Origin of the sequence: Castellaniella sp., assembly GCF_004321985.1 — a bacterium.
In the GTDB taxonomy this organism is placed as follows: Bacteria; Pseudomonadota; Gammaproteobacteria; order Burkholderiales; family Burkholderiaceae_B; genus Castellaniella.
Genome location: NZ_SCQN01000048.1, coordinates 57,080 through 114,044, shown reverse-complemented (window position 1 = coordinate 114,044; position 56,965 = coordinate 57,080). Strand labels below are relative to the sequence as shown.

General features: G+C 63.0%; 55 protein-coding genes (2 of these 55 cut by a window edge). 14 read left to right on the top strand and 41 right to left on the bottom strand.

The window, feature by feature from the left end; translation table 11 throughout:
* Window positions 1-110, bottom strand: the beginning of a protein-coding gene (recC, locus tag EPN31_RS13535) for an exodeoxyribonuclease V subunit gamma (protein WP_291774095.1). Its footprint begins 3,385 nt before the window's first position; only the first 110 of its 3,495 coding nucleotides appear in the window; its start codon is at window positions 108-110; its stop codon lies off the left edge, out of view.
* 201 nt (window positions 111-311) lie between these two features.
* Between recC and EPN31_RS13530 the strand changes: the two genes are divergently transcribed.
* On the top strand, window positions 312-1,100 hold the full coding sequence (locus EPN31_RS13530; protein ID WP_291774093.1) for a YggS family pyridoxal phosphate-dependent enzyme: 789 nt from the start codon (window positions 312-314) through the stop codon (window positions 1,098-1,100).
* Window positions 1,101-1,115: 15 nt separating this feature from the next.
* Window positions 1,116-1,634 carry a C40 family peptidase gene (locus tag EPN31_RS13525; protein ID WP_291774090.1) on the top strand — a complete coding sequence of 173 codons (519 nt, stop codon included), beginning with the start codon at window positions 1,116-1,118 and terminating at the stop codon, window positions 1,632-1,634.
* On the opposite strand, the gene EPN31_RS13520 is transcribed toward EPN31_RS13525, so the two are convergent.
* From EPN31_RS13520 to EPN31_RS13510, 3 genes are all read right to left on the bottom strand, one after another.
* Window positions 1,608-2,102, bottom strand: coding sequence for a Spy/CpxP family protein refolding chaperone (locus tag EPN31_RS13520; RefSeq protein ID WP_291774087.1), 495 nt, complete (start codon window positions 2,100-2,102; stop codon window positions 1,608-1,610). The two genes, EPN31_RS13525 and EPN31_RS13520, sit on opposite strands and share 27 nt — an antisense overlap.
* A 97-nt stretch (window positions 2,103-2,199) precedes the next feature.
* Complete coding sequence (locus EPN31_RS13515; protein ID WP_291774084.1) at window positions 2,200-2,898, bottom strand: response regulator; 699 nt, start codon at window positions 2,896-2,898, stop codon at window positions 2,200-2,202.
* A 3-nt stretch (window positions 2,899-2,901) separates the two neighbouring features.
* Window positions 2,902-4,287, bottom strand: coding sequence for an ATP-binding protein (locus EPN31_RS13510; RefSeq protein WP_291774082.1), 1,386 nt, complete (start codon window positions 4,285-4,287; stop codon window positions 2,902-2,904).
* Between the two features lie 15 nt (window positions 4,288-4,302).
* Here EPN31_RS13510 and EPN31_RS13505 point away from each other — a divergent pair, with 15 nt between their 5' ends.
* Together EPN31_RS13505 and EPN31_RS13500 are read left to right on the top strand one after the other, a co-directional pair.
* Window positions 4,303-5,244 carry an ABC transporter ATP-binding protein gene (locus EPN31_RS13505; protein ID WP_291774080.1) on the top strand — a complete coding sequence of 314 codons (942 nt, stop codon included), beginning with the start codon at window positions 4,303-4,305 and terminating at the stop codon, window positions 5,242-5,244.
* A complete protein-coding gene (locus EPN31_RS13500; protein ID WP_291774078.1) occupies window positions 5,241-6,002 on the top strand; it encodes an ABC transporter permease in 762 nt (253 codons plus the stop codon). The genes EPN31_RS13505 and EPN31_RS13500 overlap by 4 nt, the downstream gene beginning before the upstream one ends.
* Window positions 6,003-6,018: 16 nt before the next feature.
* Here the strand turns inward: EPN31_RS13500 and EPN31_RS13495 are convergent, their stop codons facing one another.
* Window positions 6,019-7,146, bottom strand: coding sequence for an aminotransferase class V-fold PLP-dependent enzyme (locus EPN31_RS13495; RefSeq protein ID WP_291774076.1), 1,128 nt, complete (start codon window positions 7,144-7,146; stop codon window positions 6,019-6,021).
* Between the two features lie 121 nt (window positions 7,147-7,267).
* On the opposite strand from EPN31_RS13495, the gene EPN31_RS13490 reads away from it, so the two are divergent.
* The 6 genes from EPN31_RS13490 (at window position 7,268) to otnC (ending at window position 13,682) form a co-directional block, all read left to right on the top strand.
* The gene (locus EPN31_RS13490; protein ID WP_291774074.1) at window positions 7,268-8,545 is read left to right on the top strand and encodes an EAL and HDOD domain-containing protein; all 1,278 of its coding nucleotides are present in this window, start codon (window positions 7,268-7,270) and stop codon (window positions 8,543-8,545) included.
* Window positions 8,542-9,735, top strand: coding sequence for a benzoate/H(+) symporter BenE family transporter (locus EPN31_RS13485; protein ID WP_291774072.1), 1,194 nt, complete (start codon window positions 8,542-8,544; stop codon window positions 9,733-9,735). Before EPN31_RS13490 ends, EPN31_RS13485 begins: the two co-directional genes overlap by 4 nt.
* 6 nt (window positions 9,736-9,741) lie before the next feature.
* Window positions 9,742-10,677, top strand: coding sequence for an AEC family transporter (locus EPN31_RS13480; RefSeq protein WP_291774070.1), 936 nt, complete (start codon window positions 9,742-9,744; stop codon window positions 10,675-10,677).
* Window positions 10,678-10,803: 126 nt separating this feature from the next.
* Window positions 10,804-12,066: a 3-oxo-tetronate kinase gene (otnK, locus tag EPN31_RS13475; RefSeq protein WP_291774068.1), complete on the top strand. Its 1,263-nt coding sequence runs from the start codon at window positions 10,804-10,806 to the stop codon at window positions 12,064-12,066.
* A 51-nt stretch (window positions 12,067-12,117) separates the two neighbouring features.
* Window positions 12,118-13,026 (top strand): L-threonate dehydrogenase, encoded by a 909-nt coding sequence (gene ltnD, locus EPN31_RS13470; RefSeq protein WP_291774067.1) that lies wholly within the window; start codon window positions 12,118-12,120, stop codon window positions 13,024-13,026.
* Window positions 13,023-13,682: a 3-oxo-tetronate 4-phosphate decarboxylase gene (gene otnC / locus EPN31_RS13465; RefSeq protein ID WP_291774064.1), complete on the top strand. Its 660-nt coding sequence runs from the start codon at window positions 13,023-13,025 to the stop codon at window positions 13,680-13,682. The genes ltnD and otnC overlap by 4 nt, the downstream gene beginning before the upstream one ends.
* A 91-nt stretch (window positions 13,683-13,773) precedes the next feature.
* Here otnC and EPN31_RS13460 read toward each other — a convergent pair whose 3' ends face one another.
* The 5 genes from EPN31_RS13460 to mdlC form a co-directional block, all read right to left on the bottom strand.
* Window positions 13,774-14,817 (bottom strand): TRAP transporter substrate-binding protein, encoded by a 1,044-nt coding sequence (locus tag EPN31_RS13460; protein WP_291774063.1) that lies wholly within the window; start codon window positions 14,815-14,817, stop codon window positions 13,774-13,776.
* A 75-nt stretch (window positions 14,818-14,892) separates the two neighbouring features.
* Window positions 14,893-16,227 carry a TRAP transporter large permease gene (locus tag EPN31_RS13455; RefSeq protein WP_291774061.1) on the bottom strand — a complete coding sequence of 445 codons (1,335 nt, stop codon included), beginning with the start codon at window positions 16,225-16,227 and terminating at the stop codon, window positions 14,893-14,895.
* Window positions 16,224-16,787 carry a TRAP transporter small permease gene (locus tag EPN31_RS13450; protein WP_291774059.1) on the bottom strand — a complete coding sequence of 188 codons (564 nt, stop codon included), beginning with the start codon at window positions 16,785-16,787 and terminating at the stop codon, window positions 16,224-16,226. The genes EPN31_RS13455 and EPN31_RS13450 overlap by 4 nt, the downstream gene beginning before the upstream one ends.
* Window positions 16,788-16,872: 85 nt before the next feature.
* The gene (locus tag EPN31_RS13445) at window positions 16,873-18,324 is read right to left on the bottom strand and encodes an aldehyde dehydrogenase (RefSeq protein ID WP_291774057.1); all 1,452 of its coding nucleotides are present in this window, start codon (window positions 18,322-18,324) and stop codon (window positions 16,873-16,875) included.
* A gap of 29 nt (window positions 18,325-18,353) precedes the next feature.
* Entirely contained in the window at window positions 18,354-19,973 is a 1,620-nt protein-coding gene (gene mdlC / locus EPN31_RS13440) for a benzoylformate decarboxylase (protein ID WP_291774055.1), read from the bottom strand.
* A gap of 131 nt (window positions 19,974-20,104) precedes the next feature.
* Here mdlC and EPN31_RS13435 point away from each other — a divergent pair, with 131 nt between their 5' ends.
* Complete coding sequence (locus EPN31_RS13435; protein ID WP_291774053.1) at window positions 20,105-21,019, top strand: LysR family transcriptional regulator; 915 nt, start codon at window positions 20,105-20,107, stop codon at window positions 21,017-21,019.
* Window positions 21,020-21,082: 63 nt separating this feature from the next.
* On the opposite strand, the gene EPN31_RS13430 is transcribed toward EPN31_RS13435, so the two are convergent.
* The 14 genes from EPN31_RS13430 to EPN31_RS13365 all read right to left on the bottom strand — a co-directional run bounded on the left by EPN31_RS13430 (window position 21,083) and on the right by EPN31_RS13365 (window position 34,811).
* Window positions 21,083-22,255, bottom strand: a complete 1,173-nt coding sequence (locus EPN31_RS13430; RefSeq protein ID WP_291774051.1) for an ABC transporter substrate-binding protein — start codon at window positions 22,253-22,255, stop codon at window positions 21,083-21,085.
* Window positions 22,256-22,539: 284 nt separating this feature from the next.
* Complete coding sequence (locus EPN31_RS13425) at window positions 22,540-23,139, bottom strand: hemerythrin domain-containing protein (protein ID WP_291774049.1); 600 nt, start codon at window positions 23,137-23,139, stop codon at window positions 22,540-22,542.
* Window positions 23,140-23,313: 174 nt separating this feature from the next.
* Window positions 23,314-25,203: an FAD-dependent monooxygenase gene (locus EPN31_RS13420; protein ID WP_291774048.1), complete on the bottom strand. Its 1,890-nt coding sequence runs from the start codon at window positions 25,201-25,203 to the stop codon at window positions 23,314-23,316.
* Between the two features lie 22 nt (window positions 25,204-25,225).
* Window positions 25,226-25,939: an ABC transporter ATP-binding protein gene (locus EPN31_RS13415; RefSeq protein WP_291774046.1), complete on the bottom strand. Its 714-nt coding sequence runs from the start codon at window positions 25,937-25,939 to the stop codon at window positions 25,226-25,228.
* Window positions 25,932-26,681 carry an ABC transporter ATP-binding protein gene (locus EPN31_RS13410; RefSeq protein ID WP_291774044.1) on the bottom strand — a complete coding sequence of 250 codons (750 nt, stop codon included), beginning with the start codon at window positions 26,679-26,681 and terminating at the stop codon, window positions 25,932-25,934. Before EPN31_RS13410 ends, EPN31_RS13415 begins: the two co-directional genes overlap by 8 nt.
* A complete protein-coding gene (locus tag EPN31_RS13405) occupies window positions 26,678-27,736 on the bottom strand; it encodes a branched-chain amino acid ABC transporter permease (protein ID WP_291774042.1) in 1,059 nt (352 codons plus the stop codon). The genes EPN31_RS13410 and EPN31_RS13405 overlap by 4 nt, the downstream gene beginning before the upstream one ends.
* A gap of 9 nt (window positions 27,737-27,745) precedes the next feature.
* Window positions 27,746-28,600: a branched-chain amino acid ABC transporter permease gene (locus tag EPN31_RS13400; RefSeq protein ID WP_291774040.1), complete on the bottom strand. Its 855-nt coding sequence runs from the start codon at window positions 28,598-28,600 to the stop codon at window positions 27,746-27,748.
* 75 nt (window positions 28,601-28,675) lie between these two features.
* Window positions 28,676-29,851 carry an ABC transporter substrate-binding protein gene (locus EPN31_RS13395; protein WP_291774038.1) on the bottom strand — a complete coding sequence of 392 codons (1,176 nt, stop codon included), beginning with the start codon at window positions 29,849-29,851 and terminating at the stop codon, window positions 28,676-28,678.
* A gap of 70 nt (window positions 29,852-29,921) precedes the next feature.
* Window positions 29,922-30,881, bottom strand: coding sequence for a Gfo/Idh/MocA family oxidoreductase (locus EPN31_RS13390; RefSeq protein WP_291774037.1), 960 nt, complete (start codon window positions 30,879-30,881; stop codon window positions 29,922-29,924).
* Entirely contained in the window at window positions 30,881-31,747 is an 867-nt protein-coding gene (locus tag EPN31_RS13385; RefSeq protein ID WP_291774035.1) for a class III extradiol dioxygenase subunit beta, read from the bottom strand. The genes EPN31_RS13390 and EPN31_RS13385 overlap by 1 nt, the downstream gene beginning before the upstream one ends.
* Window positions 31,744-32,136, bottom strand: coding sequence for a protocatechuate 4,5-dioxygenase subunit alpha (ligA, locus tag EPN31_RS13380; RefSeq protein WP_291774033.1), 393 nt, complete (start codon window positions 32,134-32,136; stop codon window positions 31,744-31,746). Before ligA ends, EPN31_RS13385 begins: the two co-directional genes overlap by 4 nt.
* Before the next feature lie 3 nt (window positions 32,137-32,139).
* Window positions 32,140-33,057, bottom strand: a complete 918-nt coding sequence (locus EPN31_RS13375; protein ID WP_291774031.1) for an amidohydrolase family protein — start codon at window positions 33,055-33,057, stop codon at window positions 32,140-32,142.
* Window positions 33,058-33,068: 11 nt separating this feature from the next.
* Window positions 33,069-33,764, bottom strand: coding sequence for a 4-carboxy-4-hydroxy-2-oxoadipate aldolase/oxaloacetate decarboxylase (gene ligK / locus EPN31_RS13370; RefSeq protein ID WP_291774029.1), 696 nt, complete (start codon window positions 33,762-33,764; stop codon window positions 33,069-33,071).
* An 18-nt stretch (window positions 33,765-33,782) separates the two neighbouring features.
* Window positions 33,783-34,811 (bottom strand): amidohydrolase family protein, encoded by a 1,029-nt coding sequence (locus EPN31_RS13365; RefSeq protein ID WP_291774175.1) that lies wholly within the window; start codon window positions 34,809-34,811, stop codon window positions 33,783-33,785.
* Window positions 34,812-35,042: 231 nt separating this feature from the next.
* Between EPN31_RS13365 and EPN31_RS13360 the strand changes: the two genes are divergently transcribed.
* Window positions 35,043-35,951, top strand: coding sequence for a LysR substrate-binding domain-containing protein (locus EPN31_RS13360; RefSeq protein WP_291774026.1), 909 nt, complete (start codon window positions 35,043-35,045; stop codon window positions 35,949-35,951).
* Here the strand turns inward: EPN31_RS13360 and EPN31_RS13355 are convergent.
* The 7 genes from EPN31_RS13355 to EPN31_RS13325 form a co-directional block, all read right to left on the bottom strand.
* Window positions 35,917-37,143: a cytochrome P450 gene (locus tag EPN31_RS13355; protein WP_291774024.1), complete on the bottom strand. Its 1,227-nt coding sequence runs from the start codon at window positions 37,141-37,143 to the stop codon at window positions 35,917-35,919. The genes EPN31_RS13360 and EPN31_RS13355 overlap by 35 nt on opposite strands.
* A 207-nt stretch (window positions 37,144-37,350) precedes the next feature.
* A complete protein-coding gene (locus EPN31_RS13350) occupies window positions 37,351-38,247 on the bottom strand; it encodes an NAD(P)-dependent oxidoreductase (RefSeq protein WP_291774173.1) in 897 nt (298 codons plus the stop codon).
* Window positions 38,248-38,346: 99 nt separating this feature from the next.
* Window positions 38,347-39,345: an aldo/keto reductase gene (locus EPN31_RS13345; RefSeq protein ID WP_291774022.1), complete on the bottom strand. Its 999-nt coding sequence runs from the start codon at window positions 39,343-39,345 to the stop codon at window positions 38,347-38,349.
* Between the two features lie 153 nt (window positions 39,346-39,498).
* Entirely contained in the window at window positions 39,499-40,578 is a 1,080-nt protein-coding gene (locus EPN31_RS13340) for an ABC transporter substrate-binding protein (RefSeq protein WP_291774171.1), read from the bottom strand.
* Between the two features lie 147 nt (window positions 40,579-40,725).
* A complete protein-coding gene (locus EPN31_RS13335) occupies window positions 40,726-41,700 on the bottom strand; it encodes a PDR/VanB family oxidoreductase (RefSeq protein ID WP_291774021.1) in 975 nt (324 codons plus the stop codon).
* 70 nt (window positions 41,701-41,770) lie between these two features.
* Window positions 41,771-42,823: an aromatic ring-hydroxylating dioxygenase subunit alpha gene (locus EPN31_RS13330; protein WP_291774019.1), complete on the bottom strand. Its 1,053-nt coding sequence runs from the start codon at window positions 42,821-42,823 to the stop codon at window positions 41,771-41,773.
* A gap of 135 nt (window positions 42,824-42,958) precedes the next feature.
* On the bottom strand, window positions 42,959-43,441 hold the full coding sequence (locus tag EPN31_RS13325; protein WP_291774017.1) for a MarR family transcriptional regulator: 483 nt from the start codon (window positions 43,439-43,441) through the stop codon (window positions 42,959-42,961).
* A gap of 168 nt (window positions 43,442-43,609) precedes the next feature.
* Here EPN31_RS13325 and EPN31_RS13320 point away from each other — a divergent pair, with 168 nt between their 5' ends.
* Window positions 43,610-44,335 (top strand): alpha/beta hydrolase, encoded by a 726-nt coding sequence (locus tag EPN31_RS13320; protein WP_291774015.1) that lies wholly within the window; start codon window positions 43,610-43,612, stop codon window positions 44,333-44,335.
* 49 nt (window positions 44,336-44,384) lie between these two features.
* Here the strand turns inward: EPN31_RS13320 and pobA are convergent, their stop codons facing one another.
* On the bottom strand, window positions 44,385-45,563 hold the full coding sequence (pobA, locus tag EPN31_RS13315) for a 4-hydroxybenzoate 3-monooxygenase (protein ID WP_291774014.1): 1,179 nt from the start codon (window positions 45,561-45,563) through the stop codon (window positions 44,385-44,387).
* A 113-nt stretch (window positions 45,564-45,676) separates the two neighbouring features.
* Between pobA and EPN31_RS13310 the strand changes: the two genes are divergently transcribed.
* On the top strand, window positions 45,677-46,588 hold the full coding sequence (locus EPN31_RS13310) for a helix-turn-helix domain-containing protein (RefSeq protein WP_291774012.1): 912 nt from the start codon (window positions 45,677-45,679) through the stop codon (window positions 46,586-46,588).
* A 64-nt stretch (window positions 46,589-46,652) separates the two neighbouring features.
* On the opposite strand, the gene rpoD is transcribed toward EPN31_RS13310, so the two are convergent.
* From rpoD to hflX, 9 genes are all read right to left on the bottom strand, one after another.
* Window positions 46,653-48,929 carry an RNA polymerase sigma factor RpoD gene (rpoD, locus tag EPN31_RS13305; protein ID WP_291774010.1) on the bottom strand — a complete coding sequence of 759 codons (2,277 nt, stop codon included), beginning with the start codon at window positions 48,927-48,929 and terminating at the stop codon, window positions 46,653-46,655.
* A gap of 65 nt (window positions 48,930-48,994) precedes the next feature.
* Entirely contained in the window at window positions 48,995-50,947 is a 1,953-nt protein-coding gene (gene dnaG / locus EPN31_RS13300; RefSeq protein WP_291774008.1) for a DNA primase, read from the bottom strand.
* The gene (rpsU, locus tag EPN31_RS13295; protein ID WP_043681943.1) at window positions 50,948-51,160 is read right to left on the bottom strand and encodes a 30S ribosomal protein S21; all 213 of its coding nucleotides are present in this window, start codon (window positions 51,158-51,160) and stop codon (window positions 50,948-50,950) included.
* 227 nt (window positions 51,161-51,387) lie between these two features.
* Window positions 51,388-51,948: a phosphoribosyltransferase gene (locus EPN31_RS13290; RefSeq protein WP_291774002.1), complete on the bottom strand. Its 561-nt coding sequence runs from the start codon at window positions 51,946-51,948 to the stop codon at window positions 51,388-51,390.
* Between the two features lie 72 nt (window positions 51,949-52,020).
* Window positions 52,021-53,316: an adenylosuccinate synthase gene (locus tag EPN31_RS13285; RefSeq protein WP_291774000.1), complete on the bottom strand. Its 1,296-nt coding sequence runs from the start codon at window positions 53,314-53,316 to the stop codon at window positions 52,021-52,023.
* Window positions 53,317-53,402: 86 nt separating this feature from the next.
* Window positions 53,403-54,569 carry an ATP phosphoribosyltransferase regulatory subunit gene (locus EPN31_RS13280; protein ID WP_291773998.1) on the bottom strand — a complete coding sequence of 389 codons (1,167 nt, stop codon included), beginning with the start codon at window positions 54,567-54,569 and terminating at the stop codon, window positions 53,403-53,405.
* Between the two features lie 61 nt (window positions 54,570-54,630).
* Window positions 54,631-55,527 (bottom strand): protease modulator HflC, encoded by an 897-nt coding sequence (gene hflC / locus EPN31_RS13275; protein ID WP_291773996.1) that lies wholly within the window; start codon window positions 55,525-55,527, stop codon window positions 54,631-54,633.
* A gap of 9 nt (window positions 55,528-55,536) precedes the next feature.
* Complete coding sequence (hflK, locus tag EPN31_RS13270; protein WP_291773994.1) at window positions 55,537-56,865, bottom strand: FtsH protease activity modulator HflK; 1,329 nt, start codon at window positions 56,863-56,865, stop codon at window positions 55,537-55,539.
* Window positions 56,834-56,965: the final stretch of a GTPase HflX gene (hflX, locus tag EPN31_RS13265; protein WP_291773993.1), read on the bottom strand. Its footprint extends 972 nt past the window's final position; 132 of the gene's 1,104 nt are visible here — the last part of the coding sequence; the start codon falls outside the window, past its right edge; the stop codon is at window positions 56,834-56,836. Before hflX ends, hflK begins: the two co-directional genes overlap by 32 nt.

Genomic DNA, 56,965 nt, shown 5'->3' with positions numbered 1-56,965 from the left:
TCGTTTTCCAGCGGATCCAGAGGGTTGCTGCGCAGCCACGCAACGAGCACATCGCGCAACTGCTCCGCGCGATTACCATGCACCAGCATCAGTCCGGGCTGCAAGTCCACTCCATTCCTCCGTGTGCCGCCAGCCACGCCCTGGCCGACTGTGTCCACCAACTCGAATATCAGTGTCCGATCCGTCCTGAATGATAGAGCCTTTCAGCCCGGAAACTGGCCTGTATAGGGCCAAAAATACGCTACGGCGGTGGATTGAGGGTATCCTAAAGGAGCCACCCATCTGGTTTCTTTTGCAGGATCCGGTTACCAATGAATGATGTCGCTGCGCCCGCGCCACGCGCGCTGTACGAAAAGGCGGAAACGCTCCAGGAAATTCAGACGAATCTGGGCGACATCCAGGCGCGCATCCAGGCGGCCTGCACACGCGTCGGACGGAATCAGTCAGAGGTCCGCCTGCTGCCCGTGAGCAAGACCGTGGACGAAGCGCGCATCCGCATGGCCTATCAGGCCGGCTGCCGGCTGCTGGGCGAGAACAAGGTCCAGGAAGCCTATGGAAAATGGGAAACCCTGTCGGACCTCGGCGACCTGCAGTGGGCCATCATTGGCCATCTGCAGACCAACAAGGCCAAGTTCGTGGCCCGCTTCGCGCACGAATTTCAGGCGCTGGACAACCTGCGCGTGGCCGAGGCCCTGGACCGGCATCTTCAGGCGGAAGGCCGCAGTCTGGATGTCTTCGTGCAGGTCAACACGTCGCACGAAGACAGCAAGTTCGGTCTGCAACCAGCCGACGTACTGGCGTTCGCGAAAGCGCTCCCGGGATACGGTGCACTGCGTGTGCGCGGACTGATGACGCTGGCACTGTTTGCAACTGACCAGGCCCAGGTCCGGCCCTGCTTCGTCCGGCTGCGCGAACTTCGCGACATGCTGCGCCAGGACGCGCCACAGGGTGCAGCCTTCGCCGAGCTGTCCATGGGCATGTCAGGGGATTTCGAATGGGCGATCGAAGAAGGCGCCACCACGGTGCGGGTGGGCCAGGCGATCTTCGGTTCGCGCAAGCTGCCGGACAGTTATTACTGGCCGGAAGGCCACAAAGCCTGATCGGGCCGCCGCGCAATGACCGCCCACCCGGCCACCAAGGACCGCCTCGCCCGTACCTGGGTAGCCATCGTGCTGTGCGCGCTGCTGGCGGCTTGTGCCGGGCCTGGCAGCCGGGAGCGGCAGACCGCTGAACGCAACCCCCAGATCAACCCGGCACAACGCACGGAAGTCGTCATGACTGCACTCAGCCTGCTGGAGACGCGCTATCGGTACGGCGGCTCCCGCTTCCAGCAGGGATTCGACTGCAGCGGCCTGGTGAGATATGTATTCGGCACCGCCACCGACACACCGTTGCCGCACAACACGGAACAGATCGCCCACCTCAGTCGGCCGGTCCCACGCGGCCAATTGCAACCGGGCGATCTGGTGTTCTTCAACACGACGGGCCAGCCGAATTCCCACATGGGAATCTACCTGGGCGACAACCGTTTCATCAATGCGCCATCAACGGGTGGCCAGGTCAGGATCGACAGCCTGGCTAGCCCCTACTACCGGCGGCACTTCGAATCAGTTGGCACGCTGTTCGCCCGCTGACCGGTGAGCGGTCTGGCGATCGGCAAGCTGCTGCCGCTGCTCGGGGGTGAGCACGGCGCGGATCTGGGCCTGGGTCTGTGCGCGCAGCAACGCGAGCTGCGCATCGGCCTGACCCATGGCTTGCGCCGCCTCTTGTGCCTTTGCCTGATCGAAGGAATCGGCCGTGGTCAGCTCGTGCAGGGATTTTCGGGCAGCCCGAAGCGCTTTGTGCTGGTCGTAGAAGGCCTGGGCCTGGTCATGGCGGATCTTGAAGACCTGATCCTGCTGAGCCTGGGTCAGATTCAGACCGCGCAGCATGGGGCCGCCCCAGCTGTCCTGCATGCCGTGACCGCGATGCATCTTCTGGTGGTGGCGCGGCGAATCGTGGTCAGATGGCCCATCGGTGGCCGCTGTCGCGACCATGGGAGCAGCGGCCATTGCGGCGACCAGAGCCAGCGTGGAGTAGGTGCGTGAGAAAGTGGAGGCCATGTCGTTCGTCCTATCGTGGTGCGGCATCCCATCGAAGCCGCGATGGGTACAGATTAGGAGCGAACTGCGGCGCAAGCATGGACGAATTGTGCAGGTTTCATGAAGATTCGTCAGCATCCGCCAGCAAGTCGAGCCGATAACCCACGCCGTACACCGACCGGATCAGGTCGCCGCCCGGCCGCACCTGCGCGAGCTTGCGGCGCAGGTTCTTGACATGGCTGTCCACGGCCCGGTCCGTCACCACCCGGTGGTCATCGTACAGTCCATCGAGCACCTGGTCGCGAGAGAAAATGCGCCCCGGATGGCTCGCCAGCAGCGCCAGCAGCCGAAATTCGACCGGCGTCAGATCCAGCCCCACCCCATCCAGCCGAGCCAGGTAGGCTGACGGCTCGATCTCCAGCCCCACTGCCTCACAGGCGCTCGCAGGTTCGCGATGCGCCTGACTGCGACGCAGCACGGCCTTGACACGCGCCACGACCTCGCGCGGACTGTAAGGTTTGCAGATATAGTCGTCGGCCCCCAGCTCCAGTCCCAGGAGCCGGTCGATTTCCTCGGTCCGGGCCGTCACCATGATGATGGGAATGGGGGCGTAAGCACGAATGTCCCGGCAGACGTCCAGCCCATCGCGCCCCGGCAGCATCAGGTCGAGCAGCACCAGATCGGGCGTCGCGTGCTCCACGCTGGCCATGACCTTGAGACCGTCTGCCACGCACTCGACTTCAAAACCAGCCGCCTCCAGGTAGGTCCGCAGGATCTCGGCCAGCTTGGGTTCGTCTTCGACCACCAGAATGCGCATGAGTCACTCCTCGGCCGGCGCAAAGACCGGCCATTCCACCCGAATCGACACGCCGCCCAGATCGGATCCCAGCGCCCTGATCTGGGCGCCATGGGCTTGTGCAATGTGGCGGCAGATGGCCAACCCCAGCCCTGCCCCTCCAAATTCCCGGCTGCGCGAAGCCTCTGCACGATACAGCCTGTCGAAAAGCCGTGGCAACTGATCCGGGGCCACCCCGGGCGCGCTGTCGGCGACCTCCAGCATCAGCCCTGGGCCGGAGCGGCAGACACGCACCCGCACCTGACCGGGCGCATCGGTGTAGCGCAGGCTGTTTTCCAGTACGTTGGACAGAAGCTGCGACAGACGGCGCTCGTCGCCCTGGATCACCAGACCGGGTTCGAGCTGCGTGGTGATCGCCAAGCCCCGGCGGACAAAGCGTTCGCGCACGGTATCGACAGCCTGCGCCACGATCCGGGACAGGTCCACCGCCTGCATGTGATAGTTCAGCGCGCCAGCATCCGCCAGCGAGAGCTCGTAGAGGTCATCGATCAGGTTGCTTAATTGCCGCACCTCGTGCGCCAGGGACGCGAGTGCACCAGCATCCAGCGGGCGCAGGCCGTCCTCCAGGGCCTCGATCTCGCCTCGCAACACCGCCAGCGGCGTGCGAAGTTCATGCGAGACATCGGCCATCCATTCACGGCGCAGGCGCTCGTTGCGCGCCAGACTGTGCGCCAGCCGGTTGAAGTCCAGCGCGAGCCGCCCCAGTTCATCGCGGGCGCCGATCTGCACCCGCGTGGCATAGTCACCGCTGGCCAGTCGGTGCGTCGCCAGCGCGATCCGCCGCACCGGGACCAACAGCACGCGGGCCAGCCATAGACTGACCAGCACGGCCAGCAGCACCGAAAGGCCGACAATGACCCACGTAGCACGCAGCTGACGCGCCTGGAACTCGCGGTCGATCTCGTCGTTGATCACCATGGGAGCCAGCGGTGGGCTGAGCAACCAGCCCACCGTCTGGTTGGCAACCCTCACGGGGTAGCGCCGCCAATCCGGTCCGGGACGCAGGCGCGGCCCCGCGAGCCAGTGCTGATCCACGTCCACCAGCATGACCCGGAACGGGGGCAGCCGGGGCACGGCGCCCTGCGGCCCGGACACCTCGCGGCGCGACAGCCGCAAGCTGCGCCACCAGCGGTTATGATCCACCTGCAGGAACTGCCAGCCACCCGATTCAGCATAGTCGATCGCCAGCGCCTGGGCCAGATCATCCAGCCGCTGGTGCTCACGCTCCTGGATGTAGTCGTCGAAGCCACTGTCGAAGCTGTAGCGCACGGCGCCGCCCATGGCCAACGCGACGACGATGCTGGTCGCGAGCAGGGCCAGAAACAACTTGAATGTGATGCTCGTTCGCACGTATTCTTCCCAACCATGGAAACCCGCCCAACCTCGACCGTCATTTCAGTCACCGAGCTGAGCAAGACCTACGCCGGCGGCCACCAGGCCCTGGATCGCGTCAGCCTGGACATCCGATCCGGAGAGATTTTCGCACTGCTGGGACCCAACGGGGCCGGCAAGACGACACTCATCAGCATTATCTGCGGCCTGGTCAACCCCGGTCCGGGCCAGGTGACCGTCGGCGGACACGATATCGTACGCGACTACCGCGCCGCCCGCGCCATGATCGGTCTGGTGCCGCAAGAACTGACCAGCGATGCCTTCGAAACCGTCTGGAACACGGTGCGGTTCACGCGGGGGCTGTTCGGCAAAGCGCCGGATCCAGCCTGCCTGGAACGCATTCTGCGCGCGCTGTCACTGTGGGACAAGCGCGACAGCAAGCTCATCACGCTATCGGGCGGCATGAAGCGGCGCGTCATGATCGCCAAGGCGCTGTCGCATGAACCACCCATCCTGTTCCTGGACGAACCCACGGCCGGCGTGGACGTGACGCTGCGCAAGGACATGTGGAATCTGGTGCGGTCGCTGCGCGCCACGGGCGTCACCATCATCCTCACCACCCATTACATCGAAGAAGCCGAAGAAATGGCCGACCGCATCGGCATCATCAACAATGGCCGGCTACTGTTGGTCGAGGAAAAGGCACAGCTCATGCAGCGGCTGGGACAAAAGCAGCTCATCGTCCACCTGCGCGACGCACTGGCGCAAGTCCCCGCCGCGTTGGATCGATGGGGGCTGGAGCTGACACACGAGGGGCGCGCCCTGCATTACCGCTACCCCAGCACCCAGGCGGGCGCAGACATCCCGGACCTGATGGCCGACCTGCGGACGGCCCACCTGACCGTGGAGGACGTGGAAACCGAACAACGCAGCCTGGAAGAAATCTTCGTCAACCTGACCGGAGGTGAGGCATGAACCTGCGGGCCATCGGCGCCATCTATCGTTACGAGATGGCGCGTACCGGACGCACGCTGATGCAAAGTATCGTCGCGCCGGTCATCTCGACCTCGCTCTACTTCGTGGTGTTTGGCACGGCCATCGGATCGCGCATCCAGAGCGTGGGTCACGTCAGTTACGGCGCCTTCATCGTGCCCGGGCTCATCATGCTGTCGCTGCTCACGCACAGCATCTCGAATGCGTCCTTTGGCATCTACTTCCCCAAGTTCACGCGCACGATCTACGAGATCATGTCAGCCCCCGTGTCTTATCTGGAGATCCTGCTGGGCTATGTGGGTGCCGCCGCCAGCAAATCCATTCTGCTGGGGCTCATCATCCTGGCGACCGCCGCACTGTTCGTGCCGTTGCAGATCGACCATCCGCTGGCCATGCTGGGGTTCATGGTGCTGACTTCATTCACCTTCAGCCTGCTGGGCTTCATCATCGGAATCTGGGCCGACAATTTCGAAAAGCTGCAGTTCGTGCCGCTGCTGATCGTGACGCCGCTGACGTTTCTGGGCGGAAGCTTCTACTCTATCGACATGCTGCCGCCGTTCTGGCAGACGGTCACCCTGTTCAACCCCGTGGTATATCTGATCAGCGGATTTCGCTGGAGCTTCTACGGGCTGGCCGATGTAAGCGTATGGCTGAGCCTGGGCATGACTGCGCTGTTTCTGCTGGCGTGCCTGGCGATCATCGCCTGGATCTTCAGGACCGGATACCGGCTGCGGCCCTGAAGGGCCAGGGCACGCTTCACGCCATGCGGTCCAGAGCCTTGGCCAGGGTATCGACCGTATGCTGAACGTTGTGCAGCTTGTCCAGGCCGAACAGACCGATCCGGAACGTCTTGAAGCCTTGCGGTTCGTCGCAGGCCAGAGGCACGCCGGCTGCGGCCTGCACCCCCACCTGGGCAAACTTGCTGGTGGTGTGAATGCCTTCGTCCGACGTATAGCTCACTACCACGCCCGGCGCCTCGAACCCCGGGGCGGCCACGCTCTTGAATCCCCGCCGGCGCAGCAGCTTGCGTACGTCGTCGCCCAGTTGCTGCTGCTCGTCGCGGACGCGGTCAAAACCATACCGTTCGGTTTCGGCCATGACATCCCGCAAAATGATCAGCGAGTCCGTGGGCAGCGTCGTGTAATAGGCATGGCCGCCCTTTTCGTAGGCTTCCATCACCCCCAACCACTTCCGCAGGTCGCAGGCAAAGCTGGTGCTCTGTGTCGATTCGATACGCTTGCGGGCCTCTTCGCCCAGCATGACCAGGCCGCAGCAGGCGGATGAGGTCCAGCCTTTCTGTGGCGCCGAGATCAGGATGTCTACGTGCACGTTGCGCATGTCGACCCAGATCGTGCCCGATGCGATGCAATCCAGCACGAACAAGCCACCTACGGCATGTACCGCATCAGCGACCGCGCGGATATAGTCATCCGGCAGACGGATTCCGGAAGCCGTTTCCACGTGCGCCGCGAAAACCACATCGGGCTTGAACTCGCGCACGGCAGCCACCACCTCGTCGACGGGTGGCGGCGCAAAAAAGGGTTGATTGCCGGCCTCGATGGGGCGGGCTTTCAGGACCCGCGAGTCGGAGGGGATATTGCCAACCTCGAAGATCTGCGTCCAGCGATAGCTGAACCAGCCATTGCGGATCACCAGCGCCCGCTTGCCGCTGGCGAACTGGCGCGCCACAGCCTCCATGCCAAAGGTACCGCTGCCCGGCACCACGATCGCGGAATGAGCCCCGTAAACCGTCTTCAAGGTGCGCGAGATATCGCGCATCACGCCCTGGAAGGCCTGGGACATATGGTTCAGCGCCCGGTCGGTGTAGACCACCGAATACTCGAGCAGCCCCTCGGGGTCCACATTGGGTAGCAATCCTGGCATGAGCCTCTCCGTCAAAAGCAAAAGAATAGGCCGATTGTAGACCGATGTTGGGCATATGGCCGCGCGTACTGGCCAGTACAATGGCAGCTTTCCGTCGGCCATCGCGACACGAGGAAAGACCATGGAATCATCTTCGACGACCGATCCCGTCGCCGAACCGGACGAAGCACCCGCAGCCCTCCCACCCCACTTGTTGCGCCGCGAACCGATTCTGGACCAGCACCAGGGCCTGGCGGGCTACCGGCTGCGTGTACTGTGGGCCGGCACGGAGCAAACAGGCCGGGACCCGGGTGCAGCCGTGATGTCCGCTTGCCGGCGCCACGGGGTCAATGCCTGCCTGGCCTACGTGCCCCACTGGCTGGATGGCACGCCCGCACTGCTGAAAAGCACTTTTGCCGTCACGCTGCCGCGCCACCGGACCTACGTCGAATTTCCGGATGGTGCCGAGACCACGCCCGAGACCATCCAGACGTTACAAGGCCTGGCCCACGGCGGCCTGCAGTTCTCCATCCGAGGCGATCTGGCTGCTCAGACCGAATACTCGGCCTTGCTGCCCTTCTGCAAAGTCGTGGCCTTCGACCCGACTCGCAGTTCCAAGGCCGAGATCTTCCGCCAGAGCTTCCAGCACAAACAGGCAAAGCGCCTGCTCATGGCCACCGGAGCGCCTGACAAGGCAGCGCTGGACAATTTCCTGCTGCTGGGCTTCACCCTGTTCGAGGGGCGCCAGTCGGCTGTCCCCGCGCCGAGAACCACCCTCACCCCGCGCCAGAAAACGCTGCTGCGCCTGGTGACGCTCATCCTGGGCGGCGGGGAAATCCCTGAGATCCAGGCCAGCCTGGAGCGGGACACCGAGCTGGTGAAAACACTGCTCGACATGGTGAACACCCCAGCCTACGGCCTGAGCCAGGAAGTCGAATCGCTAAGCCAGGCCATCATGCTGCTGGGCCGCCGCCAGCTTCAGCGCTGGATCCAGATGTTGATGTACACCGAATCCGGCCGGCCTGCGGGGTTCCTGTCACCCACGCTCATCCAGGCCAGCGCCCGGGCGCACCTGATGGAGGCACTCTCCACGCTGCGCCATCCCGAGCAAACCGTCCGCGCAGAGGCCGCCTTCACCACGGGTATCCTGTCGCCCATGGACCAGATCTTCCACAACACCATGCAGGATCTGTTGTCCGACGTCGAGCTCGACGTGCCGATTCGCCAGGCGCTGCTCCAGCGTGAAGGCGAGCTTGGCCAGGAACTGCGGCTGGCCACTCTGATCTTCCCGTCGAACGGCGACGCCATCGAGGACCTCGCCCCCCTGCTCGCCGCGCTGGAGCTGGAGCCCGACGCGCTCGACCCCCTCATACAGAACGCGTTCGTCTGGGCGCATGGCGTCACGCGCGCCGCACCATGATCTCGACCACCCACTCCCTGCGAGGATTAGCCAGCAGCTGGCTGCGGCCTTCGTCGGTCTCGGCGGGTTTCATTGCGGTGCTGGTGGGCTACACCAGCTCGGTGGCGATCATCTTTCAGGCCGCCAGCGCCGCAGGCGCCAACGGCACGCAACTGGCATCATGGATGTGGGCGCTGGGAGTGGGCATGGGGATCACCTGTGTCACCCTGTCCCTGGTCTGGCGCGCGCCGGTGCTCACCGCCTGGTCCACACCCGGTGCCGCATTGCTGGCGACCAGCCTCGGCAACGTGGGCCTGACGCACGCCATCGGAATCTTCATCGTCAGCTCGGCCTTGATCGTACTCTGTGGCGTCACCGGATGGTTCCAGAAGATCATGGACTGGGTACCACGCCACCTGGCTTCGGCGATGCTGGCGGGCATCCTGCTGCGCTTCGGCATGGATCTGTTTTCCTCCATGCATGGCCAGCCGGTCCTGGTCATCGCCATGTTCGCCACCTTCCTGGCGGCCCGCCGGCTGTTGCCCCGCTACAGTGTCCCGCTCGCGCTACTGGTCGGCATCATCTGCGCGTTGCTGCAAGGCACCCTGTCGCTGAGCGGGCTTGACTGGACCCCCGCACACCCGGTCTGGATGACGCCCTCATTCTCCCTCTCGTCCGTGATCGGTGTCGCGCTGCCGCTCTTCATCGTCACGATGACCTCGCAGAACATCCCCGGGCTGGCGGTGCTGCGTGCCAATGGCTACGCCCGGGTGCCCGCCTCACCGCTGATCTCCTGGACCGGGCTCACCGGAATCGTGCTTGCGCCCTTCGGCGGCTTCGCCTTCAATCTGGCCGCCATCACGGCCGCCATCTGCATGAGCCCGGACGCAGACCCCGACGCCGCCCAGCGCTACAAGGCATCGGTGTGGGCCGGTGTGTTCTACTTCATCACCGGGATCTTCGGTGCGACGGTAGTGGCGCTGTTTTCGGCCTTTCCGCACGAACTGGTCGCCGCCATTGCCGGGCTGGCGCTGCTGGGTACCCTGAGCAGCAGCATTCACGATTCACTGCGGGCCCCCAAACACCGCGACGCCGCACTGGTGACGTTCCTTGCAACGGCCTCCGGCATGACGCTGCTGGGCATCGGCAGCGCGTTCTGGGGGTTGGTGCTGGGCGGTGTATGCCACTTCGTGCTGCGGCGCAAGACCTGATCTCCTATGCTCGATATCCTGGCCATCATCGCCCCCCTCTTCGTCGCCATGGCGGCCGGCTTCGTGGCCGTCCGGATGGGCGCCTACAACAAGGCCGACATCCGGGTGCTGGGCCGCTTCGTCATCCAGCTGGCATTGCCAGCTTTGCTCTTCAAGGCGCTGTCCGAGCGATCGTTTGGCGAAATCATCAATCTGGACTATCTGGGCGCCTATGCGCTGGGGTCATTGATCACCTTTGCCATCGCAGCAGCTGGCGCACGTTTTCTGAAGGGGGTCTCGAGGCCCGCGCTGGGCCTCATCGCGCTTGGGGCCTCCACATCCAACAGCGGCTTCATCGGGTTTCCGCTGGTGGTGCAGTTTCTGGGCCCCAAGGCGACCATTGCGATCGCGCTATGCATGCTGGTCGAAAATCTCGTAATGATGCCACTGGGAATCGCCCTGGCCGAATCCAGCCACCAGGACGGCCACAGCCGCATACGGACACTGCTCACCCTCTTTTCAGGGCTGCTGCGCAATCCATTGATCATCGCCATCCTGGCCGGATTCACCTGCTCCCTGCTGCAAATCCACTTTCCTGCACCGGTCACGCGCGTCATCGACATGTTCGCCCTGGCCTCTGGCGCGGTGGCGCTGTTCGTCATCGGCGGCACCCTGGTTGGCCTGCGGCCAGGCGGCGACCTGCCGCGCGTCCTCTGGGTCTGTTCTGGCAAGCTCATCATTCACCCGCTGGCCGTCACGGCCATGATGATGCTGTTCGCGCCCATCGATCCCGTCCTTCGCACGGCGGGGATCGTCGTCGCATCCGTCCCCATGCTGAGCATCTTCCCTATCCTCGCGCAAAAATACGATGAGCAGTCTTGGTGCGCCTCCGGTCTGCTCATCGCTACCATCGCGTCCTTTGCAACCCTGACGATCGTCATGTGGATGACTGGCGCTCCATGAATTACAGGCTCGGCCATGACAAACGGCCAGGCCGCCGCCATACTGGAGTTTTTTGGTATCGTCTGATGGGTCTGACCCATCCCCAGATATCAACCCGATTTCCCCCGCCTTATCGGAGCCTGAACCATGCTGCTGGGCTGTATTGCCGACGACTTTACCGGAGCCAGCGATCTGGCCAATACCCTGGCCAAAGGCGGGATGTCCACCGTCCAGTTCGCGGGAGTTCCACAATCCGCCGATGCGCCCGACTGCGAAGCCGGAGTCGTCGCCCTGAAGACTCGCTCCATCGCTGCGGATGACGCCGTGCGGCAATCACTGCAAGCGCTGCGATGGCTGCAGGATCAGGGCTGCCGGCAATTCATCTTCAAATACTGTTCGACGTTCGATTCAACACCCACCGGGAACATCGGACCGGTGGCCGAGGCACTGCGAGTCGCCCTGCAGGCGCCACTGGCCATCGTCTGCCCGGCGTTTCCCGAAACCGGCCGGACGCTGTTCATGGGGCATCTCTTCGTCAAGGGCCGCCTCCTGAACGAATCGGGCATGGAACACCACCCGTTGAATCCCATGACTGATGCCGACCTCTGCCGCTGGCTGGGCCGGCAGACGAAGGCCGGCGTCGGCCTGGTCCCCTATCCGACCGTGCGCCAGGGCCCGGCGGCCGTGACAGCCGCCATGGATGCCGAGGCTGCGGCGGGCAGGCCGCTGGTCGTGGTGGATGCGGTACTCGATGAAGATCTGATGACGCTGGGCCAGGCGATTGCCCAGCAGACACTCATCACTGGGGGATCCGGCATCGCACTGGGGCTTCCGGAAAATTTCCGCCGGGCGGGACTTCTGGCCGATGCGGGCTCTGGTTTCGAGCCCATCCAGGGCCCAGGAGTGGTGCTTTCGGGGTCTTGCTCTACCGCCTCCAACGCACAGGTCGCCCACCACCTGAAATCTCATCCTGGGCTGAAAATATCCACCACAGAACTGATGGAAGAAAGGCTGGGGGTGCAGGACGCCCTTTCGTTCATACGGGCACACCTCCACCAAGACCCCATCGTCTATTCCACGGCGGACCCCGAATCCGTGTCGCAAACCCAGGCTCGCTTCGGCCGGGAGGCCGTTGCAAACCGGATCGAGCATTTCTTTGCCGAACTCTCCCGCCAACTGATTGCTGCCGGGGTCCGGCGGCTCGTCGTGGGCGGCGGCGAGACTTCCGGGGCCGTGGTCACGGCGCTCAAGCTGGAGTCCCTGCGCGTGGGGCCCGAGATCGACCCGGGGGTGCCCGCCCTGGCCAGCGAACACCCGACGCCACTCAGGCTAGCCCTCAAGAGCGGCAACTTCGGCACAACCGATTTCTATGACAAGGCGCTCCGGACGCTGCAGGCAGCATCCCGCTGACCGCAACGGCGCGGGTCGCCCTTCAAATCGCATACACCAAGGAGCATCAGGATGAGCAAAGACAAACCCTACCGGGTAGTGGTGATCGGCCTCGGATCCATGGGCATGGGCGCCGCCAGGTCCTGCATCGCGGCAGGGCTGGAAACATGCGGCATCGACGTACGGCAGGAAGCCCTGGATGAACTGAAAGAGGCAGGCGCGGTCTCCGTAGGCCGGAACGGGCTGGCATTTGCCAGCTCGCTGGATGCCGTACTGCTGCTGCCCGTGAACGCTGATCAGTGCCGCCAGGCTCTTTTCGGACCGGATGGTATCGCGCCGCATCTGCGGCCAGGGACGCCCGTCATGGTTTCCGCAACCGTTGCGGCAGACGATGCCCGCGACCTCGAAGCCAGACTCAAGGAACAGAATCTGCCGATGCTGGATGCGCCCGTCTCGGGCGGATCCGTGCGGGCGGCCAAAGGCGAAATCACCGTGATGGCGGCCGGCGCCCCCGAGACCTTCGACAAACTGGGCCCGTTGCTCGATGCAATCTCAGCCAAGGTCTTCAGGATCGGAACGGAAATCGGACAGGGCTCGACCGTGAAGATCATCCACCAGCTGCTTGCCGGGGTTCACATCGCGGTGGCGGCCGAGGCCATGGCCCTGGCCAGCCGGGCCGGCATCCCGCTGCAGACACTGTACAACGTGGTCACCAACGCCGCCGGCAACTCCTGGATGTTCGAGAACCGCATGCAACACGTGCTGGACGGCGACTACACACCCCACTCCAGCGTCGACATCTTCGTGAAGGACCTGGGCCTGGTGGTCGAGACCGGGAATGCACTCAAGTTTCCGATTCCGATCGCCGCGATCGCCCACAGCCTGTTCGTCAATGCAAGCAACGCCGGCTACGGCAAGCGCGACGACAGTGCCGTCATCCGGAATTACTCGGGCATCAAGTTGCCGGGGGATCCGGCATGACGGCCAATACGCGTCGCGACACCGAGGCAGCGCTGCGGGAACAGATCGTGGCCCTCGGCCGCTCGATGTTCGAACGCGGCCTGACGGCAGGCAGCAGCGGCAACCTGAGCGTCCGGCTGGACGACGGCTGGCTGCTCACCCCCACCAACAGCAGTCTGGGAAGACTGGACCCGCAGCGGCTGTCGCGGCTGGACGCTGCGGGCACACTGATCAGCGGCGATCCGCCCTCCAAGGAATCATTCCTGCACCTGGCCGTTTACCGGCATCGCCCGTCCGCACACGCCATCGTGCACCTGCACTCGACCCACTCGGCGGCGGTCTCGTGCCTGAAAGAGCTGAATCCGGACGACTGCATCCCCCCGCTGACGGCCTACTTCGTGATGAAGATCGGCCGGCTGCCCCTGGTGCCCTATTACCGCCCCGGCGCCCCCGCACTGGCCGATGTGGTGGGGCGCCTCGCCGCGAAGCACCCGGCGATCCTGCTGGCCAATCACGGCCCGGTGGTCGCCGGCACGACACTGGAAGCTGCCGTGAACGCTGCCGAAGAGCTCGAGGAAACGGCCAGGATCTTCCTGCTGCTGAAGGACATGACGGCGCGGCCGCTCGACGACTCTCAAATCGCCGAACTGAAGTCTGTCTTCAAGCTGGACATCTGAGACACAGCGCCCATCTGGCTGCCGCAGAAATCCGCTACCGGCCGCAACAGGGCCTGCTCAACGCCCGCAAAAACGATGAGCAGGCTTTTCGTCACTGCTTCAACAATTCCTTCGCAGCCGACAACAGTTCCTGGCCATTGGCGCCCTTCTTGTTCACCGCGTCCATCCACTGCTGGACCACGCCCTTGGTCGCATCCTGCCAGCGTGCGTACTCGGCATCCGTCATGTAGTAGAACGTGCTGCCGTTTTCGATCGAGGTCTTCATGAACTGGGCTTCCTTCTCGTCGAAGGTCACACGCCCCGCCCAAGCGGACACGTCGGCGCCGCTGTTGTCGTCGATGACCTTCTTCAGATCGGGCGGCAGGCTGTCATATCGAGCCTGGTTCATGCCGAACAGGAAGATGGAATTGCCCATGCGCGGCTTGCCCTTGGGCACGTCGAAGTGATAGCGGGAAGTCTCGTCCAGCTTGATGGCAGGAACGCCTTCCCAGGGCACGGCGGCCCCGTCCACCACGCCCTTGGCCATGGCATCGGGCACGGCCGGCAGCGGCATCTGCACCGGGACGGCATGGACAGCCTCCAGCATCTGCGAATTGACGCGATTGGCCGACCGGATCTTCAGGCCTTTCATGTCTTCCAGGGTCTTGGGCTTCTTGTCCACGAAATGCAGCAGAGTGCCGCCGTGCACGTGCATGAAGATGGGATGTACGCCCTTGAATTCGTCCAGCGCATATTTCTGCGTGTAGATCCACAATGCGCGGCTGCCCGACTCGGCATTGCGCTCCATCCAGGGTAGTTCGAACACCGCAGCCTTGGTGAAGCGCCCGGCGGAATAGGTCGGCAAGGTCCAGATGATGTCCGCCACACCGTCCTTGGCCTGATCAAAGAGCTGGGCCGGCGTACCGCCCAACTGCATGGCCGGATAGATCTGGCACACCATCTTCTGCTTCGACTCCTGAGCGATCTTGTCGCACCAGGGCTGGATCATGGTCACCTGCGCGTTGGAAGTCGCCGGCAGGAAGTGCGCGACCCTGAGAACCACCTGGGGCGCCGCCTGCGCCACCCCCGCCGCCGCCAGCCCCAGCACCAGCATGCCAATCCGCCGTACGGCACCGATTTTGTTGTATTGCCTCATGTTTGTCTCCATTTTGAACGAGCAGGAACGGGTCCCGCGGGATGGCACTGCCTTATCACCAACAACGATCAATCGCTACAACGCTCCGAAGCTTCTGACCAACACCAGCGTGAGGCTGGGAAAGGCCACGAGCGCAATGATGCGGATGAAATCCGACATCAGGAATGGCACTACACCCTTGAAGGTTTCCGTGAGCGGAACGTCCTTGGCCATGCGGTTGATGATGTAGACGTTCAACCCCACCGGTGGATGGACCAGGCCGATCTCCACCACCATCAGCGCCAAAATCCCGAACCAGATGGATTTGTCGCCCACGCTCATGCCATAGAAGTCCAGCCCCATGATCATCGGATAGAAGATCGGAATCGTCAGCAGGATCATGGCGAGCGAATCCATCACACACCCCAGCAGGATGTAGGAAGCCAGCACCGCCGCGATGATCAGGAAGGGAGAAAGCCCGCTGCCCTTCACCCACGAGGCCAGATCCACTGGCAACTGCGAGACCGCCAGCGACACATTGAGCATGTCGGCACCCAGCAGGACCAGGTAGATCATGGCCGTTGCCTGCGCGGTTCCCAGCAGGCTGTCCAGCAGCCCCCGCCAGCGCAACCCACCCGATACGACCGCAATGATTCCACAGGCGGCGGCCCCAATGGCAGCCGCTTCCGTATCCGTCGTCCAGCCCGCGTAGATCCCCACAATCACGATGACGAAGACTGCCAGAATGGGTCCCACCTCGAGCAGCGACCGGATCCTCTCCGACCAAGAGGCCCTGGGGCCAGCCGGCCCCATCTCCGGCTTCCAGCGCACAATGATCTGGATCACGATCATGTAGCCGACCATCGCCAGCACCCCCGGAATCACGGCAGCCATGAACAGCTTGCCGATGGATTCCTGCGTCAGGATGGCGTAGACGATCAGCGGGACCGAGGGTGGAATCATGATGCCCAGCGTTCCACCCGCTGCCAGCGTGCCGGTCGCAAGGCTGCCGGCATAGCCGTAACGGCGCAGCTCCGGCAGCACGACCTGTCCCATCGTGGCGGCCGTCGCCAGCGATGACCCACAGATGGCGCCGAAGCCCGCGCAGGTCCCCACCGCCGCCATCGCGATGCCTCCGCGCTTGTGTCCCAGAAAGGCGCTCACGAAACGGAACAGGCCGCGACTCAGCCCGCCGTGCGTCGCAAACTGACCCATCAGAAGGAACAGCGGAATCACCACCAGGTCATAGTTCGAAAGACGCGCGTAAGCCAGGTTCTTCAGCGTCGCCATGAGCGGCGTCCAGTTTCCACCCATCAGGTAGACGTAGCCGCCTGCACCCGAGAGAAACATCGAGATCCCGATGGGAATCCGGACGACCATGAGCGCGAGCAGGATGGCAAACATCACCAGGCCGACCGTCGTCCCGCTCATGATGGGTTCCCCGGGCGGACCCCGGCACAAGCGCGTGCGTGCAGGCAGCAGACATACAGGCCGGCGACCGCGAGCAGGATGAATCCGGGCACCATCCCCGCCTGAGCCAGCCAGACTGGCCAGCCCAGGACCACAGAGGTCTCGCCCGTGCCACGCAGCGACATCGCCCCTGCCCAACTCCGCCAGGCGACCACCGCACCGAAAAGTCCGACCAGCAGGGATCCCACCGCATCCAGGAAATGAACCGTCCCCGGGCGACAATGATTCGTGAAGAAGTCCACCTTCACATCCCCGCCCTCGAGATGGCAATACGCGAAGAAGGTCGCCGAAGCTCCCGCCGAGATCATCACCAGCACCTCCATATCACCGGGGACGGGCGCGGAAAACAGCTTGCGCCCCACAATGGAGATCAACGACATCAGCACCAGGCCCACGAATGCAAGCCCGCCCACAGCCGCAAAGACCTTGGACACACGCAACAACGCCAATCCGAACGGCCCGAATTCGACCCCTGGCGGAGAGGCCGCTGGCACAGCCTGGCCCTTCGAAGAAGCTGACATGATGTCTCCTGTGGTGTGACGCGTTTTTTATTGGATGACACGCCGCAAGGCGCTGGCCCGGCGTCACTCGCCGGGCCGAAAGCACTCAGAAGGGATACGCGCGCGGCGTCGTCTGCACGGATATCCAACGCACATCGGTAAAGGCCTCGATGCCAGGCTTGCCGCCAAAACGGCCATACCCACTGTCCTTCACCCCGCCAAACGGCATCTGCGGCTCGTCATGGACGGTGGGCCCGTTGATATGGCATATGCCCGACTGGATACGGCCCGCTACGCGCAGAGCCCGGGCGACATCGGCACCGATCACGGCCGATGACAGCCCATATGCCGTATCGTTGGCGCACGCCACGGCGGCATCCTCACCCGATACCCGGACGATGGCCTTGACCGGACCGAAGGTTTCCTCGCCATAGATGCGCATCTTCGGTGTGACATGGTCGATCAGGGTGGCCGGCATGAGCGTGTTGTCGGCCTTGCCGCCGCACAGAAGTTTCGCGCCCTTGGCCACGGCATCATCGATCATCTCGTTGCAGCGATGCACGGCGGAGATGTCCACCAGCGATCCCAGCACCACGGGCCCCTTGCGGGGATCGCCCAGCGGCAGGCCCTTGACCTTGCTCACCAGGTGTTCGACGAAGGCGTCGGCGATCTTTTCATCCACCACGATGCGTTCGGTGGACATGCAGATCTGACCGGAATTGGCGAATGCGCCAAATGCAGCGGCGTTCACGGCGGTTTCCAGATCGGCATCATCGAGCACCACCAGCGGCGCCTTGCCGCCCAGTTCCAGAATGACGGGCTTCAGATGCCGGGCGCAAAGCTCGGCAATGATGCGGCCGACCTTGGTCGAGCCGGTGAAATTCACGCGGCGAGTGGCCGGATGCGAAATCAGCGCCTCCACGACTTCAGGGGCTTCCTTTGGGGCATTGGTCACGAAATTCACCACCCCCGCCGGCAGCCCGCCTTCCCGAAGGGCCTCGATGATCAGGCCATGCGTAGCCGGACACATCTCGGAACCCTTCAGCACCACCGTATTTCCGCAAGCCAGCGGCGTGGCCACGGCACGTACGCCAAGGATGATCGGTGCATTCCAGGGCGCCATGCCCACCACTACCCCGGCCGGCACGCGCAGACTCATCGCCAGATTGCCCGGCACGTCCGAAGGAATCACCTCGCCGCCGATCTGCGATGTCAGCGCAGCCGCTTCACGCAGCATGCCCGCAGCAAGATGGACATTGAACTCTGCCCACAGCGCCGAGGCCCCGGTTTCCGCCGCCATCGCGGCAACGAAGGCATCCTTGCGCGCGGCCAGCGCGTCGGCGGCCTGAGACAGCAACTGGCGCCGTTGGCCTGGCCCGGTCTGCGACCACTGGGTGAACGCATCAGCCGCAGCCTGTACGGCCGCCCGGGCGTCCTGCGGCGTCGCAGCCGGCGCAGTGGTCGCCACCTTGCCGTCCAACGGGTTGCTGCGTTCAAAGGTATGGCCATTGCTCGAAGCGCAATGCTTGCCATCGATCAACATCGAGATCGTGCTCATATGTCCTCCTGTCGTGATTCGGTCCAGCTTCAGGCTACTTCGATTTCGACCAGCGTCGGACGGCTGGCCGCCAGAGCCTGCAGCAGAACGTCCGGCAGCAACTGTGGATTGGAAACGCGCAGGCCCTCACAACCCATGCTGCGCGCCATGGAAACAAAATCAATACCGGGCAGGTCCACCCCGCGCAACTCGTCACTGGGTGTGAATCCGTAGACCGGCGCAAATTCCCGCAAGGCCGCATAACCGCCGTTCTTCAGGATCAGGAACGTAATAGGCAGCCCCAGTTGCGCTGCGCTCCACAAGCCCTGGATCGAGTACATGCTCGACCCGTCACCCAGCAGGCCGATGACCTTTCGATCCGGCTTGCCCAGCGCGACGCCCACGGCTGCCGGGAGCCCAAAGCCCAAACCACCGCTGCACATGGTGTAGAAGGTTTCCGATTGAAGGATGGGCAGATAGCGCTGCATCACAGGACGGGCGCTGGGCGCTTCCTCGACGATGATGGAATCGGCGGAACGGACCTCCGCCAGCGTCTGCAGCGCGTAAGCCACCGACATCGGCACCGAGGGTTCGGCGCGGGGCGCCGGTGCGCGGGGTGCCGGCGCCTTGCGCGGCGCGGACTGCGCCCGCGCCAGAAGATCCTGCACGCTCTCGCGCACGCTGCCGACGGCGGCGGTGCCTTCTGGCGCCCAGGCCACGGTGTTCGGGTCATCCACGATCTGGGCCAGCACACTGCCGGCCGGAATGTGAGGCCCAAAGCCTTCGACGTGGTAAGTGAAGGCCGCCGCCCCCAAAGCAAGAATGAAATCGTGCTCTGCAAGCAATTGGACGATGCGCTCGCGCGCAGCCGGCAGGAACCCGCCAAACAGCGGATGATCTTCGGGAAAACCATTGCGGCCGGACATGGGCGCCACCCACACCACGGCCTGGTGCCGCTGGGCCAGCGCCACGACGTCATCCCAGGCGCCATCACGGTCGACGGCCGCCCCCAGCACGAAGGCCGGGCGGCGGGCCGCATCGAGCTGGCCTGCGATGATGTCCAGAACCGCGGGGTCCGGGCGCACCGAACGGCCCACGCGACGAGCCCTCACCGGCGCACAGAGCCGGCCCCAGTCATCGGCTGGCACGGACACCAGCACGGGACCGCAAGGCGGCTGCATGGCCATGTAATAGGCGCGTGCGATGGCCAGCGGCACGTCTTCGGCCCGGGCGGGTTCCACGCTCCACTTGACATAGGGCTTGGGCAGTTCGGTCGCCTGGCTGGAGAACAGAAAGGGGTCAAACGGCAGGATGGCGCGCGACTGCTGCCCGGCCGTGATGACCAGCGGCGTGCGATTCCGGTAGGCGGTGAAGATCGCGCCCATCGCATGGCCGACCCCGACCGCCGAATGCAGGTTGATGAAGGCAGCATTGTGCGTTGCCTGAGCATAGCCGTCGGCCATGCCGACCACCACAGACTCCTGCAACCCCAGGATGTAGCGGAAATCTTGCGGGAAGTCCAGGAAGAAGCCCAATTCCGTCGAGCCCGGATTGCCGAACAGAGTCGTCATCCCGAAATCACGCAGTAAATCCGTCACCGCTCGACGCACCGGCACCAGGGATGCCGTCTCGTTTTGGTGCACCCGCTCACGCGCCGCGCCCTGTTCCATGTCGTCCTCCGAGCCCATGAAGAGCCACCGAGATGTTCTGATCGCGCTGCTTGTCCGCAGCTTATCCAGCTATCTTGAAATCTTCCATGGTATAAATCAATAAAATGATTTAGATATCTACTATTAGATTTATGAATATCAAGGCACTGGATCTGAACCTGCTCCGGCTATTCGACGTGATCCACATGGCGCGCAGCGTCAGCCAGGCCGCCGACACGTTGGGGCTGACACAGCCCGCCGTGAGCCAGGGACTGACGCGCCTGCGCACGGCCCTGGGCGACCCGCTGTTCGTGCGCGCAGCCGGCGGCGTACGGCCCACACCGCGCGCCGAACGGATGGCGCCCGCCATTCACGCAGCATTGCACGCACTGGAAAGCGCCATCGCCGATTCCGCCGGATTCGATCCAGCCCAGACCGACCGCGTCTTCCGACTGCACATGACCGATATCGGCGAAGGCCGATTCCTGCCGCGTCTCATCACTGCGCTGCGCGAATATGCACCGCATACCCGCATCGAGACACTGAGGCTGGGCGTGACCGAACTGGCGCTCGCCATGGATCAGGGGCGCGTGGATCTGGCGTTCGGATTCCTGCCTGGGCTGAAGGCCATGCGCTCGGCCATCCTGTTCCAGGATCGCTACATCATCCTGATGCGCAAGCGCCACCCGCTTGCACGCCGGCTGACGCACCACCCGGCCACGCAGGAAACCGTGCGCACGCTGGAATTCATTACCGTACGCACCCACGCCTACACGCTGACGGCGCTGGAGACGCTGCAGATGGGCGACCGGATACGCCTGACCACAGAGCACTTCATGGCGCTGCCTGCCATTCTGGAGGCCACGGATCTGGCCGTCATCATGCCGCGCAACGTCGCGCTGTCGTCCTTTGCCCCTCACCAGGAATTCGCGCTGATCGAAGCCGATTTTCCGATGCGCGAATTCGACGTGGGCATCCACTGGAGTCCACGTTATGACGCCGACCCCGCCAACCGCTGGCTGCGCAGCCTGGCGCTGGCGCTTTACCAGGACGATCCACAGCCCTGAAAAACAAATGCGCGGCTGCCGACAGGCGAGCCGCGCATCCCCGGAATCACCCGGCCGAACGGATCACTGCTTGCCCGGATCCTTCACGTCCTTGAAGGTGTAGAACTCGACGTTCTGCGCCACGCCATCCACCTTTTCCAGCTTGCGGATGTATTCGTTCTGGATGATGTCGCGCGTTTGCGGATCGATCTCCACCGGGCCGCGCGGGCTCTCCCACTTCATGCCCTTGACTGCCTTCATGAAGGCTTCTGCGCTGGCATCGCCCTTGGTCTTTTCAAGTGCCGCATAAATCAGGTGCATGCCATCGTAGCCACCCACCGACATGAAGTTGGGCCGGTCATTCGGATACGCCTTCTTGTAAGCCGCCACAAACTTTTTGTTCTCAGGCGAATTGTGGTTTTCCGAATAGTGAAAGGCTGTGATCATGCCCAGGGCCGTATCGCCCATAGCCGCCAGCGAATCCTCGTCCGTCATGTCGCCCGTTCCCAATTCCTTGATTCCGGCCTTCTCCAGACCCATCTCGCGGAACTGCTTGAGCAGCGCCACCATGGAGCTGCCCGGCGGCACGAAGAAGAATGCCGCATCCGGCTTGGCATCCTTCATACGCTGCAGGAAGGGCGAATAATCGGCCGTGATGACGGGAGTGCGGACTTCACCCACGACCTTGCCACCCAATGCGGTGAAGGTCTTCTGAAACTGCTTTTCGGCATCATGCCCGGGCCCGTAATCCGCTACCAGCGTATAAGCGCTGCGAACGCCGTTCTTGTAAGCCCATTCGGCCATCGCCCAGGCGCTTTGCGGTAGCGTCATGGACACGCGTGCGACATTCGGCGATTTTTCGGTCACCGAGGAAGTAGCGGCATTCATCACCACCATCGGAACCTTGGCCTCGGTCGCCAGCGGCGCGACGGAAAAGGCGTTGGGCGTCAGGTCAAATCCGGCCAGGATGTCGACCTTGTCCTTCACCAGCAGTTCCTGGGCCTGGCGCTTGGCTACGGCCGGCGCAATCCCGGTGTCGTCCTTGACGATGACCTGGATCTTGCGCCCGGCCACGGTGTCGCCATGCTCGGCGATGTACAGATCCACCCCATGACTGATCTGTTTGCCGTAGGCTGCGAACGGCCCGGATACCGACAACACCAAGCCGATTTTCAGATCCTTGGCCTGTGCGGGGCTGACGGCGACCGCCGCCGCGAGGGCCAGGGCCACGGCCCCCATGGTCTTGCTGAATTTCATGTCTCGCTCCTTTGAGATTGCGATGAATGCCAACGACCGCGAACCGGTACGCGGCCCCAGCGATCATTATGGCCACCAGTCCTCTGCCCGTTAAGGATAGAGCTTCACTAGCTGTTATGTCGAATTGTTATGACCATCGACAAATCATGGCGACCTCGCCCTCAGGCGCGAGGAACATGCGCCCAGAGGTCCCGGCACTTTCTGAAGGGGGCACGATGGTGGCACCCAGGTCTTCTTCCTGGATTGGCGCAGACGACAATGGACGAAGGCAAAACCGGGAGACGCTAGGTCTGCGGATCACCCAGGCCGATGGGCGCGGGCGCGAGCATGGCGATCTGTCGGAAGAGCTTTACAAAGCGGTCGTCCAACCCCGCCCACGGGTCGCTGTTGCGGGAAAAATCAGCGTTGACTTCCTGCCACTCGTCCGCAGTCAGCAGCCGCCGGGCCGCCGGGAAGATGTAGCGCTCTTCCATGCCCATGTGCTTGAACTCGTTGCTGGTGTAGCTGAGCGCCGTATCGCGGAAAGCCCCGAACCCGTCGGCTCCCGCCTGAAGGTAATGCACCAAGGCGCGGTCCAACGCACTGGTCGCCGGCACGGCGCGCCGGTGTTCTTCCTCCAGGGAGTCGAGATAGCCATCCAGATCATGCGTCTTGGGCCGCAGGAGCGCAAAAATACGGTCTTCCTTGGGGTGATGCAGCTTGTCAGGCATCTCGGCGATGTAGTCCACCATGCTGGCCAGCAGCGTGTAATCAGGCCTCATCCGCCCGGCATCGATGTTCCGCACCACATAGGCCAGTCCATCCAGAACGGCAGCCATGGCACGGTGCTCGTCACGGATGACGTTAAGCGCGGAAGGCGCGTGGAAAGGTTCAGATTGAGACATGAAGGCTCCCTGGAGATTCCCGCGTAGGCGTTGATGAAGCTACTGTAGCCTGAATCCTCAGGCACTTCCACAATACCCACGCAGGTGGCAGGCCATCCGAGACCGGACCCGCCCACAAATTCCGGAGTAAGCGGCACGAGGCCGGCCGGGCAGCACCCCGCTCGCCCGCGCTGCTCACTTCTGCTGCAGCGTGAACACGCGGAAAAACTGGCCCAGCGCACCGGTGGCCGTCAGTGGAAGCACATGGGCCACATACATGTCAGGTCGCACCACCACGATGGCGCCGGACCGATCCACTCCCCGACGCTCGAAGATATCATCGCCCGGCGTAGCCGCATACACCCCCGCGTAGTCGATCAGGTCGAACTGCCCCACGCGTGGCATGAATACCGCCGGCACCCGACTGAGATCCACGTCGATGTGGGACTGCTGATAGATGACCTTGAGATCAAACCAGGCGTTGGCATCCACATCCGAGGGGGTGGCGCGGCACAGCGGCGAATCCGCCGACTCGGCCAGCCAGTCTCCCAACGCACGCAAGGCTGCGGATTCCCCCGCCAATGCCGCATCGGCAAACACATAGACCCGCCAGCGGCCGTCCGCCCGATGCTCATGGCCAATTTCCAGGACGTCGGCGTCCGCGACACGTGTGGCCAGCGCCGAACGGAAACGCTTGCCGATGGGGAAGCCAGCCGCCAGCCGTTGGAAATCGGCTGCGCCGGTGATGGCGGACGGCGCATATTGCGTCATGAACCCCTGAGCGAACTCCGTGATCTGCAGATAGGCATTTTCCAGATCAGTGGGGCTGTCGAAATCGTCGGGGTGCTTGGCCATGGTGCTGGCCCAGCGCTTGTCGAAATCGATGATGTTCTGGCCAATGACCTGCCGCTCGGCCGAGTAGGTGGACAGCAGGCTGGCAGGGCTGCGTCCCTGCAGCACATGGCCCAGCTTCCACCCTAGGTTGAAGCCGTCCTGCATGGACACGTTCATGCCCTGTCCGGCCTTGGCGCTGTGCGTATGGCTGGCATCGCCGGCAATGAAAACTCGCGGCAACCGATGGCCGATCTGATCCACTGGCACATCGTCGAAGCGATCGCACACGCGATGGCCCACCTGGTAGACGCTGTACCAGGCCACCTCGCGCACGTCGAGCGTATACGGGTGGAAAATCCGCTGCGCCCGTGCGATGGTCTGCTCGACCGTGGTCTGGCGGATGGTACGGTCGCCTTCCGGCACGTCCCCCAGGTCGACATACAAGCGGAACATATGGCCGCCCTCACGCGGAATCAGCAGAATGCTGCCGTGCGCCTCCGACTGGATGGCGCACTTCACCCGGACGTCCGGGAAATCCGTCACCGCCAGCACGTCCATCACCCCCCATGCGTGGTGCGAGGAGTCGCCGTCGGCCTTGCAACCGATCGCCTCGCGCACCCGGCTGTGGGCGCCATCAGCGCCAACCACATACTTGGCGTGGACCGTGCGCGTCCTGCCCTTGTGGCTGCCCTCGGTGCCGCCCAGCGTCACCAGAACGGGATAATCGGGGTCATCAGTGATCTCCAGCCCCTGGAATTCCAGCCCATAGTCCGGGCGCATGCGCGTCGGGGAAAACGCCATGAATTCCGCAAAGTAATCCAGCACCCGCGCCTGATTGACCGTGATGTGCGGGTATTCGCTCACCCCATTGGGATCTTCGAGCACGCGCGAGGTGCGCACGACCCGCGACGGATCGGCGGGATCCGGCTTCCAGAAAGCCGTCTCGGTAATCTTGCAGCCCTCGGACACGATCCGTCCGGCAAAACCGAAGGCGTTGAAAGTCTCCACGCTACGCGGCTGGATCCCGTCAGCCTGGCCAATTTCCAGGCGTCCGCCACGGCGCTCTACGATACGCGTCGTGATATCCGGGAACTGGGAAAGCGAAGCCGCCGTGATCATGCCCGCCGGGCCCGTACCCACGATCAGCACGTCCACGCGGTCAGGAACATCGTGAGGCCGATTCACGCCCACACCTGCCGCGACCTGCAGGCGCGGGTCCCCCGATACATAGCCGTTATGATGAAACTGCATTTTGTTTGCCTCGTAATCGAATTCAGGCGGCCTCTGCGCCCGCGCCCAGCCAGCGATCCAGCGCCGACTCGTCTTCCAGCAATGCCTCGCTAGCGCCCGAATACACCACTCGGCCCCGCTCGAGCACCAGGGCCTGTCGCGTGATGGGCAGGATCTGGCGTGCATGCTGCTCAACCAGAATCACGGCCATGCGGCCCTCGGACACCATGCGGTCGATGATATGCAGCAGCTCCTGGGCAATCAGCGGGGCCAGGCCTTCGAGAGGCTCATCGAGCAGCAGGACCTTGGGGTTGAGCATGAGTGCCCGCGCCATGGCGAGCATCTGCTGCTCCCCACCCGAGAGCTGATTGCCCAGGTTCCCACGGCGTTCCTTCAGGCGCGGGAACATGTCGTAGGTCTGATCCAGCGTCCAATCACCCGGGCGCGCCACCACCATCAGGTTTTCCTCGACCGTGAGCGAGCGGAAGATATCGCGCTCTTGCGGCACCCAGCCCAGGCCCGCCTGGGCCCGCAAATGGCTGGGCATCTGGGCAATGTCGCCGCCGCAATACAGGATCTTGCCCCGGCGCAGGCGCGTCACCCCCATGAGAGTCGTCAATAGCGTGGTCTTGCCCATACCGTTGCGCCCCAGCAGCGCCAGGCTGCCACCGGAGTTCAATTCGAATGACACGTCTTCGAGCACCACCGCGTCCCCATACCCCGCCCAGACGTTTTCCATGCGAAGCAGCTCAGACATGGGATTCTCCGAGATAGACTTCCTTGACGCGCGGGTGATGCGCGATGACATCCGGCGTGTCTTCGACCAGCAAGGCCCCGGAGACCAGCACCGAAATACGGTCGGCAAAGCGGAACACCAGGTTCATGTCGTGTTCGATGAGCAGAATGGTGACCTCGCGCGGCAGCTGCGCAATGGTCTCGAAGAGTTCCTGGCTCTCGCCCGTCGGCACACCTGCCGCAGGTTCGTCCAGCAACAGGACCTTGGGCTGCAGGGCCAGCGCGAGCGCGATTTCGATCAGGCGCTGGCGGCCATAGGCCAGATTGCGCGTGGTCTCCAGTGCATCGGGCAACAGCTTCAGCCGCTCCAGAATGGCGGCAGCCTCGTCCACGACTTCTCCCCGGCGTGCGAGCGGGCGCCACCACTGTGTGCCCAACCCCTGGCGTTCGCTCACGGCGAGCGCCACCGATTCCAGCACCGTCATATCCTTGAACAACTGGTTGATCTGGAAGGTGCGCACCAGTCCCCGGCGGCAGCGTTCATGCTGCGGCATGCGGGTGACATCCTGATCCATCAGGATCACGCTGCCAGCCGTCGGTTCCAGATAGCCCGTCAACAGGTTGATGAGCGTGGTCTTGCCGGCGCCATTGGGGCCGATGAGCGCATGGCGGGCGCCTGCGGCGATGGACAGGTTCACCTTGTCGGTGACCACGAAGGCCCCAAAGGTGCGCACCAGATCGCGCGTCTGCAGCACCGGGCTCATGATGCGCCTCCGGTCCTGGCGCGTTCACGGGCCCGCGCCTTCTGGCGCGAGGACTCGATCCACTGCTGCGCCGTGCCCAGGATGCCACCACGCGCAAACAGCACGACGAGCACCAGGATCAAGCCCAGCCAGAACTGCCAGTACTGCGGATTCATGTCCGAGAGGAAGTAGTTGATGACCATGAAGACCACGGCGCCGATGATGCCGCCATACAGGCGCCCGGCCCCCCCGAGGATCAGGATGAGCAGCAGGTCGGCCGATCGCTGGAAGCTCAGCACGTCCAGCGAGACGAACTGATTGGTTTGCGCGAGCAGCGCGCCGGCCACGCCCGCGAAAGCCGCGCCAATCGTGTAGATCTTCACCAGGCGGCGATTCACCGGCACGCCCAGGGCCGGCATGCGCAGCGCATTCATGTGAATGCCGCGCAGGCTCTGGCCGAAGGGTGAGTGCACCAGCCGGCGTGCGAACCAGAACATCACGAAGAGCACCACGACTGAATAGATGAAGCCCACGCGCCCGAACATGTCGAAGTCGAACAACCCCAGAATGGGCTTCACCTCGATGCCCGGCATGCCATCCACGCCGCCCGTGATGCGCGTGAACTTGTTGGCCAGTTCATAGAGCATGAGGGCTACGCCCAGCGTCACCATCAGGCGCGACAGGTCGTTGCCACGCAGCAGCAGGAAGCTGCTCAGGAACCCCAGCAGACCGGCCGCCACCGCCGCCACCAGCAGGCCCAGCAATGGATCACCCAGGCCGTTGATGCCCAGAAACCCCACGGCATAGGCACCCACGCCGAAGAAGGCCGCATGTCCAAGCGAAAGCAGGCCGGCATACCCGAAAATGAGGTCCAGCGACAGCGCGAACAACCCCGTGATGGCAATCTGGCTGAGCAGCAAATAGTTCCCAGGGAACAGGAAGTACGCCGCGATTGGCAGGCACCAGAACAGATATTCCAGCGGCTTCCAGTGCGCCGAGCGGCGATAGCGCGCCAGCAGATCGCGGCCCAGCGAGGCCTGATCGGGGGAAGCCTTGTTCAGAGAAAGTGTCGACATGTCGAAGGCTTAATTGTGCGAGCGGCCGAACAGGCCGTGGGGACGGAAGATCAGAGCTGCGACCATCACCGCGTAGATGATGAAGGCGCCAATCTGCGGAATGTAATATTTGCCAGCTACGTCGGCCACGCCCAACAAGATGGCGGCATAGAGCGAACCCAGGATATTGCCGCTGCCCCCTACGGTCACGACGATGAGGAAGTACACCAGGTACTTCACGGGGAATTCGGGATCCAGCCCCAGCATCTCCACACCCATGGCGCCGCCCAGCCCCGCCAGGGCGGAGCCCAGTGCAAAGGTCAGGCTGAAGACGCGGTTCACATCGATCCCCAGGCCACGCGCAACCTTCTGGTTGTCCACCGAGGCGCGCAGCTTGGCGCCGAACGGCGTCTTGATCACAGACCACTGCAGACCAAAGGCGACAATGAGTCCCACGATGATCAGGAACAGCCGATAAACGCCCACGTCCATGCCCGGCAGATGGATCTGCCCCTGCAGGAAGGCAGGCAGATGCAGCGGTTGTTGCTGCGCGCCGAAGAAATAATGCGCCGACGCCACCGCCATGAAGACCAGACCGATGGAAAACAGCACCTGATCCAGCTCAGAGGCCGAGTACAGGCGCCTGTACAGCGTCTTTTCAAGCAGGATCCCCGCCAAAGCAGGAACGATGATGGCCACGGGCAGCGTCAACAAAAACGGCACGCCATACCGGTTGAGCAACACCACGCAAGCGTAGCCGCCCAGCATCGCAAACGCCCCGTGGGCCAGGTTGATGAAGTTCATCAGCCCCAGAGTGACCGACAGGCCGACGCTGATGAGGAACAACAGCATGCCGAAGGCCACGCCATCGAAGAATATCGTCATGATTCATCCAGAGAAAGGTGGCGGTCCGTGCGCCGGCCCGGGCACGGACCGCCCGCCATATTGGAAGCCCGGGGATCAGCTTTGTTTGCCCGGATCCTTCACTGCCTCGATCTTGTCGAACTCGACGTTCTGCAGCACGCCATCCACCCGCTCGACCTTGCGGATGTAGACATTCTGGATGATATCGCGTGTCTGCGGGTCGATTTCCACCGGGCCGCGCGGGCTCACCCATTTCATGCCCTTCACCGCCTTCATGAAGGCGCCCACGCCGGCATCACCCTTGGTCTTTTCCAGCGCGTTGTAGATCATGTGCATGCCGTCGTACCCGGCCACCGCCACGAAATTCGGGCGATCCTTTGGGTAAGCCTTATGGTAGGCCGCCACGAATGCCTTGTTTTCCGGAGAGTCATGGGCCGCCGAGTAATGGAACGAAGTGATCATGCCAATGGCAGCATCGCCCATCGCGTCGATCACGTCCTCATCGGTCACATCGCCCGTAGCGAGTTCCTTGATGCCAGCCTCCGCCAAGCCACGTTCCTTGAAGCCTTTGGCCAGCGCCACACCCTGTTCGCCGTTAGGCACGAACAGGAACACGGCATCCGGCTTGGCGTCCTTGATGCGCTGCAGGAACGGGGAATAGTCCGGCGTGTTCACCGGGGTGCGGACCTCGCCCACGATCTGGCCGCCCAGGCTGGTGAACGTTTTCTGGAACTGCTTTTCGGCGTCATGACCGGGACCGTAGTCGGCCACCAGCGTGTAGACCTTGCGCACGCCATTCTTGTAGGCCCACTCCGCCATCGGCGCCGTATCCTGCGGCAGCGTCATGGATACGCGAACGATGTTGGGGGATTTCTCCGTGATGGCCGAGGTTGCGGCGTTCAACACCACCATGGGCAGCTTCGCTTCGGTCGCCAGTGGCGCAACCGAGAAGGCGTTCGGCGTCAGCGTGAACCCGGCCAGGATGTCGACCTTGTCCTTGATGATGAGTTCCTGGGCCTGGCGCTTGGCCACAGCGGGCGAAATGCCCGTGTCATCCTTGACGATGATTTTCACCTTGCGGCCGGCGACCGTGTCGCCGCGCTCCGCCATGTACAGATCGATGCCGTGCTGGATTTGCTTGCCGTGTGCGGCGAAGGGGCCGGACATCGGCATGACGATGCCGATCTTCAGGTCCTTGGCTTGCGCCGGATTGAAGGCAGTGGCCGTGCCGAAAGCCAAGGCCATTGCGCCCAAGGTTTTGATGAGTTTCATGGTCTTGCTCCAGATGATGGTGATTTGACTGCGAGTGCTTCTTGGCGTCGGATGCCGGCTGCAACACCGGTCAGCCCTGGAGTTGTTGCTCCAGCTCGTGCAACACTTTGTAGCATGGCAGGACCTGGGCCACGCTGGAATTCGGCTCGCGACCTTCGCGGATCGCAGCGAAGAACTCGCGATCCTGCAGCTCGATGCCGTTCATGGAAACCGCGACCTTGCTCACATCGATGGGCTCGTCGCGACCCGTGACCAGATCGTCGTAGCGCGCCAGATAGGTGGCCGTGTCGCCGATATAGCGAAAGAACGTGCCGAACGGGCCATCGTTGTTGAAGCTCAACGACAGCGTGCAGATGGCGCCGTTCTGTGCCCGGAGCTGGATGGACATGTCCATGGCGATACCCAGTTGCGGGTGGATGGGGCCCTGTAGTGCGTGAGCCTGCACGATGGGGCTGCCGCACTGGTAGGCGAACAGGTCCACCGTGTGCGCCGCATGATGCCACAACAGGTGATCTGTCCAGCTGCGCGGTTCGCCCTTGGCGTTCATGTTCTGGCGGCGGAAGAAGTAGGTCTGCACATCCATCTGCTGGATGTGGAAGTCGCCGCGCGCGATGCGCTGGTGGACATATTGGTGGCTGGGATTGAAGCGCCGCGTATGACCACACATGGCTACCTTGCCGGACTGTTTCGCCAGATCGACCAGCGCCTGAGCCTGAGCCAGGCTATCGGCCATGGGGATCTCGACCTGGACATGCTTGCCCGCACGCAGGCATTCCATGGCCTGTGACGCATGCATCTGGGTCGGCGTGCACAGAATGACCGCGTCGATCTCGGGGCGCTCCAGCGCCTCGGACAGCTCGGTCGTGACGTGGTCTACGCCGTATTGCTGCGCCACCGCGCGGGTTTTGTCCAGCGTACGGCCCACCAGCGACACCACCTGGATGCCACCGATATGCTTGATGCCATCCAGGTGCTTGATGCCGAACGCACCCGCACCCGCCAGGGCAACCTTCAGAACCTTCTCTGCCATTATTGTTCCTCCAGGATCAGGTGGCCGATGGCCGTGTTCGAACCCGGCACATGATAAAAGCGATGTGCCACACGCGGCGCCGGGCCACCGGCCACGTCGGCCAAGGCGCCGCGGGCAATCAGCCACATCACGAGCTCGATGCCTTCAGAACCGGCCTCACGCACATAGTTCACATGCGGCACTTCAGCTTGTGCCGCCGGATTGGCGATCAGCTGATCCATGAAGGCGTTGTCGAATTCCTTGTTGATCAGCCCCGCGCGCGGCCCCTGGAGCTGGTGGCTCATGCCCCCCGTGCCCCAGATCTGGACGTTCAGCGGCTCGTCGTAGGATTCGATGGCGCGACGGATGGCGCGACCCAGCTCGAAGCAGCGCCGGCCCGAAGGCACCGGGTACTGCACGACGTTGACGGCAAAGGGAATCACCGGGCAGGGCCAGGCTTTGGGCTGGCCGCACATCAGCGTGAGCGGTACGGTGAGGCCATGATCCACGTCCATTTTGTGGGCAACGGCCAGATCGAAGTCCTGCTGGATCACCGACTGGGCGATATGCGCCGCCAGCTTGGGGTGGCCGATGACCATGGGCACCGGCCGGGGGCCCCAGCCTTCGTCGGCCGGCTGGAATTCTTCGGCGCAGCCGATGGCGAAGGTAGGAGTGAGATCCAGGCTGAAGGCGGTGGCGTGGTCGTTGTAGACCAGGAAGATCACGTCGGGCGTGTGTTCCTTCATCCACTGTTTGGAGAACTCGTAGCCCTTGAACAGCGGCGCCCAATAGTCCGTACCCGTCTTGCCCAAGTCCACGGCCGCGCCGATGGCCGGTACGTGCGACGTGTAAACGCTGGCTGTAATCCGTGCGTGAGTCTGGCTCATGAGTGCTTCTCTTCGGTCGTGAGGTTGCCTTTCGGGGAACGGCCGCCAGCCAGCATCATGGCGGCGTAGTCTTCCTGTGACATGCCGGTCATGCTGGCCGCCATGTATTGGAAGGAACGGCCGTCGGTGGCGCCGATCTTGGCCAGGAAATAGATATTGCCGCCCAGTTGCAGGCAGCGGTTCAGGTCGCGGTCCAGAACGGCCTGCTTTTGGTCCTCGGTCATGGGCCATTCGTCCAGGTAGGCACGTTCGTTGGCGCGGAAGCGCTCGCGGTTTTCCGCCTTCATGAGAGACATGCAGAATTGGTTGAGATGGTAGCCCTTGCGGGATTGGTCCATATCAAAAACGATGGTGCCCGGGATATCGATATAAGGCTTGTTCAGGGACATGGTTCACCTCCAGTACAAGCGGTTGGGGTTCTCGACCAGGAGCTTGTGTTGCAGCTCGGCGGTCGGGGCAATTTGCGGGATGTAATCGACCAGCAAGCCGTCGTCAGGCATATGCGTCTTCAGATTCGGATGCGGCCAATCCGTGCCCCACAAGACACGATCCGGAAAGGTTTCGACCAAGCGGCGCGCAAAAGGCACCACGTCCTGATAAGCACGCTGCTCGCCGTTCAGGGCGAAGGGCCCAGTCTTGCTCAGCCGTTCAGGGCAAGTAACCTTGCTCCAGACGTTCTTATGTTCGCTCATCAGGCGCACAAAAAGATTGAACTCGGGCCCGTCGGAGGGTTTTGTGACATCCGGCCGCCCCATGTGGTCCACCACCACGAGGGTGGGCAGCGTTGCAAAGAAATCATAGAGTTCAGGCAGGTCCTGGGCTTCAAAATAGACCACGATGTGCCAGCCCAGCGGCGCAATGCGCCGGGCGATATCCAGCAAGACATCATGCGGCGTGAAATCCGCCAGCCGCTTGACGAAATTGAAGCGCGTGCCGCGCACGCCGGCCGCGTGCAGGGCCTGCAGTTCGGCATCCGTGACGTCAGGCGACACCGAAGCCACGCCGCGCGCGCGGCCATTGGAGGCCTTCAGCGCATCAACCAAGGCGCGATTGTCAGTGCCATGGCAGGTAGCCTGCACGATCACGTTCTTCTCAAATCCCAGATGATCGCGCAGGGCAAACAAGGTTTCCTTTGGTGCATCGCAGGGCGTGTACTTGCGCTGCGGCGAATACGGAAACACGGCGCCCGGCCCGAACACATGGCAATGCGCGTCCACGGCGCCAGCCGGCAACCGAAAACGGGGACGACTGGGATCAGCGTAAAAGTCCAGCCAGCCCGGTGTCTTGGTGAAGCCTTCTGCGGTCGTCATGCGAGGGATCCTCAGTCGATGTACTTCAGTCCGGCCTTTTCCAGGCCTTCGCGCATCTTGTAGTAATCCAGCCCCAGCACGCCCGAAGCAAAGATCTCGCGCTTTTTGGTTTCGTTGTCTTCGCGGGCCTGGGCCTTGGCCGCGACCTCTGCCGCTACTGCAGCCGGTACCACCACCACCCCGTCCGCATCGCCCACGACCACATCACCGGGGTTCACGATCGCCCCGGCGCAGACCACCGGGATATTGACGGAGCCCAGAGTCGCCTTGATGGTGCCCCGCGCGTGCACCACACGGCTGAACACCGGGAACCCCATCTCCTCGAGCGTATCCACGTCGCGCACGCCACCGTCGATGATCAGGCCACGCGCCCCGCGCGCCTTGTATGAAGTGGCCAGCAGATCGCCAAAGAAGCCACCGGTGCTCTCATCCGCGCAGCCGGCGACCACCACATCGCCCGGCTGAATCTGTTCGGCCGCTACGTGCAGCATCCAGTTGTCGCCCGGCTGCAGAAGCACCGTCACGGCCGTGCCGCAGACCTTGGCGCCATGCCAGACTGAACGCAGATAAGGTTGCATCAGGCCATCACGCCCCATGGCCTCGTGGATCGTGGCCACGCTCAGGTGGGATAGTTTTTCGACAGCCGACGCATCGGCGCGCTGAATGTTGCGATACACGACACCCAGTTGATTCAGCGGGGTACTCATTTGGTTCAACCTCCGGTTTCAAAGGCCACGGGCCTTCAGGGCGGCATCCAGCCGCGGGTAGACGCGACGCGCATTGCCTTCGTAGATCTGGAAGCGGTCGGCCTCGCTCAAGGTCGTCGCCGCTTCGATGTAGCGCTTCGTATCGTCGAAATAAAATCCGGTGTCAGGGTCCTTGTCACGGACTGCGCCGATCATCTCGGATGCGAACAGCACGTTCTTCACCGGAATCACGCGCGTGAGCAGATCGATGCCCGGCTGGTGATAGACGCACGTATCGAAGTAGATGTTGTCCAGCAGATTGTCCTCGGGCAGCGGCCGCTTCATGCGCAGCGCGATCCCCCGGAAACGCCCCCAGTGATAGGGCACTGCGCCACCGCCATGCGGCACCACGAAGCGCAGGGTCGGGAAGTCCTTGAACAGATCGGACGTCAGGCACTGCATGAAGGCCGTGGTGTCGGCGTTCAGGTAATGCGCCCCGGTCGTGTGGAAGCACGGATTGCAGCTCGTGGAGACGTGAATCATGGCCGGAATGTCGTATTCCACCATCTTCTCGTAAATCGGATACCAGGAGCGGTCCGACAGCGGCGGCGCCGTCCAGTGCCCGCCCGACGGGTCCGGATTCAGGTTGATGGCCACAGCGCCATATTCCTTTACCGATTTTTCCAGCTCAGGAATGCAGGTCGCGGGGGCCACGCCCGGTGACTGCGGCAGCATCGCGGCCATGGCGAAATGCTCCGGGAACAAGTTCGCCACCCGATGGCAGAGCTCGTTGCAGATCGCGGCCCAGGTGCTGGAGACCTTGAAGTCACCGATGTGGTGCGCCATGAAGCTCGCGCGCGGCGAAAAGATCGTCAGATCGGCGCCGCGCTCGCGCATGTAGCGAAGCTGGTTGGTTTCGATGGTCTCACGAATCTCGTCGTCGCTGATGTGCAGATCAGCGGCGCGGGGCATCTGGGCGGGGTCCTTGATGCCGGCGATCTGCCTGTCACGCCAGTCGGCCAGTGCCTGCGGCGCGGTCGTGTAATGCCCGTGGCAATCGATGATCAGAGGTTTTCTGTTCATGGAGTTTCCTGTTTGCTCAGTCCTGTTTCGGTTGCGCCGATCCGGAAATCCGGAACGAGTCCGGAATGATTCCGTGCCCGTTCGGTCACACGGAATGTGATAGAGCCATTATGGACAGAAGTTCATTGATAGATAAGGACATAGGCCCACTAGCTGCTATGCCGAACCGTTATAATGACAAGGATCCCATGCCTGACATTTAGGGTAAACCCTTATATGGACCTGAAACAGCTCGAATATTTTCAGCGCGTGGCCGAACTGGGCAGCTTCACACAGGCGGCCCAGGCGCTGAACATTGCCCAGCCGGCGCTCAGCCGCCAGGTCCGCCGCCTAGAGGTCGAACTGCGCCAGAACCTGCTCAATCGAAACGGCCGCGGCGTGACCACCACCGAAGCCGGCAAGCTGCTGCTGGAACACTGCCGCGGCATTCTGCACCAGGTGGAACGCGCCAAGGAAGACATGGGGCGCGTACAAGGCGCGCTGGCAGGACGCGTGGCACTGGGCATCGCACCCAGCGCCTCCAAGATGCTGACCGTGCATCTCACCCGCCAGTTCCGCAAGCAGCTCCCCAATGCCACACTGTCCATCAGCGAAGGCCTGTCCCTCATGATGCAGGAATGGCTGCTGGCCGGCCGGCTGGACATTGCCCTGCTCTACAATCCCACGGCCTCGGCTGATCTGGCACTGACACCGCTGACCAGCGAATTGCTGTATCTGGTAGGGCCGCGAGGCCCGCATCCGTCCGATCAGCCGATGACGCTGCGGGCCCTGGCTAATGTTCCGCTGGTCATCCCCAACCGGCCCCACACGGTGCGCATGCTGCTGGAGTCGCAGATGGCGCTGATCGGCAGTCGGCCAAACATCCGCCTGGAGATCGACGGCGTACCCGCCATCCTGGACCTGGTTGCCGATGGCGCCGGCTACGCCGTCCTGACGCAGCACGCGGTGCTGACGTCGGCACAGCCTGACCGCTACCACATCCGCGCCATCGTGCAGCCCGAGCTGCCCAGCCGGCTGTACCTGGCCACTGCGCCGGGGCGGATCACCACGCTGACGCAAAAAGCCATGCTGGGCCTGATCCGTTCGACCGTCAGGCAGGTGTATCCATCGGGCATGACGGTGTAAGTGTGTCCGAGGCCATAGGGGTGTCCCGGGAGGATGTCTCCGCCCGCAGCCGCAGCCTGGCGTAGCCACTGGCGGGAAAAGTGGCACGTACCGGGACGCAACCCGGCGCCAGAGCCAGACTCCGCGTCGCCTGTAACAGCGCGCTCACGGCGGTCTGGAGCTCCAGCCTCGCCAGCGGCGCTCCGGGACAGGCATGCGGTCCGCTTCCATAAAGCAGGCTGAGCGCAGGATCGCGATCCAGCCGAAATTCATCAGGATCGCCAAAAACATCTTCGTCGCGATTGGCGGACAGCCAGATCAGGGCAACCCGTTCATCCGGCGCCAGAAGCCTGCCTCGAACCGTCACAGCCCGCGTCACACGGCGCCGGCTCATGACCAGCGGCCCATGGATGCGCAGGATCTCATCGACAGCAGGAGGGATCATGGAGGGCTGTTCGCGCAACCGTTGCTGTAAGGCCGGGCGGACCGCCAGGTATTGCGCCAAGATCCCCAGCGCGGCAGCAATCGTGCTCACTTCTCCCACGGTCCAGTTGCGCACGATACTGGAGATCTGCTCGCCACTCAGCGGCTGGCCATCAACCGTTTCGTTCAACAGGCGAGTGGTGACATCGGGTGGAGCGGATGTTTTCGCCCTCCGGCGCTCGTCCAGCAAGTCCGCCACATAGCCGTCAAACTCACGCGCCACCATCCCCATAGCGTGTGAATCAATCGCGTAGGTCGCCGCATGGTTCTTGAGCATCCACTTGCGCAATGGCCCATGCAGCTTCGCCGGCCACCCCATGAACCGGCACTGCACCTGGACTGCGAACTCCCAGGCAAAGCCAGTCATGAAGTCCGCGTCGTCCGAACGCAGCCAGGCAAACGTCAGGTCTTCGGCCAAGGCCTGGCATGACGGCTCAAAATCCCGCATGCGCCCGACGGAGAAGTAGTCATCGATGACGCGCCGAAAGCGCGTGTGCTGCGGAGGGTCCATCCCATTGGGCACGGACGGATGACGGGCGGACACGACGTTGCTGAACGTCTCCGTATCAATCAGCGCTCGAAGTACATCCGCATGTTTGAAGAAAGAGGTATACCCGTAGCGGCTGCGGGCGACCGGACACACCCGCCGCATATGGTCATAGGCGGCAATCTGATCCCTCTGCACGGCGTCGGAACGTGGATCCCAATCGAAAACAAACTCGTCTGTCATGACAAACCCAAGCCTCAGCCAGACATCGCCGGCCACACGAAAAGTTAGCTTGCTATTTTGAGCCGATGCAGCACGAATCGCGGAGGGCAAGCACCCAGTCTTTGACTTGAATCAAAGTCACAGGCAATGCAATGCCAACCGGTCGGGGAAAGCAGACGATACAGGCACGGCGCGGGAGACGACGGGGCCTGTATCGGTACGGTCAGATCAGTCCCGTCGTCTGGCCTGCTGGATCAAGCGATCGGCGTAGGCCTGCCAGCCGCCCGACTTCTGGATGCCCTCGAACAAGCCCTTGGCGGCGAGCTTCGCGACCCAGTCCTGCTTCTGGGCCGTGGCCGCCGACATGAGTGGCTCGAATCCGGCTTCGCGCACGGTATTGGCAACTTCGCGCATTTCCTCGGCACGGCGCTTGCCATGCTGGACCACGCGGCTGTAGAAATAACGCCCTTCTTCCGGCCAATCGATCGACGGGAAGGTTTCTTTCAGTGTCGGCAGCACGTAGTCTTCGACCCCGTAGGCCCGTGCCGTGGTGTAGCTTTCGACCACCAGCGCTTCCAGGCCCTTGATCATGACGCTACGGCACATCTTGATGGCCGATGCAATGCCCAGTTCGGCCGAGACCGCGTGGGCATCCATGCCCCAGGCGCACAACTGCTGCGCCAGCGATTCCGCATGCGGGCCACCCAGCAACATGGGCACACGGATGCCATGCGGCGGGACCGAACTCATCACCCCTGCTTCCACATAATGGCCGCCGGCGGCCTCGATCACGGCACCGGCCTCGCGTTTGGCGCCGGGCGAAGCCGAGTTCAAGTCCAGGAAGATGGTGCCCGGCTGCAAATGGGCTGCGGCCTCGCGCGCGACGGTAACGGTATTGGACGCGGTCACTGCCGAGATCACCAGGTTGCTGGCCGCGCACAGATCGGATGCCGAACCGCACAACGAGACCTGATCACGGTCAGCCCGCACGCGCAGTGGTTTCGCCTGAGCCGCATCGGCGAGCTTGACGTCCCAGGCGCAGACCGAGTCCATATGGGCAGCCAGGCCGGCACAGAAGATACCGCCCACTTCACCATAGCCGATCAGCCCCAGCCTCGTATCCATTTTGTCCTGCATGATGCGGAGTCTCCCTCGTCAATCCGTACCGGGCCCGCTCGGCGAGCCCACAAGCGCCCCCCACCGGGGACAGAAAATTCCAACGCGTCAGGAAAAACGTTCTGTGTCGATTTCCTTGAATGTGGCGTCGACGTAGCGGGCCCCCGCCACCCGGTCCCGGTCGAACCATCGCGACAGATCCGCACAGGTAGCTTCGTCGAGTGCCAGGTCCGCCGCCCCCAGGTTCTGCTTCAGGTGCGCCAAATTCGTGGTCCCCGGGATGGGAATGACATTGGACCCCTGATGCAGCAGCCAGGCCAGCGCAAGCTGCGATGGCGTGCAGCCGAGTTCCCGCGCCCGCTCGCGCAAAGGCTGCAGTAGCGCCAGATTCCGGGCGTAGGCCTCAGGCTGAAACCGCGGCAGCCGCAGACGCAAATCCGTGGGCGCCAAGCGGGCCAAGTCCGGCAGCCCGTCGGCCAGGTATGCACGCCCAAGCGGACTGAACGACACCAGCGCCACATCCAGGTCGCGGCAGGCTTGAAGCAAGGCAATCTCGACTTCGCGCGTCCACAGGGAGTATTCGTTCTGCACGGCGGCAATGGGGTGCACTGCGTAAGCCTTGCGCAAGGTCTGGGCCGAGACCTCGGACAGGCCGATGTGCCGGATCTTGCCCGCGCGCACCAGATCCGCCAAGGCGCCCACGCATTCTTCGATGGGGACGGATTTGTCCCAGCGGTGCAGGTAATACAGGTCGATGACGTCTGTGCGCAGGCGCTGGAGGGATTCGTCGCAGGTCCGCTTGAGCGTTTCCGGACGGCCATCGATCAGGCGCTTGCCATCCGGACCCCGGAAGATGCCGCATTTGCTGGCCAGCGTAAAGCGAGAGCGATGAGGCGATAGCACCCTTCCCAGCAATTCCTCGTTGGCCCCAAAGCCATACAAGGCTGCCGTGTCGAACAGTGTCACCCCAGCGTCCAGCGCCCCCAGCAGCAGCGCGCGTGCCTGCTCTTCGGGCACCGCAGGCCCGTAGCCGTGCGACAGCCCCATGCATCCCAGGCCGATGGGAAAGACCTGCAGGTCGCCGATTTTGCGTCGTATCGTCATCATTCCTCGATTATCGCCACGAAGCGGCTCGGTGTTAAGGGCCGAACGCCCACTAACAGCTATAACGGCCCGCTATGGACGGCGTCGGGGCAGCGCCCCGAAGAGCCCTGCCCCGATTTCCCCGCCAAGCGGCGACTGACGCTGCGGCTCAGTGGATCACGACTTGCCCGGATCCTTCACAGCCTTGAAGGTATCGAATTCCACGTTCTGCAGCAGGCCATTCACCCGTTCGACCTTGCGGATGTAGACGTTCTGGATGATGTCCCGCGTCTGCGGATCGATTTCCACCGGCCCACGCGGACTCACCCACTTCATGCCCTTGACTGCCGCCATGAAGGTATCACCCTTGGCATTGCCGCCGGTCTTCTTCAGCGCCTCATCGATCAGGTGCATGCCATCGTAAGATGCCACAGCGACCATGTTCGGGCGGACGCCAGGATAGGCCTTTTCGTAGGCCGCCACGAACGCCTTGTTCTCCGGGGAGTCATGCGCGGTGGAATAGTGAAACGACGTGATCATGCCCAGCGCGCTATCGCCCATGGCGCCGATCACATCTTCGGTCACCACGTCGCCCGTGGCCAGCAGCCTGATGCCAGCCTTGTCCAGCCCGCGCTCTTTATAGCCCTTGGCCAGCGACACGCCCTGCTCGCCATTGGGTACGAACGAGAAGATGGCATCCGGCTTCGCGTCCTTGATCTTCTGCAGGAAGGGAGCGAAATCCGGGCTGGTCAGCGGCGTCTGGACCTCGCCCACAATGGTGCCACCGGCGGCAGTGAAGGTCTTCTTGAACTGGGCGGCGGCATCGTGCCCCGGACCATAGTCGGCCACCAGCAGATACACCGAGTGGATGCCATTCTTGGCGGCCCAGGTCGCCATCGGGGCCGCCACCTGAGGCAGCGTCATGGAGGTGCGTACGATGTACGGCGATTTTTCGGTGATGGATGAGGTGGCTGCGTTCAGCACCAGCATGGGGATCTTTGCCTCGGTGGCCAGCGGCGCCACGGCAAATGCGGCCGGCGTCAGACCAAAGCCCGCCAGGATGTCGACCTTGTCCTGAACCAGGAAGTTCTGCGCCTGGCGCTTGCTCAGTGCCGGCGATATGCCTGTATCGTCCTTTTCCAGCAGGATGACCTTGCGCCCGCCCAAGGTGTCGCCATGCTGCTTCAGGTAGAGCTTTGCGCCATTCATGATCTGCTGGCCGGTGGTCGCAAACGGTCCGGACACCGGGACCACCATCCCGATTTTCAGGTCCTGGGCCTGGGCCGCACCCAGGGTACCAGCTACCAGCGTAGCGGTCGCCAGCAATTTGCCAATGGAATGCTTCACGGAATCGTCTCCTTGATTTTATGGAACACTGTGAAACGGGGTTTCAAGTCATGCAGTTTACAGATCCAATACCAGCAACGGTGTGCGCGCCCGTGAGCAGCAAGGCGTGAACTGATCGTTGGCAGCGTGCTCGTCATCCGTCAGGTAGCTGTCGCGGTGGTCAGGGATGCCGGACTTCACGCCCGTCAGGCAAGTCCCGCAAATGCCTTCCTCGCACGATACCGGGATGAAGACCCCCTGGCGATCCAGGGCATGCGTGATCGTTTCATCGGCCGGAATGTCGAAGATTTCCCCGGTGCTGGCAAGCTGCACCTGAAAGGCCACATCCTGGTCTCCGGCCTGGGGCTTGTCGGCTTCGCTCAACGCAAAGCGCTCGAAATGGATCTGGGAATCGGCCACGCCCGCGGCATGGGCCTGGGCACGGATGAATTCGATATAGCCAGCCGGCCCGCAGACGTAGACCTGTGCCTTGCTGTGCGCCGCATTGGCCAGCAACGCCACCACATCCAGGGCCGTCCGGGGCTGGTCATCGAAATGCATATGGGCCCGACCTGTCCCGATCATCGGTTCCAGATCAGCCAGAAAAGCCGCGCGGGCCTGGCTTCGGCAACTGTAGTGCAAGGCAAAGTCCGCATCGCGCCGCCCGAGTTCCAGTGCCATGCAGAAGATGGGAGTAATCCCGATCCCACCCGCGAGCAGGAGACTATGCAGCGACGGCACCAGCTCGAAGCGATTGCGCGGCGCGCTGATCTGCAGCAGATCGCCGGTCTTCACCTGATCGTGCAGCACGATGGATCCGCCGCGCGACTGTGGCTCGCGCAGGATGCCCAGCTGGAAGCGGCTACGGTCCTGGCAATCGCTCATCAGCGAATACTGGCGGATCAGCCCTCCCGGCAGATGAACGTCGATGTGTGCGCCCGGGGTGAATGCCGGCAGCATCCCCCCATCCGCACTGACCAGTTCCAGGCTCACGATGTCCTGGGCTACTTCAGATTTCCCGGCAACCCGGACGGACAGCAAAGTATCAGTCATTCATCTCTCGCGTGTGTCCCTGCCAGGACCAGGCCAAGGCGCCAAATCAGGACCGGGGACATATGGGACTTTAGCCGACTGCGGCCTCTGTCGGCAAAGCACGCTCGGCGACAACCATGTCATCCAGGATGCGATTGGCCCGTACCCCACCGGCATCGATGTTCAGGGCCAGCAGGCGGCGCCCCTCGAAGGCCTCGCGATTGTGCTGCTGCGCCTCCAGAACCGCCAGATCCTGGTTGAAGATCGCGCCCTGGCCCTGGCGAATGGAATCCGTCAGCGCGGAATCGTCCGGCTTGAAATGCCGTGCCATGCCCCAGAAGTACCAGTGTGAGGTTTCTGTCTCGGGCGTCATGAAGTCCACCACGATCGCATACACCCGCTGGGCGGGATCGGCATTGATGCCACCCTGGCCGGCCAGCGCGACGCCCACGTCGATCAGCACGCTGCCCGGCGCCGTGAAGCGCGAATACTGCCAGCGGTCCACCCGGACCTGATCATCGAGACCCTGCGCCCGCATCGCCATCTGCCAGAAGGGCGGCGCGACGATGTCGTGCATTTCGCGGCTGGTCACGACCTGGTTGCCTTCCATGTGCGTTTTGACCGGCGATTGGTCGATTTCGTTCTGACCGATGCTGCCAACGTGAACATACGCTTCGTGCGTGAGGTCCATCAGGTTGTCCACCATCAGGCGGTAGCTGCACTGGATGTGGTAGAGACCGCCGCCAAACGCCCATTCAGGGTTGTTCGACCACGGCAGATCCGGGATTGTGGCAGGGTCGGCCTTCGCCGCATCGCCAGGCCAGATCCAGACGTAGCCGTGCCGCTCTTCGACCGGGTAGCTGCGGATGCAGGGGAAGCCGTTGACGCGCTGCATGGGCATGGACACCGCCTTGCCATGACAATCCATGACCAGGCCGTGGTAGCCGCACATCAGGTTGCCATCCACCACAGAGCCCAGCGACAGGGCGGCGCCCCGATGGGGGCAGAAATCTTCCAGTGCAGCCACTTTGCCTTCCCGGCCCCGATACAGGACGATCTGCAGCCCGCAGATCTTGCGTCCCAACGGTTTGTCGGTAATCTCATCCGGGGTACAGGCAACATACCAGGTGTTCATGGGAAACATGGTCAATCTCCTGAAGAATCGGTGCGGGCGGCAACACGCAGCCGAGGATATGAATCCTAATGTTCAGTACACTGTTATTCAGCACACTGAATATATGACCATTCTACGGACCTGGACTTGTGCGTTGAACTGGTACTAACCCTGAAGGACGGACGATGCCGTGAACGGCGCCCGGCTCTGGTGGTTGTTCAGATGCACCAGCTTTTCCAGCAGTACCATGAACTGCGATTCTTCCTCGGGAGAGAATTTTTCGAAGATGCGCCGGTGCAGGCGGCTGATGCCGTCATTGACCTCGACCAGCAAATCACGACCGGCCTGTGTCAGCGACAGCCTGCGCTGGCGCCGGTCGGCGGGATCCACATCGCGCGCCAGCAACCCCTTTTCCTCGAGTCTGGTGGCAACGCTGGCGGCCGTGGACGTATCGATGGCCGCCAGCCCCGCCATGGAGACCTGGTCGATCTGGGGATTGTCCATGACCACGCACAGGATAGCGTATTGTATGGGTGTCACACGGTTGCCGATCTCATCGTGAAAGATGGAAGCCGAGATCTGCTGCGCACGCCGCAGCAGGTGACCCGGTTGAACATACAGGGGCTCGTACAGAATGGAATCCGACATGCAGGGTCTCGCGATGCTCCGCTGGGCTTGCGGTCCAGAATACCCGGGGGACCCGGGAGACGCTGCCCTGAGGCGTCCAGCCCAGATTATCACTCCGAAAGCCGGTCGAAGCCCGCAGGGCATGACCGCCCCACCCAACTGGCTTCATTTCACCCGAGAACCAGAACCATGACCCATCGACCCGCACCCACCTGGATCCTGCTGCACGGACTGCTGTGCGACGCGGACACCTGGGCCGACTTCATCGGCCCTCTTTCACGCACCAGCCCGGTGCTGGCGGCGAAGCTCAGCGGCATCACTTCACTGCCCCAGACAGCACAGGCCATCCTGCAACAGACGGCTGGGCCCATCATCGCCGTCGGGCATTCCATGGGGGGCCGCGTCGCGCTGGAAATGGTGCGACAGGCGCCCGACCGCATCGGCGGGCTGGTGCTGATGAACACCGGCTACAAGGGCCTGGGTCCGGACGAAATCGGCCGACGACAGGCCATCGTGCAGGCAGCACAGGCCGGCGGCATCGAGGCTATCGTGGACGACTGGCTGGCGGGGATGATCACCTCGACAACGCCAAGCAACGCAGCGCTGATGCAGCGCATGCGCACCATGGTGCTGCGCTCCACCGTGGCATCGTTCGCGGGACAGATCCAGGCGCTCATCGAGCGGCCCGATGCGACCGACCTGCTTCCCCTGATCGCCTGCCCCACCCTGCTCATGAGCGGCACCGAAGACCGCTGGAGCCCTCTGGCGCGACACGAAGCCATGGCCAAGGTCATCCCCAGCGCGGAACTCCACGCCGTTCGGGAAGCGGCGCACATGGCGCCTTTCGAGGCGCCAGCCACCTGTCTGGAGCACATTCTGGAATGGGCCATGCGCCACGAACTGACGGCACCGTGAGCGGCCGGCTTGGCCGACGGCGCCCGCACCATGGCGGCGCCGGTGACGTTCAGTCTATTCTCTCCAACGGCAAGCCAACGTAGTTTTCGGCAATGCAAGTCCGTGCCGCCACCGAACCCAGCGTATAGGCGGCCTCGGTCTCCTGCAGCCGCTGGCTGAACGGATCGTGATCGAAACGATGCAGGACGGAAGTCATCCACCAAGTAAAGCGCTCCGCCTTCCAGACGCGCCGCAGACAGATTTCAGAATAGCGCTGCAGGGCCTCCGGCTGCTTGTCCAGATACGCCTTGCGCAGCAGGTGGTAGAGCGCGTACACATCACTGGCAGCCAGATTCAGGCCCTTGGCGCCGGTGGGCGGCACGATGTGAGCCGCATCGCCCAACAGGAACAGATTGCCATACTGCATGGGTTCCGCGACAAAGCTGTGCAGCGGTGCAATGCTCTTTTCCAGCGAAGGGCCGGTTTCGAGCTTGGCCGCGACATCCGGCGCTAGCCGGTTCTTCAATTCATCCCAGAAACGATCATCAGACCAGTTCTCGACCTTCTCGCCTTGTGGGACTTGAAGATAATACCGGCTGCGGGTCAGTGACCGCTGGCTGCACAGGGCAAAGCCACGCGGGTGATTGATGTAGATGAGCTCATGTTCGACCGGATGCGTATCGGCCATGAGTCCGAGCCAGCCAAAAGGATAGGTGCGCTCGAACTCGCGAATCCTGTCACGCGGAATGGCCTGGCGCGACGGACCGTGGAAACCGTCACAGCCAGCAATGTAATCGCACTCCAGCGTCTGCTGCTGGCCGTCCTTCACATAGGTGACGGACGGGTGATCCGACGCGATGTCGTGCAATTTGACCTGGTCGACTTCATAGATGCTCGAAGCGCCTTTGGTCTTGCGGGCCTTCATCAGATCACGCGTGACCTCGGTCTGGCCATACACCATGATGCTCGTGCCGCTCAGGCCCTTCAGGTCGATGCGCGTGCGCTCACCGTTCACGAAAATCGAGAAACCATCGTGAATGTGGCCCTCGCGCTCCATGTGCTCGGCCACGCCCGCCTCGCGCAGCAGTGCGACCGTGCCATGCTCCAGGACGCCCGCCCGGATACGGCTCAGCACATAGTCCGGGCTGCGCCGCTCCAGAATCACGTTATCGATGCCGCAACGATGCAAAAGCTGCCCCAGCAGCAGCCCTGACGGGCCAGCACCGATGATGGCTACCTGTGTTTTCATTCCTGTTCTCCGTCCCGACCCCTGCGCCCCTTTGGCGCGGCCTCTTCATCTTCAGCATGGTGCGCCAGCCCAGGGACTATTTGAATGGATTTTTAGAGGCTAAAATTACCAAAATGGCATCACTTGATTTCGCACCCCTCTTCAAACTGTACGGTGGCCAGGACGAATGGCCGACGGCTGAAATGGTGCACTGCGAAACCATCGCTGCACGCAGCCGCTTGCACAATTGGCATATACGCCCCCACCGACACTCAGGGCTCTATCAGATCCTGTCGCTGCACCATGGCGAAGCCACGATCTGGCTGGATGACACACGGCTGCGGCTGGCCGGTCCCGGCGCTGTGGAAATCCCGCAGGCCTTCGTACATGGCTATGACTTCACGACGAGCTGCGACGGCCACGTCGTCACGATCGCCTACCCGCTGCTCGCCCGACTGGTCCACCATCTGGATCCCAAGGCATCCATCCCCGACCGCCCAGCTGTCCACCGCCTCGACGAACGATCATCCGCCCAAGCCCTGCATGAGGCATGCACCCAGCTGCAGGCACAATATGCCGGTGCGCAACCCTATCGAGAAGCTCAGCTCGAGGCCTGGCTCACACTGCTCTACGCGCGGCTGCGTAGCAGCCGCCCTGAAGGCTCACCCCGCCCCGCGCGATCACGCGGGCTGACGCACTATGCACGCTTCACCGAACTGCTGGAGAACGCATTCGCCAGCCATCACGACGTGGCCTGGTATGCCGGCCAGACGGGGCTCACGCCCGCTCACTTGAACGTGGTGACACGCACCCACGCGAACAAGTCCCCGTTGCGACTCATCCACGAGCGGCTGACGCTGGAAGCCAACCGCTGCCTGCTGTATACGCCGCTCACCATCAGTGAAATCTCGGATTCGCTGGGCTTTGCCGAACCGGCCCATTTCACACGGTTCTTTCGCAACGCGTCTGGCGAGTCGCCCCGAGACTTCCGCCGCCGGGCCGCCAGTACCATTGTCTGGGAATCGGGTGGCTCGACCGTAGAATGAAGAAGGCCTTCCCCAGGGAAGGCCTTCTTCATTCGCATGATCACACCAGATCAAATTGCCCGATTCACTGCCCCTCGAGAAAGCTCTTGAGCTTGTCGGCGCGGCTGGGGTGGCGCAGCTTGCGCAGCGCCTTGGCCTCGATCTGGCGGATGCGCTCGCGCGTCACATCGAATTGCTTGCCGACCTCTTCCAGCGTCTGGTCGGTGCTCATCTCGATGCCGAAGCGCATGCGCAGGACCTTGGCCTCGCGCGGCGTGAGCGAATCCAGGACTTCCTTCACCACGTCACGCATGGAGCCATGCAAGGCGAAGTCCGAGGGCGACACGGTACCCGTGTCCTCGATGAAGTCCCCCAGATGGGAATCGTCGTCATCGCCAATTGGTGTCTCCATGGAGATCGGTTCCTTGGCGATCTTCAGAATCTTCCGGACCTTGTCCTCTGGCATGTCCATCTTCTGTGCCAGCGTCGCCGGATCGGGCTCGGCACCGGTCTCTTGCAGAATCTGCCGATTGATGCGATTCATCTTGTTGATGGTCTCGATCATGTGCACCGGAATGCGAATGGTGCGCGCCTGATCGGCAATGGAACGCGTGATGGCCTGACGAATCCACCATGTCGCATAGGTGGAGAACTTGTAGCCGCGACGATATTCGAACTTGTCCACCGCCTTCATGAGGCCGATGTTGCCTTCCTGGATCAGATCCAGGAACTGCAGCCCGCGATTGGTGTATTTTTTGGCGATCGAAATCACCAGCCGCAGGTTGGCCTCGGTCATCTCGCGCTTGGCCTTGCGGGCCTTCGCCTCGCCCGTGGCCATACGCTTGTTGACGTCCTTCAGGTCCTTCAGCGGCAATACCACCTGACGCTGCAGCTCGATGAGCTTCTGCTGGATTTCCTGGACCGCCGGCGCATGGCGCGACAGAGTCTCGGAATAATCATGGCCGGCCGCGATTTCGTCGTTCACCCATTCCAGGTTGGTCTCGTTACCCGGAAAATCCCGGATGAAATGCCCGCGCGGCATGCCCGCCCGGGTCACGCAGATGGACAGCGCCGCGCGTTCCTGGGCGCGGACCTGGGCAACCTGGGCCCGCAACGCATCCGCAAGCCGCTCCACCATCTTTGCGGTGAAGCGCACCCCCAGCAGTTCGGCGTGGATGGCTTCGCGGGCCTGAACGTAGGCTGGCGAACGATAGCCTTCGGCTTCGAAGGCCTTGCGCATCTTGTCGAACCAGGTTTCCACCACCTCGAATTTTTTCAACGCCTTGGTGCGCAGGTATTCGAGCTGCTTGCTGCTCATCCCGCCCGCCGGCCCGTCGTCCTCGTCAGACGACACGCCAGAGCCCGCATAGTCCTCACCGTCCTCATCCACCAGGCCGTCGACGACCTCATCGATCTGTGCGGAGCCGTCGCGGACACGGCGGATGTGTTCCAGGATTTCATTGACCGTCGTCGGGCAGGCGGCAATCGCCATGACCATGTGCTTGAGGCCATCTTCGATGCGCTTGGCGATCTCGATTTCGCCTTCGCGGGTCAGGAGTTCAACCGTTCCCATTTCGCGCATGTACATGCGCACCGGATCGGTCGTCCGGCCAAAATCGGAATCCACCGTCGTCAGCGCGGCCTCGGCCTCGTCCTCGACGTCGTCGTCGCTGGACGCCGAGGGGACGTTGTCGCTCATGAGCAGGGTCTCGGCATCGGGCGCCTGGTCGTAGACCTTGATCCCCATGTCATTGAACGTGCTGATGATGCCATCGATCGCCTCGGCGTCCACCAGGTCGTCGGGCAAATGGTCGTTGATTTCGCCGTAGGTCAGATAGCCGCGATCCTTGCCCAGCTTGATCAGGATCTTCAGGCGGTTGCGCCGGGCTTCTTGTTCTTCCGGGGTCATCTGGCTGCGCGCGGGGCTTTCTTTCTCGCCTTTCGCACGCTTGCCGCCGCGCTTGGGCAGCGGCTTCAGGTCGGGGATGACCTCGCCGCCATCGGCGTCGTCATCCACATAATCAGCGCCATCGCCGTTCGCGTTCTTGGCCGGGCGACCAGGCTTGCGGCCCGTGGCGATTTTCGGCGCGCGCGGTTTGGCAGCGGACTTTTCGTCTTTGTCCTTGGAAACGACTTTCTTTGCAGCCGCCGCAGGCTTGGCGGCAGCCACGACCGGTTGGGCGGCAGGCTTTCTGGTCGGCTTGTCCGACTTGGCTGCAGCACCAGCGGCCGCAGCCGACTTCGCACCCGTCTTTGTGCTGGCCCCCTTCACCACGGTCTCGAGCTCGGGGCTTTCCGCCTTGGTCTTCCTGGACACCGTTTTTTTGGTGGCCACAGGGGTCTTGCCAGTTCCTTGGGTCATGTGTCTTTCCCGTTGACGCTCAACTTATTGAAAATCATGTATTTTACTTCACCTGCCGGGAAGATTCATCCCGCAGCCGCCTTCAGGCGGGCCAGGCGCCTGCTCAATTCCTGGTAACGGCGGCGCTCACCATCCGTGGTCAACCCACCCTGGATGAGCCTGTCACACTGTTCCTGGACCGCCTGGCGCTCCAGCACCCGAAGGGCGTCGTCCCACTCGGCCTGCGGATCAGGCAGGTCGTGCACCAGCAGTTCCGTGGAAAGATCCTGAATCGCATGCGCCAGATCCGAATCCGGATCGGCCGCCTCCAGCAATGCACCCGCATGTGTCGCGCCGCACCTGCTGACCAGCCGGACCAGATCACTCACCAGAGTCAGATGGGGATGCCGGGCCAACAATTCAAGTTGCTGATCGCCCAGCCGCACCACCAGATCCGGATGCGCAAGCAGCAGCCGCAGCAGTCGGCGCGCCATGGGGGTGACCAGCCGCGCCGCCGAACGGCGCCCAGGCCGCTGCCGGCCCGATGCCGCACGACCGGCAGGGATCGCACCCTCCAGCCCCTGGGTGCGCATCCAAGCGGGTTCATCGGCGTAAACACCCGACCCGTCATGCGGCGTCGAACCACGGGCAGCAATGGGCACACCCGAGAAAGCAGCGCCTGACGCTACATCGCCCGAACCGCCGACGCCGCCAGCCGCCGGCGACGGTGCAAAACGGTGAGGGTCCGGATCCTGAGCCAGCATCCGGCTGAGTTCCTCGGGAGTCAGGCGTACCCGTTGTGCAAACTCCCGCTCCACCTGCAGGCGATACCCGCCTTCGGGCATCTGCGCGAACAGCGGACGCGCCTCGTGCACACAGGCCGCCCGGCCCTCGGCCTCGGCCAGATCATGACGCGCCGCCATTTCGTCGAGCATGAACCGCGACAGCGGAATCGCCTCATCCAGGCAGGCGCGCAGCGCCTGGGCGCCATACGCCCGGATGTACGAGTCGGGGTCGTGTTCCTGCGGCAGGAACAGAAACCGCATCGAAACATCCTCGGCCACCCAGGGCAGGCAGGCCTGGAGAGCGCGCCACGCCGCCTTGCGGCCCGCGTTGTCACCGTCGAAGCTGAAGACGATACGGTCGCTGGCACGACGCAGCTTCTGAATGTGATTGGCAGTGGTCGACGTACCCAGCGTGGCGACGGCGTTGGTCAACCCGAACTGCGCCAGCGCCACCACATCCATGTAGCCCTCGACGACCAGCACACAGCCCTCGGTGTGAATGCCGCCGCGAGCCTCATGCAGGCCGTAGAGTTCATTGCCTTTCGAGAACAGCGGGGTCTCCGGAGAATTCAGGTACTTGGGCTCACCCGCCTCGATCAACCGCCCGCCGAACCCGACGAGCTTCCCGCGAGAGTTGCGGATGGGGAACATAATCCGCGACCGGAATCGGTCATGCCGCCGGCCGTCCTCGGCTTCGATCACCAGACCGGACTCCAGCAGCGCCGGATCCTCGTAATGCGAAAACAGGCTGGCCAGCCCGCGCCGGTCAGAGCCCGCCCAGCCCAGCCCGAACCGGGCGGCAATCTCGCCGCTCAGGCCACGCCGCTTCAGATAGGCGATGGCGTCGGGCGCTTGCTTCAAGGAAGCGCGGTAATGCGCCTGAGCCTGCTCCAGGATCTGTTGCTGGCGAGAACCCTCTTCGCGGCGCTCGCGCTCCGCTGCCTTCTGGCGAGGCGTCCGGGGCTCTTCGGGCACCGTCATGCCGACGCCGGCCGCCAGCGTACGCACGGCTTCGGGAAACGAAGCCCCGGTGTGCTCGGTCAGAAAACGGAGAGCGCTTCCGTGCGCCCCACAGCCAAAACAGTGATAGAACTGCTTGGTGGGACTGACGGTGAAAGACGGAGTCTTTTCAGTATGAAAAGGGCACAAACCCAGCAGGTTTGCGCCCCCTTTGCGCAACTGGACGTAGCGGCCGACAACATCGACGATATCGACGCGCGCCAGCAACTCCTGAATGAAAGATTCAGGGATCAATCAATAGAGACGCGGCGGCAGTTGCTGACTGCGGATGCGCTTGTAGTGACGCTTGACGGCGGCGGCACGCTTGCGCTTGCGCTCGGCCGTAGGCTTCTCGTAGAACTCGCGCGAACGCAGTTCCGTCAACAACCCGGTCTTCTCGATAGTGCGCTTGAAGCGCCGCAGGGCAGCCTCGAAGGGCTCGTTTTCTTTGAGGCGGACAATCGGCATTCAGAATCCTTAAAGCCTGTGTATGGTTCAGGGCCCGCGGTGTGAAATCCAGACGGTCATCGCTGAAAAAGCGCATGACAGGACCAGAAAGCCCGATTCGACCCAGGTTAGAGTTGGTGAAACTAGATAACAAGAAATTCTAGCATGAATCCAGGACCGGAGGCCATCGCCCGCCGCCGTCGCGTCGGATCACGCATCCGGCATGCCGCACACGGCGGGCATGGTGATCATTCACCACGCGGATGAGCCGTGCGTACCCCTTTGCGGATCCAGGACTCCAGCTGGTGCGGCCGCAGGCTGTCATAGTCCTCGAAGGGCTGATGGATCCAGGGGTTGGTCGGTAACTGATCCACGAAATAATCCGGCTGGACCTGTGCATGGCCCTTTTGCCAGAGCACGGCCGTGCGCAATTCAGTGATTCCCGGGAACTGGCGAAGCAGATGGTCCCTCACGCGGCTGAAGGTCAGCCCGGTATCGACCATATCGTCCACCAACAGTACCCGGCCATCAAGCGTGCCGCGGGTGATGGTGATGAACTGGGCGATGTCGAGCTGCCCCTGGACGGTGCCCGCCGCCTCGCGGTAGCTGCTGGTCGCCAGAATACCCAGCGGCAGGTCGAAAACACGCGACAGCACGTCGCCGACCCGCACCCCGCCACGAGCCAGGCACAGAATCTTGTCGAATACCCAGCCCGACTCATGGACTTTCAGTGCCAATCGTTCGATCAGGGCGTGGTACTGGTCCCAGCTGACCCACAGGTCGCGATCGGTACTCACGGGCACGTTCATTGCGGCTTCCTTTTCAGATTCATCAATCAAAAAACCGCAAGCAGGCTTGCGGTTTCTGGGCCCAGAGCGAACTCAACCCTGGAGCGGGTGGCGCAACACGATGGTTTCCAGGCGGTCGGGGCCTGTGGACACCATGTCGATGGGCACATCGCAGACCTCGGCAATGCGCTCCAGGTAGCGGCGGGCATTGACGGGCAGCTTGTCATACTCGGTGACTCCCACCGTAGACTCGGACCAGCCAGCCATTTCCTCAAGTACCGGTTCAGCCTCGGCGGCTGCATGGGCGCCATAGGGGAGCACGTCCAGGAACCGGCCCTTGTAGCGGTAGCCCACGCCAATCTTGATCTTTTCCACCCCGTCGAGCACATCAAGCTTGGTGATGCAGAGACCCGTGAGCCCGTTGATCATCACCGAGCGCTTCATGGCCGCGCCATCGAACCAGCCGCAGCGGCGCGGACGACCCGTGACCGAACCGAATTCCTTGCCCACCGTCGCCAGGCGCAACCCCGTGTCATCCAGCAGTTCAGTCGGGAACGGCCCGGATCCTACGCGCGTGGTGTAGGCCTTGGCGATCCCCAGCACGTAGTCCAGCGCCTGGGGCCCCAGGCCAGCACCGGCCGAAGCCGCACCCGCCACGCAATTGCTGCTGGTGACGAACGGATAAGTGCCGTGATCAATATCGAGCAGGGTGCCCTGGGCGCCCTCGAATAGCAGATTATGGCCAGCTCGGCTTGCAACATGCAGATTGGTGGACACGTCGGCCACCATAGGCTCGATCTGCGGGGCCAAGGTCATGACGTGGTCGCGCACCTGGGCGGCATCCACCGCCTTTGCACCCAGATACTGCGTGAGCACGAAGTTGTGATAGTCCAGTACTTCGGCCAGCTTTTCGTCGAATACTGCCGGATCATACAGATCCTGGACGCGCAGCGCCCGGCGAGCGACCTTGTCCTCGTAGGCGGGGCCGATGCCACGGCCAGTCGTGCCGATCTTGCCCTCGCCCTTGCGGGCTTCGCGCGCCTGATCCAGCGCCACGTGGTAAGGCAGGATCAACGGGCAAGCCATGGAAATCTGCAGGCGCGAGCGCACATCCAGGCCGGCAGCCTCGAGCTCGGCGATCTCGCCCAGTAGCGCGTCGGGGGAGAGCACCACGCCATTGCCGATGTAGCAGGTGACGCTCGGGTGCATGATGCCCGACGGAATCAGACGCAGGATGGTCTTGCGTCCATTGATCCACAAGGTATGGCCGGCATTGTGTCCGCCCTGGAAGCGCACGACGCCTTGGGCTGACTCGGCCAGCCAATCCACGATCTTGCCCTTGCCCTCATCACCCCACTGGGTGCCGATCACGACGATGTTCTTGCTCATAAGCCTTGCACATGCGGCGACGATTTGCCGCCCGGGAAACGTGTTAGTTTATACCATCCGGTTCTGTAGACACCCTGTACCCGGCCTCAGGCATTCATCGGCTGCAATGCCCAGCCTTCCGCCGTGGACACCAGTTCGCGGTCCACCTGAAACTCATCGGGGCGCTGGGGTTCGCCCGGCAGAACCTGAATGACGATATGGCCCTGCTTGCGCAGATCCCGGACAGCGCGCACCAGCGCCGGGTCGTCGGACCACGGGGCACGAATGGCGCGCGCAGGTCGGGCCTCGGGCAAGCCAGCCGACAGCTTGCGCAAATCCAGGCTGAATCCGGTCGCGGGGCGCGCGCGACCGAACTTGCGCCCGATACCATCGTAACGACCCCCGCGCACCAACGCGTCATGCCAGCCCTCGGCATAGATGGAGAACACCACACCAGAGTGATATCCGTAGCTGCCTCCCATGTCCGCCAAATCAATGGCAACGGGAGCATCCGGCAATGCCTCGCACAAGGCCTTCAAGGCATCAAGCGCCGCCTGAACTGTCGGCAAGGCCGGCAGGCGCGCGCGCGCGCGGTCCACCACGGACAAATCACCGTACAGGCTGGTCAAGGCACGCAGCGCAGTCAGCGTATCGGCCCGCGCACCGGACTGTCGACACAAGTCTTCCAGCCCCGGGACGTCCTTGACGCTCAACAGGTCGAACACGGTATTGCCCACTTCGGCCAGCGCCGGGTCGGCTTCCACTAGAGCACGCCCCACCCCGGGGTGGTTGAGATCCAGTCTGGGCTGCACCACCCCCGCGCGGCGCACCGATTCCAGCGCCAGACGGATGGTCTCGATATCGGCCTGTATGCCAGCATGGCCGAAGATCTCGGCACCGATTTGCAGCAATTCTCGGTCGGACAGCAGGCCCGCCGGGCGGGCGTGCACCACCGGACCGCAATAGCACAGCCGGGTCACGCCTGGACGATTCAGCAGATGGGCGTCGATACGCGAGACCTGCACCGTGATGTCGGCGCGCACCCCCATGGTCAGTCCCGAGAGCTGATCAACCAGCTTGCAGGTGCGCAGGCGCAGCGCCTCGTCATCGGCCAGCATCAGGGAATCCAGGTATTCCACCATCGGCGGCGCGACGAGTTCGAAACCGTATGTGCGATACAGATCCAGCAGATCGCGACGCAGTTCCTCGATGCGGCGCGCCTCGGCCGGCAGGATGTCCGACAGATTCTCCGGCAGCAGCCAGTTCGACTTCATGTTCAGTGTTCCAGAAAAGACGACTCGCCTGGTGCATCGGCACCAAGCGAGTTCCAGCGGGCTACTTCGTGGCCGCGGCGGCGGGCTTGGCGCCCTTGGGCTGATCCCAGTAGCGGAAGAAGTTCGAGTTGGGGCTCAGCACCAGAGCACTACCGGGTTTTGCGAACGATTCCCGATAGGCTCCCAGGCTCTTGTAGAAGCTGTAGAACTCGGGATCGCGGCCATACGACCTGGCATAAATAGCTGTCGCCGTGGCATCACCCTCACCGCGCTTGGCCTGAGCCTCGGCGTAGGCCTTGGCCAGAACCTCCTGCCGCTTGCGGTCAGCCTCGGCACGGATGCGTTCGCTATCGGCCCCCCCACTGGCGCGCAGGCGGTTCGCTTCCTGCTTGCGCTCTGCCTCCATACGCCGGTAGACGGAATCGGAGATCTCGGGTGCAAAATCGATCCGGCGCAGCCGCACGTCGACTACATCTACGCCCAGCGGCTTGGCGCGCGTGGCGACCGAGGACTGGATTTCCTTCATGATGGTGTCACGGTCCGTGGACACAACCTGCTTGACAGTGCGCACGTTCACGGCGGCATTAAGCGCATCCCGAATCTGGGCCTGCAGGCGCTCGACCGCCGCGCTGCTATTGGCGCCAAAGGTCACATAGAACTGCTTGGGATCAGCAATGCGCCACTTCACGAAGGAATCGATCAGCAGGTTTTTCTTTTCAGCCGTCTGGATGCGCTCGGGATCACGTGTCTCGATGGTCTGCAGGCGCTTGTCCAGATAGACCACATTTTCGAATGGGGGCGGATATTTGAAATACAGCCCCGGCTTGGTGATGGTTGCCTTGACCTCGCCCAAGGCGAAAAGCAGGGCCAAATCCCGCTCACGCACGATGAACATGCACGAAGACAGCACTGCCACGACCACGACCAGGCCGACCAGAGCTGGAAATAAGCGTTGCATCACAAGCTCCTAGTTCGAGTACGGGTTGGTCATCAGCGGGTTCACGCTGGACGGCACGCCGCGCCGCGCTGGACTGCTGCGCGACGGCTCGGCGGACTTTGCCGCCTGAGCCGCCCCAACTGCGGCAGCTGTGGCGGCCGACGGTACCGACGATGAATTCCCGCTGCTCGAATCCGCCGCCGCAGGCGCTGACCGCACGCCGCCCTTGGCTGCCTGATCCATGATCTTGTCCAGAGGCAGATACAACATGTTGCTGCCTACCGGCGCATCGATCATGACCTTGGCTGATTCGCTGAGGATGTCCTGCATGGTCTCAAGGTAGATGCGCTCGCGCGTGATAGCCGGTGCTTTGGCGTATTCAGTGGCAATGCTGTCAAACCGCGAGGTATCCCCCTTGGCCTGACCGATGACCTTGGCGCTGTAACCTTCAGCCTCCTGGATCATGCGGGCCGCTTGCCCTTCGGCTTCTGGCAGAACCTGGCTCGCGTAGGCATTCCCTTCGTTGATCTGCCGCTCGCGGTCCTGGCCCGCCTTCACCGCGTCATCAAACGCAGCCTGAACCTGTTCGGGCGGCTGGACGTTCTGGATGGCAACGGTGGAAATCTCGATCCCGGTCTTGTAGCGATCCAGGATATTCTGAGCCAAGCTCTGGACTTCGGTGGCGACCTCGGTACGGCCGGAATACAGCACGAAATCCATGGGTTTGCGGCCCACGATTTCACGCATTGCGGTCTCGGCAGCCTGGCGCACAGATTCGTCCGGCTGACTGGTGTTGAACAGATAGGACGGTGCCCCGTCCGTCCGCAGGCGGTACTGCACCACAAACTGCACGTCGACGATGTTCTCGTCATTGGTGAGCATCAATGATTCGGGCAAGACCTTGTTGCGCGACGAACCGCGAAAGCCGACTTCGAAGGTGCGCAACTGCGAAATATTGACGGTCTGGGAGTCTTCGATGGGATACGGCAGGCGCCATTGCAAACCCGGGCTCAGCGTATGCGTATAGCGGCCAAAGCGAGTCACCACGGAAACCTGGCCTTCCTGAACGATCATGAAGCCGCTGGCCAGCCACAGCAGGATCGCAATGACGACGACCAGCAGGATGAAGCGCGGTGAAGGCCCGGGCAACTGCGGCAATCCGCCCGAGGAGCGCGGGCCCCGCCCGCCGCCACGGCCCCCAAACAGCCCCATCAGCCGCTTGTTGAAGTCGCGCCAGACTTGATCCAGATCCGGCGGTCCGCCTGCGGAGCCGGGCTTTTGGCGCGAATCGTCATCCGAGTTCTGGCCATTGCGGCCCCAGCCCGGATCATTCAGGTTGAACAGATTCATGAATCGCATTGCTTCCCGTGTGCCCCCCAAATTCGACAATGGCTTGCCGCAATCCGTCCAGCCCATTGCGTTCCAACGCACTGACAAAGACTCGCGCAATCGTACCATG

Coding starts and splice junctions, on each gene's coding strand:
- ligK (WP_291774029.1), bottom strand. CDS start 33,764: ATGAGTACCCCGCTGAATCAACTGGGTGTCGTGTATCGCAACATTCAG.
- EPN31_RS13490 (WP_291774074.1), top strand. CDS start 7,268: ATGGAATCATCTTCGACGACCGATCCCGTCGCCGAACCGGACGAAGCA.
- EPN31_RS13330 (WP_291774019.1), bottom strand. CDS start 42,823: ATGTTTCCCATGAACACCTGGTATGTTGCCTGTACCCCGGATGAGATT.
- ligA (WP_291774033.1), bottom strand. CDS start 32,136: ATGTCCCTGAACAAGCCTTATATCGATATCCCGGGCACCATCGTTTTT.
- EPN31_RS13520 (WP_291774087.1), bottom strand. CDS start 2,102: ATGGCCTCCACTTTCTCACGCACCTACTCCACGCTGGCTCTGGTCGCC.
- EPN31_RS13335 (WP_291774021.1), bottom strand. CDS start 41,700: ATGACTGATACTTTGCTGTCCGTCCGGGTTGCCGGGAAATCTGAAGTA.
- EPN31_RS13350 (WP_291774173.1), bottom strand. CDS start 38,247: ATGGATACGAGGCTGGGGCTGATCGGCTATGGTGAAGTGGGCGGTATC.
- hflK (WP_291773994.1), bottom strand. CDS start 56,865: ATGCGATTCATGAATCTGTTCAACCTGAATGATCCGGGCTGGGGCCGC.
- ltnD (WP_291774067.1), top strand. CDS start 12,118: ATGAGCAAAGACAAACCCTACCGGGTAGTGGTGATCGGCCTCGGATCC.
- EPN31_RS13415 (WP_291774046.1), bottom strand. CDS start 25,939: ATGTCTGAGCTGCTTCGCATGGAAAACGTCTGGGCGGGGTATGGGGAC.
- EPN31_RS13345 (WP_291774022.1), bottom strand. CDS start 39,345: ATGATGACGATACGACGCAAAATCGGCGACCTGCAGGTCTTTCCCATC.
- EPN31_RS13385 (WP_291774035.1), bottom strand. CDS start 31,747: ATGAGCCAGACTCACGCACGGATTACAGCCAGCGTTTACACGTCGCAC.
- EPN31_RS13480 (WP_291774070.1), top strand. CDS start 9,742: ATGCTCGATATCCTGGCCATCATCGCCCCCCTCTTCGTCGCCATGGCG.
- EPN31_RS13500 (WP_291774078.1), top strand. CDS start 5,241: ATGAACCTGCGGGCCATCGGCGCCATCTATCGTTACGAGATGGCGCGT.
- EPN31_RS13410 (WP_291774044.1), bottom strand. CDS start 26,681: ATGAGCCCGGTGCTGCAGACGCGCGATCTGGTGCGCACCTTTGGGGCC.
- EPN31_RS13455 (WP_291774061.1), bottom strand. CDS start 16,227: ATGAGCGGGACGACGGTCGGCCTGGTGATGTTTGCCATCCTGCTCGCG.
- EPN31_RS13360 (WP_291774026.1), top strand. CDS start 35,043: ATGGACCTGAAACAGCTCGAATATTTTCAGCGCGTGGCCGAACTGGGC.
- EPN31_RS13435 (WP_291774053.1), top strand. CDS start 20,105: ATGAATATCAAGGCACTGGATCTGAACCTGCTCCGGCTATTCGACGTG.
- EPN31_RS13390 (WP_291774037.1), bottom strand. CDS start 30,881: ATGGCAGAGAAGGTTCTGAAGGTTGCCCTGGCGGGTGCGGGTGCGTTC.
- EPN31_RS13405 (WP_291774042.1), bottom strand. CDS start 27,736: ATGTCGACACTTTCTCTGAACAAGGCTTCCCCCGATCAGGCCTCGCTG.
- EPN31_RS13280 (WP_291773998.1), bottom strand. CDS start 54,569: ATGAAGTCGAACTGGCTGCTGCCGGAGAATCTGTCGGACATCCTGCCG.
- otnK (WP_291774068.1), top strand. CDS start 10,804: ATGCTGCTGGGCTGTATTGCCGACGACTTTACCGGAGCCAGCGATCTG.
- EPN31_RS13485 (WP_291774072.1), top strand. CDS start 8,542: ATGATCTCGACCACCCACTCCCTGCGAGGATTAGCCAGCAGCTGGCTG.
- EPN31_RS13430 (WP_291774051.1), bottom strand. CDS start 22,255: ATGAAATTCAGCAAGACCATGGGGGCCGTGGCCCTGGCCCTCGCGGCG.
- EPN31_RS13525 (WP_291774090.1), top strand. CDS start 1,116: ATGACCGCCCACCCGGCCACCAAGGACCGCCTCGCCCGTACCTGGGTA.
- EPN31_RS13285 (WP_291774000.1), bottom strand. CDS start 53,316: ATGAGCAAGAACATCGTCGTGATCGGCACCCAGTGGGGTGATGAGGGC.
- EPN31_RS13320 (WP_291774015.1), top strand. CDS start 43,610: ATGACCCATCGACCCGCACCCACCTGGATCCTGCTGCACGGACTGCTG.
- EPN31_RS13420 (WP_291774048.1), bottom strand. CDS start 25,203: ATGCAGTTTCATCATAACGGCTATGTATCGGGGGACCCGCGCCTGCAG.
- pobA (WP_291774014.1), bottom strand. CDS start 45,563: ATGAAAACACAGGTAGCCATCATCGGTGCTGGCCCGTCAGGGCTGCTG.
- otnC (WP_291774064.1), top strand. CDS start 13,023: ATGACGGCCAATACGCGTCGCGACACCGAGGCAGCGCTGCGGGAACAG.
- EPN31_RS13425 (WP_291774049.1), bottom strand. CDS start 23,139: ATGTCTCAATCTGAACCTTTCCACGCGCCTTCCGCGCTTAACGTCATC.
- rpoD (WP_291774010.1), bottom strand. CDS start 48,929: ATGACCCAAGGAACTGGCAAGACCCCTGTGGCCACCAAAAAAACGGTG.
- EPN31_RS13375 (WP_291774031.1), bottom strand. CDS start 33,057: ATGACGACCGCAGAAGGCTTCACCAAGACACCGGGCTGGCTGGACTTT.
- rpsU (WP_043681943.1), bottom strand. CDS start 51,160: ATGCCGATTGTCCGCCTCAAAGAAAACGAGCCCTTCGAGGCTGCCCTG.
- EPN31_RS13515 (WP_291774084.1), bottom strand. CDS start 2,898: ATGCGCATTCTGGTGGTCGAAGACGAACCCAAGCTGGCCGAGATCCTG.
- EPN31_RS13530 (WP_291774093.1), top strand. CDS start 312: ATGAATGATGTCGCTGCGCCCGCGCCACGCGCGCTGTACGAAAAGGCG.
- EPN31_RS13460 (WP_291774063.1), bottom strand. CDS start 14,817: ATGAGGCAATACAACAAAATCGGTGCCGTACGGCGGATTGGCATGCTG.
- mdlC (WP_291774055.1), bottom strand. CDS start 19,973: ATGGAACAGGGCGCGGCGCGTGAGCGGGTGCACCAAAACGAGACGGCA.
- EPN31_RS13325 (WP_291774017.1), bottom strand. CDS start 43,441: ATGTCGGATTCCATTCTGTACGAGCCCCTGTATGTTCAACCGGGTCAC.
- EPN31_RS13340 (WP_291774171.1), bottom strand. CDS start 40,578: ATGGTGGTCCCGGTGTCCGGACCGTTTGCGACCACCGGCCAGCAGATC.
- EPN31_RS13310 (WP_291774012.1), top strand. CDS start 45,677: ATGGCATCACTTGATTTCGCACCCCTCTTCAAACTGTACGGTGGCCAG.
- EPN31_RS13505 (WP_291774080.1), top strand. CDS start 4,303: ATGGAAACCCGCCCAACCTCGACCGTCATTTCAGTCACCGAGCTGAGC.
- hflC (WP_291773996.1), bottom strand. CDS start 55,527: ATGCAACGCTTATTTCCAGCTCTGGTCGGCCTGGTCGTGGTCGTGGCA.
- EPN31_RS13450 (WP_291774059.1), bottom strand. CDS start 16,787: ATGTCAGCTTCTTCGAAGGGCCAGGCTGTGCCAGCGGCCTCTCCGCCA.
- EPN31_RS13445 (WP_291774057.1), bottom strand. CDS start 18,324: ATGAGCACGATCTCGATGTTGATCGATGGCAAGCATTGCGCTTCGAGC.
- EPN31_RS13290 (WP_291774002.1), bottom strand. CDS start 51,948: ATGAACGTGCCCGTGAGTACCGATCGCGACCTGTGGGTCAGCTGGGAC.
- EPN31_RS13395 (WP_291774038.1), bottom strand. CDS start 29,851: ATGAAACTCATCAAAACCTTGGGCGCAATGGCCTTGGCTTTCGGCACG.
- EPN31_RS13400 (WP_291774040.1), bottom strand. CDS start 28,600: ATGACGATATTCTTCGATGGCGTGGCCTTCGGCATGCTGTTGTTCCTC.
- EPN31_RS13495 (WP_291774076.1), bottom strand. CDS start 7,146: ATGCCAGGATTGCTACCCAATGTGGACCCCGAGGGGCTGCTCGAGTAT.
- EPN31_RS13355 (WP_291774024.1), bottom strand. CDS start 37,143: ATGACAGACGAGTTTGTTTTCGATTGGGATCCACGTTCCGACGCCGTG.